At 38.6% G+C, this 57671-nt stretch carries 58 protein-coding genes and 2 riboswitches (2 of these 60 cut by a window edge); of the genes, 20 read left to right on the top strand and 38 right to left on the bottom strand.

What is annotated here, in order from left to right; all coding sequences use genetic code 11:
• From LJY09_RS06105 to LJY09_RS06075, 7 genes are all read right to left on the bottom strand, one after another.
• A protein-coding gene (locus LJY09_RS06105; protein WP_224979971.1) for a PAS domain S-box protein crosses the window boundary here: on the bottom strand, nucleotides 1-1023 show its 5' portion. 1134 nt of this gene lie to the left of the window's left edge; the window shows 1023 of its 2157 coding nt (coding positions 1-1023); the start codon lies at nucleotides 1021-1023; its stop codon lies off the left edge, out of view.
• A 285-nt stretch (nucleotides 1024-1308) separates the two neighbouring features.
• On the bottom strand, nucleotides 1309-2022 hold the full coding sequence (locus LJY09_RS06100; protein WP_028414175.1) for a LutC/YkgG family protein: 714 nt from the start codon (nucleotides 2020-2022) through the stop codon (nucleotides 1309-1311).
• Nucleotides 2000-3439 carry a LutB/LldF family L-lactate oxidation iron-sulfur protein gene (locus LJY09_RS06095; RefSeq protein WP_028414176.1) on the bottom strand — a complete coding sequence of 480 codons (1440 nt, stop codon included), beginning with the start codon at nucleotides 3437-3439 and terminating at the stop codon, nucleotides 2000-2002. Before LJY09_RS06095 ends, LJY09_RS06100 begins: the two co-directional genes overlap by 23 nt.
• A gap of 17 nt (nucleotides 3440-3456) precedes the next feature.
• Nucleotides 3457-4176 carry a (Fe-S)-binding protein gene (locus LJY09_RS06090; protein ID WP_028414177.1) on the bottom strand — a complete coding sequence of 240 codons (720 nt, stop codon included), beginning with the start codon at nucleotides 4174-4176 and terminating at the stop codon, nucleotides 3457-3459.
• Between the two features lie 282 nt (nucleotides 4177-4458).
• Nucleotides 4459-5289 carry an ammonia-dependent NAD(+) synthetase gene (gene nadE, locus LJY09_RS06085; protein WP_028414178.1) on the bottom strand — a complete coding sequence of 277 codons (831 nt, stop codon included), beginning with the start codon at nucleotides 5287-5289 and terminating at the stop codon, nucleotides 4459-4461.
• Nucleotides 5290-5323: 34 nt separating this feature from the next.
• Entirely contained in the window at nucleotides 5324-6844 is a 1521-nt protein-coding gene (locus LJY09_RS06080) for a nicotinate phosphoribosyltransferase (protein ID WP_028414179.1), read from the bottom strand.
• A gap of 138 nt (nucleotides 6845-6982) precedes the next feature.
• Nucleotides 6983-7702: a FadR/GntR family transcriptional regulator gene (locus LJY09_RS06075; protein WP_028414180.1), complete on the bottom strand. Its 720-nt coding sequence runs from the start codon at nucleotides 7700-7702 to the stop codon at nucleotides 6983-6985.
• 193 nt (nucleotides 7703-7895) lie between these two features.
• Here LJY09_RS06075 and LJY09_RS06070 point away from each other — a divergent pair, with 193 nt between their 5' ends.
• Nucleotides 7896-9665: a B12-binding domain-containing radical SAM protein gene (locus LJY09_RS06070; protein ID WP_028414181.1), complete on the top strand. Its 1770-nt coding sequence runs from the start codon at nucleotides 7896-7898 to the stop codon at nucleotides 9663-9665.
• Between the two features lie 27 nt (nucleotides 9666-9692).
• Here LJY09_RS06070 and LJY09_RS06065 read toward each other — a convergent pair whose 3' ends face one another.
• The 7 genes from LJY09_RS06065 to phaR all read right to left on the bottom strand — a co-directional run bounded on the left by LJY09_RS06065 (nucleotide 9693) and on the right by phaR (nucleotide 14887).
• Nucleotides 9693-9866, bottom strand: a complete 174-nt coding sequence (locus LJY09_RS06065) for a thiamine pyrophosphate-dependent enzyme (RefSeq protein ID WP_014461091.1) — start codon at nucleotides 9864-9866, stop codon at nucleotides 9693-9695.
• Nucleotides 9867-9868: 2 nt separating this feature from the next.
• Nucleotides 9869-10027, bottom strand: coding sequence for a hypothetical protein (locus LJY09_RS06060; RefSeq protein WP_025749458.1), 159 nt, complete (start codon nucleotides 10025-10027; stop codon nucleotides 9869-9871).
• Nucleotides 10028-10389: 362 nt separating this feature from the next.
• Nucleotides 10390-11745 carry a TrkH family potassium uptake protein gene (locus tag LJY09_RS06055; protein WP_028414182.1) on the bottom strand — a complete coding sequence of 452 codons (1356 nt, stop codon included), beginning with the start codon at nucleotides 11743-11745 and terminating at the stop codon, nucleotides 10390-10392.
• Between the two features lie 243 nt (nucleotides 11746-11988).
• Nucleotides 11989-12177, bottom strand: a complete 189-nt coding sequence (locus LJY09_RS06050; protein ID WP_081732889.1) for a hypothetical protein — start codon at nucleotides 12175-12177, stop codon at nucleotides 11989-11991.
• Between the two features lie 120 nt (nucleotides 12178-12297).
• Nucleotides 12298-13386, bottom strand: a complete 1089-nt coding sequence (locus LJY09_RS06045; protein ID WP_013055939.1) for a class III poly(R)-hydroxyalkanoic acid synthase subunit PhaC — start codon at nucleotides 13384-13386, stop codon at nucleotides 12298-12300.
• Nucleotides 13387-13462: 76 nt separating this feature from the next.
• Nucleotides 13463-14206, bottom strand: a complete 744-nt coding sequence (gene phbB, locus LJY09_RS06040; RefSeq protein ID WP_014461095.1) for an acetoacetyl-CoA reductase — start codon at nucleotides 14204-14206, stop codon at nucleotides 13463-13465.
• Nucleotides 14207-14287: 81 nt separating this feature from the next.
• On the bottom strand, nucleotides 14288-14887 hold the full coding sequence (gene phaR / locus LJY09_RS06035; RefSeq protein WP_028414183.1) for a polyhydroxyalkanoic acid synthase subunit PhaR: 600 nt from the start codon (nucleotides 14885-14887) through the stop codon (nucleotides 14288-14290).
• A 392-nt stretch (nucleotides 14888-15279) separates the two neighbouring features.
• Here phaR and phaQ point away from each other — a divergent pair, with 392 nt between their 5' ends.
• From phaQ to LJY09_RS06020, 3 genes are all read left to right on the top strand, one after another.
• Nucleotides 15280-15720 carry a poly-beta-hydroxybutyrate-responsive repressor gene (gene phaQ, locus LJY09_RS06030; protein WP_013055935.1) on the top strand — a complete coding sequence of 147 codons (441 nt, stop codon included), beginning with the start codon at nucleotides 15280-15282 and terminating at the stop codon, nucleotides 15718-15720.
• A 172-nt stretch (nucleotides 15721-15892) separates the two neighbouring features.
• A complete protein-coding gene (gene phaP, locus LJY09_RS06025) occupies nucleotides 15893-16405 on the top strand; it encodes a polyhydroxyalkanoic acid inclusion protein PhaP (protein ID WP_014461097.1) in 513 nt (170 codons plus the stop codon).
• 143 nt (nucleotides 16406-16548) lie between these two features.
• The gene (locus LJY09_RS06020; protein ID WP_013055933.1) at nucleotides 16549-16746 is read left to right on the top strand and encodes an alpha/beta-type small acid-soluble spore protein; all 198 of its coding nucleotides are present in this window, start codon (nucleotides 16549-16551) and stop codon (nucleotides 16744-16746) included.
• A gap of 52 nt (nucleotides 16747-16798) precedes the next feature.
• Here LJY09_RS06020 and sigI read toward each other — a convergent pair whose 3' ends face one another.
• The 5 genes from sigI to LJY09_RS05995 form a co-directional block, all read right to left on the bottom strand.
• The gene (sigI, locus tag LJY09_RS06015; protein ID WP_028414184.1) at nucleotides 16799-17509 is read right to left on the bottom strand and encodes an RNA polymerase sigma factor SigI; all 711 of its coding nucleotides are present in this window, start codon (nucleotides 17507-17509) and stop codon (nucleotides 16799-16801) included.
• 364 nt (nucleotides 17510-17873) lie between these two features.
• A complete protein-coding gene (locus LJY09_RS06010) occupies nucleotides 17874-18689 on the bottom strand; it encodes a TerC family protein (RefSeq protein WP_028414185.1) in 816 nt (271 codons plus the stop codon).
• A gap of 97 nt (nucleotides 18690-18786) precedes the next feature.
• Nucleotides 18787-18881: riboswitch (yybP-ykoY riboswitch) on the bottom strand.
• Between the two features lie 76 nt (nucleotides 18882-18957).
• A complete protein-coding gene (locus LJY09_RS06005) occupies nucleotides 18958-21981 on the bottom strand; it encodes a PAS domain S-box protein (protein WP_228307611.1) in 3024 nt (1007 codons plus the stop codon).
• Nucleotides 21982-22140: 159 nt separating this feature from the next.
• Nucleotides 22141-22884 carry a LytR/AlgR family response regulator transcription factor gene (locus LJY09_RS06000; protein ID WP_028414187.1) on the bottom strand — a complete coding sequence of 248 codons (744 nt, stop codon included), beginning with the start codon at nucleotides 22882-22884 and terminating at the stop codon, nucleotides 22141-22143.
• 751 nt (nucleotides 22885-23635) lie between these two features.
• Nucleotides 23636-25291 carry an alkaline phosphatase gene (locus LJY09_RS05995; RefSeq protein ID WP_155010296.1) on the bottom strand — a complete coding sequence of 552 codons (1656 nt, stop codon included), beginning with the start codon at nucleotides 25289-25291 and terminating at the stop codon, nucleotides 23636-23638.
• Between the two features lie 202 nt (nucleotides 25292-25493).
• On the opposite strand from LJY09_RS05995, the gene LJY09_RS05990 reads away from it, so the two are divergent.
• From LJY09_RS05990 to LJY09_RS05980, 3 genes are read left to right on the top strand one after another with little or no spacing between them, the layout of a single operon-like run.
• Entirely contained in the window at nucleotides 25494-27014 is a 1521-nt protein-coding gene (locus LJY09_RS05990; RefSeq protein WP_028414189.1) for a spore germination protein, read from the top strand.
• Nucleotides 27015-27028: 14 nt separating this feature from the next.
• Nucleotides 27029-28114 carry a Ger(x)C family spore germination protein gene (locus tag LJY09_RS05985; protein WP_028414190.1) on the top strand — a complete coding sequence of 362 codons (1086 nt, stop codon included), beginning with the start codon at nucleotides 27029-27031 and terminating at the stop codon, nucleotides 28112-28114.
• A 12-nt stretch (nucleotides 28115-28126) separates the two neighbouring features.
• A complete protein-coding gene (locus LJY09_RS05980) occupies nucleotides 28127-29251 on the top strand; it encodes a GerAB/ArcD/ProY family transporter (protein ID WP_228307610.1) in 1125 nt (374 codons plus the stop codon).
• 25 nt (nucleotides 29252-29276) lie between these two features.
• Here the strand turns inward: LJY09_RS05980 and msrA are convergent, their stop codons facing one another.
• From msrA to LJY09_RS05950, 6 genes are all read right to left on the bottom strand, one after another.
• The gene (gene msrA / locus LJY09_RS05975) at nucleotides 29277-30239 is read right to left on the bottom strand and encodes a peptide-methionine (S)-S-oxide reductase MsrA (RefSeq protein ID WP_028414192.1); all 963 of its coding nucleotides are present in this window, start codon (nucleotides 30237-30239) and stop codon (nucleotides 29277-29279) included.
• Nucleotides 30240-30392: 153 nt separating this feature from the next.
• A complete protein-coding gene (locus LJY09_RS05970; protein WP_028414193.1) occupies nucleotides 30393-30821 on the bottom strand; it encodes a MarR family winged helix-turn-helix transcriptional regulator in 429 nt (142 codons plus the stop codon).
• A gap of 203 nt (nucleotides 30822-31024) precedes the next feature.
• Nucleotides 31025-31525, bottom strand: a complete 501-nt coding sequence (locus LJY09_RS05965; RefSeq protein ID WP_025749472.1) for a MerR family transcriptional regulator — start codon at nucleotides 31523-31525, stop codon at nucleotides 31025-31027.
• A gap of 137 nt (nucleotides 31526-31662) precedes the next feature.
• Entirely contained in the window at nucleotides 31663-32454 is a 792-nt protein-coding gene (locus LJY09_RS05960; RefSeq protein WP_228307609.1) for a phosphotransferase family protein, read from the bottom strand.
• A 305-nt stretch (nucleotides 32455-32759) separates the two neighbouring features.
• Nucleotides 32760-33926, bottom strand: a complete 1167-nt coding sequence (locus LJY09_RS05955) for an ABC transporter permease (RefSeq protein WP_228307608.1) — start codon at nucleotides 33924-33926, stop codon at nucleotides 32760-32762.
• A 1-nt stretch (nucleotide 33927) separates the two neighbouring features.
• Nucleotides 33928-34665 carry an ABC transporter ATP-binding protein gene (locus LJY09_RS05950; protein ID WP_028414196.1) on the bottom strand — a complete coding sequence of 246 codons (738 nt, stop codon included), beginning with the start codon at nucleotides 34663-34665 and terminating at the stop codon, nucleotides 33928-33930.
• 175 nt (nucleotides 34666-34840) lie between these two features.
• Here LJY09_RS05950 and LJY09_RS05945 point away from each other — a divergent pair, with 175 nt between their 5' ends.
• The 3 genes from LJY09_RS05945 (at nucleotide 34841) to LJY09_RS05935 (ending at nucleotide 38028) form a co-directional block, all read left to right on the top strand.
• Nucleotides 34841-35539: a LytR/AlgR family response regulator transcription factor gene (locus LJY09_RS05945; RefSeq protein ID WP_016763353.1), complete on the top strand. Its 699-nt coding sequence runs from the start codon at nucleotides 34841-34843 to the stop codon at nucleotides 35537-35539.
• Between the two features lie 17 nt (nucleotides 35540-35556).
• Complete coding sequence (locus LJY09_RS05940) at nucleotides 35557-36507, top strand: sensor histidine kinase (protein WP_034270359.1); 951 nt, start codon at nucleotides 35557-35559, stop codon at nucleotides 36505-36507.
• 219 nt (nucleotides 36508-36726) lie between these two features.
• On the top strand, nucleotides 36727-38028 hold the full coding sequence (locus LJY09_RS05935; RefSeq protein ID WP_013055916.1) for an NCS2 family permease: 1302 nt from the start codon (nucleotides 36727-36729) through the stop codon (nucleotides 38026-38028).
• 31 nt (nucleotides 38029-38059) lie between these two features.
• On the opposite strand, the gene LJY09_RS05930 is transcribed toward LJY09_RS05935, so the two are convergent.
• The gene (locus tag LJY09_RS05930; protein ID WP_028414198.1) at nucleotides 38060-38254 is read right to left on the bottom strand and encodes a hypothetical protein; all 195 of its coding nucleotides are present in this window, start codon (nucleotides 38252-38254) and stop codon (nucleotides 38060-38062) included.
• Nucleotides 38255-38428: 174 nt separating this feature from the next.
• Here LJY09_RS05930 and LJY09_RS05925 point away from each other — a divergent pair, with 174 nt between their 5' ends.
• Complete coding sequence (locus LJY09_RS05925) at nucleotides 38429-39598, top strand: MFS transporter (RefSeq protein ID WP_028414199.1); 1170 nt, start codon at nucleotides 38429-38431, stop codon at nucleotides 39596-39598.
• A gap of 256 nt (nucleotides 39599-39854) precedes the next feature.
• Here LJY09_RS05925 and LJY09_RS05920 read toward each other — a convergent pair whose 3' ends face one another.
• Entirely contained in the window at nucleotides 39855-40301 is a 447-nt protein-coding gene (locus tag LJY09_RS05920; protein ID WP_033578349.1) for a GNAT family N-acetyltransferase, read from the bottom strand.
• Nucleotides 40302-40414: 113 nt separating this feature from the next.
• Between LJY09_RS05920 and LJY09_RS05915 the strand changes: the two genes are divergently transcribed.
• Nucleotides 40415-40834 carry a CotG/ExsB N-terminal domain-containing protein gene (locus tag LJY09_RS05915; protein ID WP_155010299.1) on the top strand — a complete coding sequence of 140 codons (420 nt, stop codon included), beginning with the start codon at nucleotides 40415-40417 and terminating at the stop codon, nucleotides 40832-40834.
• A 155-nt stretch (nucleotides 40835-40989) separates the two neighbouring features.
• Nucleotides 40990-41787, top strand: coding sequence for a VOC family protein (locus LJY09_RS05910; protein ID WP_155010300.1), 798 nt, complete (start codon nucleotides 40990-40992; stop codon nucleotides 41785-41787).
• Between the two features lie 18 nt (nucleotides 41788-41805).
• On the opposite strand, the gene LJY09_RS05905 is transcribed toward LJY09_RS05910, so the two are convergent.
• From LJY09_RS05905 to LJY09_RS05885, 5 genes are all read right to left on the bottom strand, one after another.
• Nucleotides 41806-43419, bottom strand: coding sequence for a M20/M25/M40 family metallo-hydrolase (locus tag LJY09_RS05905; protein ID WP_228307606.1), 1614 nt, complete (start codon nucleotides 43417-43419; stop codon nucleotides 41806-41808).
• 469 nt (nucleotides 43420-43888) lie between these two features.
• Entirely contained in the window at nucleotides 43889-44131 is a 243-nt protein-coding gene (locus LJY09_RS05900; protein ID WP_028414204.1) for a hypothetical protein, read from the bottom strand.
• A gap of 68 nt (nucleotides 44132-44199) precedes the next feature.
• A riboswitch (SAM riboswitch) is annotated at nucleotides 44200-44301 on the bottom strand.
• Between the two features lie 63 nt (nucleotides 44302-44364).
• Nucleotides 44365-45519 carry an amidohydrolase gene (locus LJY09_RS05895; protein WP_098112676.1) on the bottom strand — a complete coding sequence of 385 codons (1155 nt, stop codon included), beginning with the start codon at nucleotides 45517-45519 and terminating at the stop codon, nucleotides 44365-44367.
• Nucleotides 45520-45566: 47 nt separating this feature from the next.
• Nucleotides 45567-46073: a GNAT family N-acetyltransferase gene (locus tag LJY09_RS05890; RefSeq protein ID WP_155010302.1), complete on the bottom strand. Its 507-nt coding sequence runs from the start codon at nucleotides 46071-46073 to the stop codon at nucleotides 45567-45569.
• A gap of 206 nt (nucleotides 46074-46279) precedes the next feature.
• Nucleotides 46280-47524: a methyl-accepting chemotaxis protein gene (locus LJY09_RS05885; RefSeq protein ID WP_186819738.1), complete on the bottom strand. Its 1245-nt coding sequence runs from the start codon at nucleotides 47522-47524 to the stop codon at nucleotides 46280-46282.
• A 261-nt stretch (nucleotides 47525-47785) separates the two neighbouring features.
• Here LJY09_RS05885 and LJY09_RS05880 point away from each other — a divergent pair, with 261 nt between their 5' ends.
• From LJY09_RS05880 to lepB, 3 genes are all read left to right on the top strand, one after another.
• Complete coding sequence (locus LJY09_RS05880) at nucleotides 47786-48538, top strand: M48 family metallopeptidase (protein ID WP_028414208.1); 753 nt, start codon at nucleotides 47786-47788, stop codon at nucleotides 48536-48538.
• 290 nt (nucleotides 48539-48828) lie between these two features.
• A complete protein-coding gene (locus LJY09_RS05875; protein ID WP_014461129.1) occupies nucleotides 48829-49164 on the top strand; it encodes a LapA family protein in 336 nt (111 codons plus the stop codon).
• Nucleotides 49165-49354: 190 nt separating this feature from the next.
• Nucleotides 49355-49906: a signal peptidase I gene (gene lepB, locus LJY09_RS05870; RefSeq protein ID WP_155010304.1), complete on the top strand. Its 552-nt coding sequence runs from the start codon at nucleotides 49355-49357 to the stop codon at nucleotides 49904-49906.
• 281 nt (nucleotides 49907-50187) lie between these two features.
• On the opposite strand, the gene LJY09_RS05865 is transcribed toward lepB, so the two are convergent.
• Nucleotides 50188-50634: a YndM family protein gene (locus LJY09_RS05865; RefSeq protein ID WP_016763336.1), complete on the bottom strand. Its 447-nt coding sequence runs from the start codon at nucleotides 50632-50634 to the stop codon at nucleotides 50188-50190.
• Nucleotides 50635-50775: 141 nt separating this feature from the next.
• Between LJY09_RS05865 and LJY09_RS05860 the strand changes: the two genes are divergently transcribed.
• Nucleotides 50776-51651 carry an aldose 1-epimerase family protein gene (locus LJY09_RS05860; protein ID WP_228307604.1) on the top strand — a complete coding sequence of 292 codons (876 nt, stop codon included), beginning with the start codon at nucleotides 50776-50778 and terminating at the stop codon, nucleotides 51649-51651.
• Between the two features lie 156 nt (nucleotides 51652-51807).
• Here LJY09_RS05860 and LJY09_RS05855 read toward each other — a convergent pair whose 3' ends face one another.
• A complete protein-coding gene (locus tag LJY09_RS05855) occupies nucleotides 51808-52674 on the bottom strand; it encodes a gamma-glutamylcyclotransferase family protein (protein WP_140450289.1) in 867 nt (288 codons plus the stop codon).
• A gap of 5 nt (nucleotides 52675-52679) precedes the next feature.
• Nucleotides 52680-53078, bottom strand: coding sequence for an SMU1112c/YaeR family gloxylase I-like metalloprotein (locus LJY09_RS05850; RefSeq protein WP_014461134.1), 399 nt, complete (start codon nucleotides 53076-53078; stop codon nucleotides 52680-52682).
• A 147-nt stretch (nucleotides 53079-53225) separates the two neighbouring features.
• Between LJY09_RS05850 and LJY09_RS05845 the strand changes: the two genes are divergently transcribed.
• The 3 genes from LJY09_RS05845 (at nucleotide 53226) to LJY09_RS05835 (ending at nucleotide 55435) form a co-directional block, all read left to right on the top strand.
• Nucleotides 53226-53426 carry a hypothetical protein gene (locus LJY09_RS05845; RefSeq protein WP_028414212.1) on the top strand — a complete coding sequence of 67 codons (201 nt, stop codon included), beginning with the start codon at nucleotides 53226-53228 and terminating at the stop codon, nucleotides 53424-53426.
• A gap of 228 nt (nucleotides 53427-53654) precedes the next feature.
• Nucleotides 53655-54020 carry a MerR family transcriptional regulator gene (locus LJY09_RS05840; RefSeq protein WP_033578339.1) on the top strand — a complete coding sequence of 122 codons (366 nt, stop codon included), beginning with the start codon at nucleotides 53655-53657 and terminating at the stop codon, nucleotides 54018-54020.
• 59 nt (nucleotides 54021-54079) lie between these two features.
• Nucleotides 54080-55435 (top strand): hemolysin family protein, encoded by a 1356-nt coding sequence (locus LJY09_RS05835; protein WP_028414214.1) that lies wholly within the window; start codon nucleotides 54080-54082, stop codon nucleotides 55433-55435.
• Between the two features lie 52 nt (nucleotides 55436-55487).
• Here the strand turns inward: LJY09_RS05835 and LJY09_RS05830 are convergent, their stop codons facing one another.
• The 3 genes in view from LJY09_RS05830 to LJY09_RS05820 are tightly spaced (each overlapping or abutting the next) and all read right to left on the bottom strand, a layout consistent with a single transcriptional unit that may run on beyond the window.
• Nucleotides 55488-56198, bottom strand: coding sequence for an ABC transporter ATP-binding protein (locus LJY09_RS05830; RefSeq protein ID WP_228307602.1), 711 nt, complete (start codon nucleotides 56196-56198; stop codon nucleotides 55488-55490).
• Entirely contained in the window at nucleotides 56195-57340 is a 1146-nt protein-coding gene (locus tag LJY09_RS05825) for an ABC transporter permease (protein WP_228307600.1), read from the bottom strand. Before LJY09_RS05825 ends, LJY09_RS05830 begins: the two co-directional genes overlap by 4 nt.
• A protein-coding gene (locus LJY09_RS05820; protein WP_228307599.1) for an ABC transporter permease crosses the window boundary here: on the bottom strand, nucleotides 57337-57671 show its 3' portion. It continues 889 nt past the right edge of the window; the window shows 335 of its 1224 coding nt (coding positions 890-1224); the start codon falls outside the window, past its right edge — the gene reads right to left on this strand; its stop codon occupies nucleotides 57337-57339. Before LJY09_RS05820 ends, LJY09_RS05825 begins: the two co-directional genes overlap by 4 nt.

The following is a 57671-nucleotide window of genomic DNA, read 5'->3' as shown; positions in this document are numbered from 1 at the left end:
TGGCATGTAAAAAGGAAGCTGATTGCGAATTTCTCCTTCTTTTTGAAATGTTTGCAGCATTTTTAATGCACTAAAGCTTTGCTTATCGATAAACGTATACAAATTACTTCCAATCAATTTGTTCAACGGCAGCTCGAATGTACGGGACGAAGCAAGATTAGCGTTTAAGATTTCCCCATCGTCTTTCCAAATCAAAATGGCTTCAATCGCATTTTCAAAAATAGCCCTGAAATTTTTTTCGCTTCTCAACAGCTGCTGCTCCATCAGCCGTTTTTCCGTCACGTCTCTCATAATGGACATATAGTATTGACTGTATATATTAGCCGTTGTGGTAAATTCAAAAAAAGTAACGTCTCCATTTTCGAGCTTAATCGGCAGCTCGCCGCTTGTCTTTCCTTCTTGATGCAGAGTTCTCCATAATTTTTTCACTTTATAATGATAAGTAGGTTCTACAAGCTCTTCTAACGTTTTAGTTAAAAGCTGTGCTCTTGTATAATTTAATCGCTCGCAAAATGAAGGGTTCGCGTCGATAAGCTGACCAGTTCGATCAAAAATAACAATTCCATCTACCGCTTCATTAAATACATCCATAAACATATGATGACTAATAAACCTTTCATTTTCCATCATCTTGTGCTGCGTAATATCTCGAAATGTACACACAATAATGCCCGACATGTGACTATGTTTGTGTGAAGTAAATTCAACATGTTTCATCATGCCGCTTTGAAGCGTCATCGCGCCTTCATATTTGAAATAGCTTTCTTCTAAAAGCGCTGGATAGTACGCTTCAATCATGTCATACGGAAAATACATGAGAAAATCTTTCATTTGATACGTTAATAGCTCATCCTTTGTTTTTTCAAACAGCCCGCAGGCTGATTCGTTTGCATTTATAACTTGAAAATACTCATCAAATACGACAATGGCATCTAATACGTCATTAAAAATAGCTCGTAGCTGCTCTAATTCACCTTGCTGCTTTTGCGCAGCTTCAGATGTTAATTCTCTGTGTGGTGACATGCTCATTGCTCCTTTCTTTTGCACTTCCCATTTCCCCACCTTTTATCTATAGACTTAGTATTCTACAAGATTTGCTTTTTACCTTTTTAAAATTAGTCACGTTTATTCAAAATGCGACATTTCTTCACATTCTCCCGTTATTTAAAAAAGGAGCATGAATAAAAGAGGCTGGGACATAACAAAATGAAACCTATGCTCAACATAACAAAGAAAACGAACCGTGAATCAACATGTTTGATTCACGGTTCGTTTTTCACTTCGGCTAAAATACGTTTTCCCCAGCCTCTATCGATCATTCACTACAATATAAGTGGCTTGAATAGGTCCATGCACGCCAACGACTAGATTCATTTCAATATCAGCTGAATTGCTCGGTCCCGTAATAAAGTTAATGCAAGAAGCAATCGTTTCTCCTCGCTCTACTTTTTCATGAATCATTTCAGCAGCTTGTGTCATGCGAGGGACAATGGAGCTTTGAGGAATGATCGCAATATAAGTGGCCGGCAGCAAACTGACCGATCGTCCTTTTGCAGCGCTGCTGAACAAAACAACTGTGCCGGATTCCGCTAGCGTCAAATCACTGAATGTGATGCCTACATTTGCTTGTTCAGCTAGTTTAATATTCTCATCGCCTTTTGCAGAATTCCATACGTGAAGGCTACTGCTTGTTTCCCATTTCTCCATCAGCAGATTCAATCCATATTCGGAAAACCTAGGATCATCCCACGTGCTCACAAGACCATTTCCATAGTTCGCTACGGCTTCCTCAAGGACAGCTGGCAAGTGTTGTGATGATGTTTCTACATAGCGAGTATGAATACGTTCGCAATGGTTTTCAAGCTCTTTCTTTAATTGATCTGGCGAATAGCTGCGGTAGACCTCATGCTGAGGAGCATGCTTCCATTGGGGCTTTACTACGCCGCTTGTTCGCCTGCTTCGCTTAAGATTAGCCGCAATATTGTCTAAAAAACTGTCTCTATTTTGAATGCTTCCGTTCATCATCATCACTCCTTTTATCAAACCAATCTCGTAAGCGCTCTTTTGTAGGCGCCGGAAACTCTCTGCTTTCCGTCCACGCTTTTAATGGACCAGGTCCTTTGGAAATACTGCTTCCTGACATAAAAGGAGTAAGAGCTGCCGGTGCTACTTTAGCGCCCACTGTATATAGAGAAGAAGAAGCTGCTCCCAAGCCAAATGCTTTCATCGCCAGCTTTTCCGAAATAGGTGCTTTTCCTTCTTTCTCGACAATTCGCTGACGATGCTTGTGCAATAGCTCATGCAGCGGAATTTTGACCGGACAGGCATCTGTACAGGCTGCGCATAGCGTTGAGGCATATGGAAGCTCTTTGTAGTCTTCATAGCCTCCAAGCAAAGGAGATAATACAGCTCCAATCGGACCTGAATAAATAGATCCATATGAATGCCCTCCAATATGGCGATACACGGGACATACATTCACACATGCCGCACAGCGAATACACTGTAAAACAGATTGAAACTCAGTTCCTAAAATCGCAGATCGTCCGTTATCCACAATCACTAGGTGAAATTCTTCCGGTCCGTCTACTTCCCCTGGAAGTCTAGGCCCTGTAAGCGCTGTTACGTAACTTGTAAGCCGCTGACCTACTGCACTTCTAGTTAAAAGGCTTACCAACACTTCAAACTCTTCAAACGTTGGCACAATTCGTTCCATTCCCATAACCGTAATTTGCGTTTTAGGAAGGGCAGTTGTTAACCTTGCATTTCCTTCATTGGTTACAAGTGAAATAGACCCAGATTCTGCAATCGCAAAATTACATCCCGTGATGCCAATATCAGCTGATAAAAATTCTTTTCGCAGCATTTCCCGGGCGTGAAGAGCTAGTTCTTCAGGTTTTTCCGTTTTTTTATAAGAAAGCTTTTCCTGAAATACATCTCTAATTTGTTCTTTATTTTTATGAAGTGCAGGAGCTACGATATGAGAAGGCGGATCGTGATCATCTACTTGCAGGATATATTCTCCTAAATCCGTTTCAATAACTTCACAGCCCAGTTCTTCTAAAGCAGCGTTCATATGAATTTCTTCTGTAACCATTGACTTGGATTTAACGACTTTCTTTGCCTGCTTTTGCCTCGCTACATTTTTTATGTACTCATTCGCTTCTTCAGCTGTTTGAGCGAAAAAAACGTGGCCTCCGCGTTTAGCTACATTATCCGTGAGCTGCTCTAAATAGTAATCTAAATTTTCAAGCGTATGCTGACGAATTTCTTCGCCAAGCGCTCTCCATTCTTCCCAGTTCCCTAATTCTTCCGCCGCATCTAATCTACGGCTTCTTAAGCGCTCTTGAGCACCTGAAACCGCAAAGCGCATAAACGCATTATTGACTCCGTCATCGACGCGTTTTTTAAACTGATCGTTTCCTATTTTCATAGACATTCGGTATTCTCCTTTCTTTACATTCTGCTATTTAACACTTCAGCGATATGCATCACTTTTACAGGCTGTCCTTTTCGTTCAATTCTTCCTCCAATATTCATAAGACAGCCGCAGTCAGCTCCAATTAAGTACTCCGCGTTTGTTTTAGCTATACAGCCCACTTTTTCATCGACCATTTGTTCAGAGATTTGCCCCATCTTAACCGAAAACGTCCCGCCAAATCCGCAGCAGTTATGACTGTTTTCAAGATTCTCCATTTCAAGACCCTTTACATTGTTTAATAGTGTAAAAGGTTCTTTTTTTACGTTTAGCAAACGCGTCATATGACAGGAAGAATGATAAGTGGCTTTCCCATTTAAGCTGGCTCCCACGTCTTCTACTTTTAAAACGTTTACAATAAAATCCGTTAGCTCATACGTTTTATCAGCAAGCTTCACGGCAGACTCATGCCATGCAGCATCACCTTTAAAAAGATGGGGATACTCTTTAAACATTGTCACACACGAGCCTGATGGAGATACAACGTACTCTGCATGCTCAAACGCTTTTATCATGTTTTTCATTGCTTCTTTTGATTCTTTTACGTAACCGCTGTTATACGCAGGCTGCCCGCAGCATACTTGACTCTTTGGAAAATCCACTTCGCATCCTAATCGTTCTAACAATTCTACCGTCGCTTTTCCTACATTTGTTTGAAACATATCAATCAAACATGTGGCAAATAAAGATACTTTCATCATTTGCTCCCTCCAAGCTGATCATTTTACTTCTTTTAGTTAACAGGTCATCAGATGACTTAATGCTATTATACTCCTATGTTTTTCTAATTTCACTAGTTTTTCAAAAATACATTTCTTTGTTTGATATTTTCCCCACAAAATAATAAGAAATTGAGACACGTGAAACCTACGTTTGCCCTATTATTAAAAAAATCCGAACGAATTTGATTCTCCATCAAGAATCAAAACCGTTCGGATCTTCCTTCAACTAAACTACGTTTGTCTCAGCTTCTTACTTATTTATTTCCAAAAATCATCAAACACTGTGATTGGCAATTGGCGTTTATGCTGCGTTTTTAAGAAGTGACCTTCAATGACGTTACTTGCATGTTCACCTACATCTTTGCCTTCTAAATAATCGTCGATTTGCTCATACGTTACGCCAAGCGCTTCTTCATCTGGAAGCTGTGGACGATCTTCTTCCAAATCAGCCGTTGGTTTTTTCATATATAGATGCTCGGGACAGCCTAATTCTTTTAGCATTTGTTTTCCTTGTCGCTTGTTTAGACGGAAGATAGGCACTAAGTCAGCTCCTCCGTCACCAAATTTTGTATAAAATCCTGTAACAGCTTCAGCGGAGTGATCCGTTCCAAGTACGACTCCACTGTACATGCCTGCTACCGTATATTGCGCAATCATTCGTTCACGTGCTTTTACATTTCCTTTGTTGAAGTCGGAAACTTTATCATCTGCCGCTTCTTCAACAGCAGAAAGCATCGCATCTACTGCTGGTTTTACATTAATAGAAATAGATTTTGTTGGTTGAATAAAAGCAAGTGCATCTTGACAGTCTGCTTCATCTGCCTGCACACCGTATGGAAGACGAACAGCAATAAACTGATAGCGCTCTTCTTCGGCTTCTTCATTCAACTCATTAACCGCTAGCTGCGCCAGCTTTCCAGTTAACGTAGAATCTTGGCCGCCGGAAATACCTAGTACAAACGAACGTAAAAAAGGATATTTGTTCATGTAGGATTTCAGAAAATCAACGCTGCGGCGAATTTCTTCCGCGGGATTAATTTCTTTTTGCACATGCATTTCTTCAATAATTTGCTTTTGTAGCTCTTTCATAAAAAACTCTCCTCTCATTACTAGCTGACGGAATCTACACAAGTACGGTATCAGATAGTAACTTGCTTCTAGTCTCTTCGATATTTTGCATTTTGTTATCCCAGCAGTTTGTACTTAAGTCTACTGGATACTCTGTAGGACGAAATACATCTTCGTTCGATTTTGTAATAACTTTGTAGTCATCCCATAGATGCTTTAAGTTTTGTAAGCAGTAGGCTCTCATTTCTTCAATGGTAGGCTGCTCATACACAAGCTTTCCCTGTGCAAAGATTGGCTGGTGAATTTTACGTGCGTTAAAGTTCGTGACAAACTTGCTGACGTGCGTATGAATAGGATGAAACATTTTTAAATGCTGCTCTTCATTCGGCACTTCGTCTTGCATCGTAATATAATCGCCTTCCCATTTGTGATTCACTTGATTTACAATTCGATATACTTCTTTTAGACCAGGAGTTGAAATTTTCTCCGGGTTTTCTGACAGCTTAATCGTATCCACCATGTTTCCATGATCATCTTCAATCGAAACCAGCTTGTACACCGCTCCTAGCGCCGGCTGATCAAAGGACGTCATGAGTTTTGTTCCAACTCCCCATCCATCAATTTTGGCACCTTGCGCTTTCAAATCTAGAATGCTGTACTCATCAAGGTCATTCGAAGCGAAAATTTTCACATCATGATAGCCCGCTTCATCAAGCATTTTTCTTGCCTCTTGAGAAAGATATGGAAGTCTTCCGCTGTCTAATCGAATACCGATAAAATTAATTCGTTCTCCCATTTCTTTTGCTACTTTAATAGCATTTGGAATACCTGATTTTAACGTATTATATGTATCTACTAAAAAGATACAGTTACGGTGTGATTCGGCATATTTTTTAAACGCACTATATTCATCACGATAGACTTGAACAAGCGCGTGGGCGTGAGTGCCGGACACAGGAATTCCAAACACTTTTCCCGCTCTTACATTACTGGTTGCATCAAACCCTCCAATATAAGCAGCTCTTGCCCCGTAAAAAGCAGCATCCAGCTCATGTGCTCTTCTTGAACCAAATTCCATAAGCTGATTTGTACCCGTATGTTCATATAAATTATCTTCTCCCGCGGCTAAGCGAATACGCGATGCTTTTGTGGCAATCAGCGGATGGAAATTTAAAATATTTAAAAGCGGCGTTTCAATAAGCTGCGCTTCTGCTAAAGGAGCGTCAATTTGCAGCATCGGTTCATTAGCAAAAATCATTTCGCCTTCTACGACCGAACGAATATTACCGCTAAATCGAACCTGTTTTAGATAGTCGATAAACTCCGCTTCATAATGTAATTCTTCATATAAATAATCTAAGTCCGTTTCGCTAAATCTGAAATTAGCAATAAAATCAATTACTCTTTCTAGCCCGGCAAACACCGCATAACCGCTTTCAAACGGCATCCGACGAAAGTAAGCTTCAAATACAGAACGACGTTTATGAATCTGGTCTTTAAAATACGTATGCGCCATATTCAGCTCGTATAGATCTGTATGCAAAGCTAGACTATCATCTCTATATTGCTTTTTCATACTTTGTAACCCTCCATTTGACAATCCTAGTTTCTATTATGTAAATCTTTTCACAATAGAGCAAGCATAAATTATCGGAAGGTGCTTGAATTTTAGTTTTTCTGTTGTTTAGAGCGCACTTTTCTGCCTGAAATGGCGTTATTTTTCTTCCGGTATGTATTTCATTAGTACATGTTCAACATTATCAAGGTGACTCATCATAAAATGCTGAGCATCTTCTGCATGCTGAGAAAGAATAGCTTCATAAATTTGCTGATGCTCTTTATAAATCCGTTCAGCCGTTTTCTCTTCTGCATAAAGCCAGATGCGTCTTGTCTCTTTCATCGTTTCAATCATCATTTCTGATACGTTATTCATAAGCTTCACTAAAAGAGGGTTTTGTGAGGCTTTGGCAATGGCTAAATGAAAAGCAAAATCTGCTTTCTCTCCCAGTTCTTCATTGCCAAACGCTCCTTTCATTTGTTCCAGACTATTAGACAGCTGTTTAAGGTCCGCATCCGTTCTCTTTTGAGCTGCCGCTCGAACAGCTCCAATTTCTAATACTTTTCTCACTTCAAGCAAATGCTCAATATCGTTTTTATTCATTAATACAGCGCTAGTTACAGGCAAAGACAGCATATCTGAGTTAAATTCGCGTACAAATGTGCCTTCTCCTTGCTTCATCTCCAGAAGCCCCATCGCCCGCAAAGCGCTAAGAGCTTCACGAATAGCTGAGCGTCCTACCTGAAAGTTTTCCGCCAGCTGCTGCACTGAATCCAAACGGTCTCCAGGCTTCAAGCTGCCTTCTTTTATATTCTCAAGAAGCGTTTCGGCTACTTCTTCGTATATTTTTTTTGGCTTAATTCGCTTATATTCCACGTTTTCCACCTCATTTTTTTCGTTCACCAAGGTTCACATTAACCGAGACTCTTTCTTCTTTTACGTTTCTGTTACATTTTACCGAAATCTTTTCCCCGCCACAACAAAAGTGCAAAGGTATTTATACTTTATTTCTCAAATGTGCTAAAATAGTAAATTGATTTCATATTACGAGTTAAAAGGAGCTTTTTGAATGAACATTGTTGTCAGTACATTGAATGCGAAGTATATTCATACTTCTTTAGCCCTTCGATGTTTAAAAGCCTATGCCGAGCCTGACTATAAAGTGGATATGGCCGAATATACGATTAAAGATCCTGCTATGAACATTGTCACGGATTTATATAAACGCAACCCAGATATTATTGGTTTCAGCTGTTACATTTGGAATATTGAAGAAACGATTAAAGTCGCACAAATGCTTAAAAAGATCAATCCTGAGCTCATCATTATATTCGGTGGACCAGAAGTAACCTATGATGTAACTCACTGGTTAGAGCGTATTCCTGAAGCTGACTTTATCGCTATTGGTGAAGGTGAAGAAACATTCAAGCAGCTGTTAGATGAACTTCACGGCGAGCGTCAGTTTGAAAACGTAAGCGGCGTGGCTTTCCGAAAAGAAGGAAAACCAGTTGTTAACCCACAGCGCAATAAAATTGATCTGCGCGAAATGCCTTCTCCTTTCCGTTTTGAAGAAGACCGCCAAGAACTTTCAAAACGCGTTGTGTATATTGAAACAAGCCGCGGCTGTCCGTTTAGCTGTCAGTTCTGTCTCTCTTCTATTGAAGTAGGCGTTCGTTATTTCGACCGAGAAAAAGTAAAAGAAGATATTCGCTATTTGATGGATAACGGAGCGCGCACAATTAAGTTCGTAGACCGCACGTTCAACATCAGCCGCAGCTACGCCATGGAAATGTTCCAATTTTTAATTGATGAACATCGTGAAGGTACCGTATTTCAGTTTGAAATTACTGCCGATATTATGCGCCCAGAAGTTATTCAGTTCTTAAACGATAACGCGCCAAAAGGATTATTCCGCTTTGAAATTGGCGTTCAATCTACAAATGATGCCGTTAATGAGCTAGTCAAACGCAAACAAAACTTCAAAAAATTAACGCGTACCGTAACAATGGTAAAAGAAGGCGGAAAGATCGACCAGCATTTAGATTTAATCGCCGGACTGCCAGACGAAGATTACAACTCATTTAAAAATACGTTTAATGATGTATTTGCACTTCGTCCTGAAGAGCTTCAGCTAGGCTTTTTAAAAATGCTTCGCGGCACTGGCTTACGTTTAAGTGCGCCTCGCTATAATTATCAATACATGGATCAGTCGCCTTATGAAATTTTAAGCAATAACGTCTTGCCATTTTCAGATGTCGTACGCATCAAGCATGTAGAAGATATTTTAGAAAAGTTTTGGAATGACCACCGAATGGATGAAACGATCGAGTTTTTAGTAGAACACTGCTATGATACGCCTTTTGATTTTTTCCAAAACTTTGGGACGTATTGGGATGAAATGGGCTGGGTTCGAATCGGTCATCAGCTTGAAGATTTATTCAGACGCCTTAAACAGTATATTCAAACAGAAAGTTTTTCAAATGAAGAAGTAATTGAAGGGTTTATGAAAATTGATTATTTACAAAACCAAAAGCATAAGCCTCGTAAGCCTTGGTGGGACGATAAAGTAGAAAAACAAGTCCGCTCTCATTACTATCAGCAAATGCTTGCTAATCCTTCTATCATGGGACAGGCTTTTGAAGCTGAACAGCTTGCTGAAAAAGAATTATACAAGCACACTGTTTTAGAGATTCTTCCATTTGATTATATGTATTATAAACAAACGGGACAAATCAATGAACAACCATCTGTTCTTCTTGCTTATTATGATCAAAAAGCAAATGATACAAAACTTTATTCAGCACCTGTAGAAGCATTTGGTCTTCCAGTTGTAAGCTAAAACCTCGGATATCCGAGGTTTTTTTCTTTAGCATTCTTTTTTCTTTTCATGCTCTTTATCAGACTTTGTCTTTCCAAGGGATTCATATATTTTAGCTGCGTTCGGATCGCCCATTTCCGTTCCAAACTCTTCTTGCAGTAATTGTTTTTGTTTTGCTTCGGTGCTCGCGATGTGCTTATTATTTTGTTTATGTTTGCTCATCGTTACTTACCTTGCTTTCCTTTTTTAGAATTGCGATTCGCGCCTTTAGCCGGCTCCTCGCCGCCAGCATATTCAGCAGCAAATTCTGCATCTGAAAGGCTCTCTTTTGGTGTATTGTTGTTAGTTAGTGCTGATTTGTACCCTACTTTACGCTTTGCCATCATATCCCTCCTATGCTTGGAAGTCCATTGAACTTCCTTTTCTTAGAATGTGCCTTTTGCTAAGAAATATAAGCAGAAAAAGCTGTAAAAAAGCGGTTGAAACATAACAAAATCACTTTACTCTAAATACGAACAACTAGGATAAATGCGTTGAACCGCTTGTGACACCGCTGTTGATTTCCGTGCAAAGCTTCGCTTTCCGCGGGCGGTCGATAAGCCTCGCCCTCCCATCAACAGCTAGAAGCAGCTACATGAAACCTACGTTCACCATCATAATAAAAAGATCCGAACGAGTTAGATTCTTAATCAAGAAACAAACTCGTTCGGATCTTCCAACTAACATATTTTTGTCCCATCCTCTTTTATCCAATAATAATACGTTCTTTCGGATAGTGATAATCCGGTCCAGACGTTGGACGGCGAAGCATTAAAATGAATGAAAACATGCCAATTCGGCCAATGAACATTAAAATCATAATAACGCATTTACCGATATCAGAAAGCCCTCCTGTAATTCCCATTGATAAACCGGTTGTCCCAAAAGCTGAACACACTTCAAAAATAAGCTCAATGAGAGAAAAATGTTCTGTAACACTTAAAATAAGAAGAGAAATCGAGCAAATGATCACGGCTAACATCGACACGGCTACTGATTTGATAATGTCATCTTCATGAATTTCGCGGCGAAAGATTTTAATCGTCTTATTTCCTCTTACGTAATAAAACAGGAAAAGAATATTTAATGCAAACGTCGTCGTACGAATTCCTCCTCCTACTGAGCTCGGTGAAGCCCCGATAAACATCATCGCGCTCATCATAATTAACGTAGGAAGTGAAAACTCATTAATATTCATGGTCGCCACTCCTCCGCTCCTTGTGGCAGCGGATTGGAAAAACGCATAAAAGAACGATTCATCCCAAGACTTATCTGCTAAAAACCCTGAATGCTCTAGCACGAGAATTAAAATGGTTCCCCCCGCTAACAGCAGAAAAAACATAATGGTCGTTAGCTTCGTAAATAGAGAAAATTGAAATTTACGCTTATCTTTAAATGTTAAAAAATAGTGCTTAATCTCAATTAACACAGGGAATCCAATCGCTCCAAGCGTAATTAAAATAACAGTTACCACTTGTACAAAATAATCATGGGCATACGGAATAAATGAAGATCCTGTAATATCGAAGCCGGCATTTGTTGTAGCGCTGACAGAAGCAAAGAAACCATGCAGAAACGCATCTGTCCAGCTCGAATAGTAACGGAGAAAATGTAATCCTAAAATAATGGCACCAACTAGTTCAATAGCAAAAATAATAAATAAAATATTTCTCATCAAGTCAACTAATCCTGATAAACGGGATTGGTTATGATCTGTCATAATGAGCTGACGTTCCTTTAAACCAATTTTTTTACCTAAAATCATCCAAATGAATGTACTGAGTGTCATCACACCAATACCACCGATTTGAAAGATAAAAGCGAGCAAAAAATAGCCCGTCGTACTAAATGTATCCGGAGTAGAAACAGGTGTCAGCCCTGTTACACTTACCGCACTAACGGCAATAAATAAGCGATCAATAAATGCTAACTTCACTCCCGGCTTTAAAGCTTCTGGAATACTAAGCAATAGAAATCCAAGCGTAACAGCCACTATGTAAAATGTAACAATAATTTGAGCTGAAGACATCTGCCTTACTCGTCGTTTCCATGGTTGCGGCATAATCTGACATTCCTTTTTTTGTTATAATACTAATAGTTTTCTTCTTTCTTCCCAAAGCATACTCATTGTTACATGGATCGCAATATCCATGTAAAAAATCCCATGTTCAAGAAGGTGACTACATTAGTATAAAAGAAGTCACCTCACTTGTCATTAGATATCATAAATCCAAGCAGCCGCATAAAGAACCTTCACTCAATATTGTCTGTTTATACAAAAAAACGAGGTCAAGACATAATTAAATTAATCTAATCTAAAGACAAATAAATGGGATACATGAGCTCGTATGGACACTTGAGACACCGCTGGTGATTTCCGTGCAAGACTTCGCTTTCCGCGGGCGGACGCTGAGCCTCCTCGTCGCTTACGCTCCTGCGGGGTCTCACCTGTTCCGCTTTTCCCGCAGGAGTCTTCGCCTTGCCCTCCAATCACCAGCTAGAAGCAACTGCATACTTGAAACCTGCGTTCACCATAACAAAAAACGAACCACTGATATCAGTGGTTCGTTTTTTACTTCGGCTGAAATACTTTTGTGCCAGCCTCGTTTTTATTTTATTTAGAGCGCTTTTCTAGCCAATCGCCGATTGAAGGATATGTTTCCTTTACTGCTTTTGGACCAAATACAACAGATACGTGACCTGTTTGCAGTAATTTATATTCTTTATCTTCACTTGAAACAGCGTCCATTAAAGCTGCCACTTGATGCGGCATCGCAATATGATCACGGCTAGCAGCAATGTTTAAAATATTAGCTTTAATATTTTTCAAATCTACTTTTCGGCCGCGAACTTCAAGTTCACCATTGATTAATTTGTTTTGTTGATAGAAGTCGCGAATCCACTGACGATAAGCTTCACCAGCAAATGGGATTCCGTCAGCAACCCACTTTTGCATGAGCTTCCAGCTTTCAACAAAACGCTGATTTTCCGAACGGTCCACCAACGTTACATACGGGCCGTAAAAATTCGTGATTGGCTTTAGCATCTTGTTTCCAAAGTCAATCATCTCTGGAGGGATGTTTCCGAATGTATCTACTGCTTTATCTAAATTAAAGTAGCGATCGTCTAGGAATGCTCCGTATAAACCTGTATCTGAAAAATCAAATGGACTTGTCATAAAAATTAAGTTTTTAATCGGCAAGTCTTCATTTAATGCAGCAAAAATAGATGTCATAGTTCCGCCCATGCAGTAACCAAGAACAGACAAATCAGGAGACTTAGAAGTGCGAAGCACCTTTTTCGCCGCTTTTGGAATATAATCTACAATATAATCATCTAGCTTCATATTGCTGTCTTCAAGCCCAGGAGTTCCCCAGTCAAGCAAATACACGTCAAAACCGCGGTTTAATAAGTATTCAACAAGGCTGTTTCCAGGTGTTAAATCCAAAATATACGGTTTATTGATCAGTGCATATACGAGTAAGATTGGTGTTTTATGCAGGTTATCTTTTACAGGCGTATAGCGATATAATTTTGCCTTATTCTTTTTCCAAATAACCTCTTTTGGTGTTAATCCAACTTCCGGTTCCGCTTCTGTTGTCATAATTTCATATGCACGCTTAAAACGTCTTGCAGAACTTTTATATTCACTTGGCATTGATTTGATTAATTTTTCCCACTCTTGCACGTAAGGAATTGCCACGAATATACACACCCTTTCATTTCATTAGTAGTTAGTTAACAAGCACAGCCCCGACAAAAGTCAGGGCCAGCATTTATTACATGTATAAGCCGCCGTTAATGTTTAACTGTTGTCCTGTAATGTACGCGCCGTCTTTTGCTAAGTAAACAACTCCACGTGCAATTTCTTCAGCGTGACCTAAGCGACGAGTTGGGATTTTTGCTACAACTTTTGCACGTACTTCTTCAGGCATTGCCATTACCATTTCTGTTTCAATAAATCCTGGGCAAATTGCATTAACCGTTACGCCACTTTTAGCTAGTTCAAGAGCTAATGATTTGGTGAATCCTAGCATACCTGCTTTAGCAGCTGAGTAGTTTGTTTGACCAAATCCGCCCGCTTGACCAATAATTGATGAAATATTGATAACACGACCGCCTTCAGATTCTAAAAGGTGCGTTAGCGCAGCTGATGTTGTGTTGTATACGCTATGTAAGTTTACATCAATTACTTTTTTCCAATCTTCTTCACCTAATTTCTTGAATGAACGGTCGCGCGTAATTCCAGCATTGTTTACTAGAATGTCTAATTGACCAAACGCAGCTTTTGTTTCTTCGATTAGGTGTTTTGCTTGATCTACATAAGACACGTCAGCTTGAACCGCAATAGCTTCTCCGCCGTTGTCTTTAATTTCTTTTACAATTGCTTCTGCAGATTCTTTACTGCTGTTATAGTTTACTGCTACTTTTACTCCATTAGAAGCAAGCTCACGTGTAATTGCTGCCCCGATACCTTTAGATCCGCCTGTTACGATTGCTACTTTACCTTGTAATGTTGTCATGAAAAATTTCCCCCTTGCTTCTTCAGCGATGATTTTTACTGTAAATACAGCAGTTAATGTTGTTTTAAAATCCCCTATGCCCTACTTGCGAGCCGGTTGCTCAGTTTTTTGAGCGTTTGATGGTTTTGCTTCAGCTTTAGCTTCTGCCTTTGGCTTTTCAGCTAATTTTTCTTGTTTTTCTAAAAGCTGAGCCTGAAGCTGCTCACCTTGAGTTTTAATTTGTTGTTGAATCGTTTCTTTTAACTCGTCTTGTGTTTTTTGCTGCCCTTCAAGAAGAGATAACACTTTGTCGAGTTTTTTGTCTAATGATTTGACATCAGATTTCAGCTTAGTTACATCTTTTTTCAAAGCGGATGCACTTTCTTGCTGTGCTTCTAATTCATCAAAACGATCATCAAATTGCTCTTCTAATAATTCTACTTTTTCTTCCACATTGATGACTAATGACGCAACGTTTGCTACATCTTCTTTTGTTGGTACATTTACTTGGTGCAGATAGCGCCCCGTTACTTCATTTACTGCTTGTTGATATTGAAGGTTCATATTTAGCACATTTCCCATGAGCTGGGAAAATTCTTCACGATTCATATTGTCCCCAATAACTTTACCCCAGTAAGATTCGGTTTTGTCATATACGTCTTTCCATGCTTGAAACGGATCAAATACTTTTTGCTGTTCCAAAACTCCATCTCCTTTCTTGTGTACGTTAAAAGTGATGGCTTTCAATATGGACACTTAATGTGACAAGCGACATATTAGAAGCTCTAAGTAAACGCAACCAATTTTGCGTTTATTTATTGGATAATGTAAATCTTTTCACAATTCACTTACCAACAAATTATAAATGTTATAAAAATTACCTACATGTACTATTATAAATTCGTTTTCCAAAATAAACAATTCTAAATCTTTGTTTATTTTTGAATTTTTTTGACGCTTTTTGTCGAAATTCAAAAAATCGTTCTTTTTTCCTGTATTTGAAAGACCTGTTTTAAAGTGTTGACAATTTTTTCATCTAGGTGTAAATTACACATATAGAAAACAAATTCTCTTTTTTCGAAGGGGTGATTACCTTGGGATCAAGTGAAAAAGATAACACCTCTAATTCAAACAACTTAGAAAAATCGATTAGCGGTGCACCAAAAAACTTGATGGTTCCTTTTCTTCTTTTAAGTTTAAGAGGTTGGAATCTACATGGTTACAAGCTCATTCAGCAACTAATGAGCTTTGGATTCACATCAGTTGATCAAGGAAATGTCTACCGCACGCTGAGACAGCTTGAAAAAGACAACTTGATTACATCGCAATGGGATACGTCAGCTGAAGGACCTGCACGCCGGATTTACTCATTAACAGATGCCGGTGAACAATATTTAAGCATGTGGGCTAATTCACTTGAACAGTATCAAAACATGTTAGATTCATTTTTTCACATGTATACCGACATGTTGTTCCCTTTTAGCTCTTCTTCTTCTAAAAAGTCAAAAGAATCAAAAGAGGAAGAAAACGATTAAAGGGATTCACGCAGTACATCTGCGTTTCCTAATATAATGTTAAATAAATTTCACGGTCAACCAGCGAGCGCGGAATGTTAGGTTTATTACACAACTACGAATTTCCTCTTTAACGTTTTGTTCATTACGATAACTGTTCGCCAGACCAAATTATTCAAGGAGGAATTTGATTATGTCAACAGTAAAGTATGATACAGTAATTGATGCAATGTGGGAACAATGGACAAAGGGGTTACAAAACATTGCAGACGGAAACAAACAAATTGAGCAATGGACGTTAAAAGCACTTGAGCAACAGCAAGAATTTGTAACAAAAGCAGTTGAACAACTTCAAGCAACAGACAAACAGTGGAAAGCTGAATTAGAAGATCTTCAACAAAAAACAGTTGAAAACTTACGTAAAACAGCTGGTAACGCTGTTGCCGATTCTTATGAAGAATGGACAAACCGCACGCATGAAGCATTAAATAAATTACAAGAGCTTTCTCTTAACCAAAGCAAATCAAGCTATTCTTTAGTAAAGCAAGCTCAAGAACAATATCATCAAGTAGTAACACAATTAGTAGAAGAGCAAAAGAAAACGCGTCAAGAGTTCCAACACGTATCTGATGCATACGTAGAGCAAGTAAAATCTCTTCAAAAATCATTTGCTCAGTCTCTTGAGCAATATGCGGTTGTAAAATAATATATAAAAAAGCCCAGCTTCTTTGAAAGCTGGGCTTTTTTATACTTTCTTGCAAACCATTACCAGTATGCAAAATAGTAAACAGCAAATAATACAGGTACAGCAGTGAACTGCTGTACAACTAAAAAAGGAGATGACTAATCATGGCTAGAACAAATAAACTATTAACACCAGGAGTAGAACAATTTTTAGATCAATATAAATACGAAATCGCTCAAGAATTTGGGGTAACTCTAGGTTCTGACACTGCTGCACGCAGCAACGGTTCAGTAGGCGGAGAAATCACAAAACGCTTGGTGCAACAAGCTCAAGCTCACTTAAGCGGCAGCACACAAAAATAAAACATAACTTCATAACATGGCTAAAAAAAAGGCACCTGCGTGTGCCTTTTTCTTACATAATATAGTCTTTTAAATACACGTAGTCCCCCGCTAATATAATAACCATTGCGATGATATATTTCCGGTTTCTTTCAATTGTTTTCCGGCTCACTTTGACATGTTTTTCAATCAAGCGAATGGGAAGCTGCCGCTTTAAAAACAGCTTATCTTTTAATTCTTTTTCATTGACGATAAAAGATGCAACTTCCACTGCGTTTCCCCTTGCATCCTTATGTTTAGGAGACGTGTTAATTATGTCTTGAAGAGTTAATTTAAACAGTTCCAGCGTCTGACAAAAATAAGTCATTTCCTCTTGAATATATGAAGTTTCACTTTGCCTTTTATAGTTAGAAAGCGATATATCCCTTTCTATCTTACCTTGCATAAAACCTTCATTTTCAATTCGGCTATAGAGAAGCGTTTGGTTTCGCTTTTCTTTTCGAATATAGTCGATGACTCTTCTTTTAATAATCAGTTCCGCAAATGCAAGAAGGGATCTTCCTTTTTGGATTGTGTAATTTTCAATGGCTTCATTAAACGCAATCAGACCAATGCTAAATTCATCGTCAGCTTCACTTATATAACGTTTACATACAGCTGAAACAACTTTAGCAATAAACGGTTTATATTGTTGAATCATTTCGTTATGTAATTGTTTATCCCCTTGCTGAATCGTCAGTACAAGCGTTTCAAGCGATGGAGGCGTTTGAACTTTTGTGAGCATTGGCTTCACCTCTTTTACTATACTCAGTTGCTTTATACCATATTAATATCCATTCTTTTGATGACAAACAGGGTTAAGAAGCACTCTGCTCCTTTTAATTTCTCTTTATTATAACCCATAATAGCTCAATTTTACCAATTAACATACATTTGAAATATATGTTTATGAACTGAAATAAACTTCATTGAACTGAATTATCCAACGCTGCTTCCGTTCTTTACAGAATATGAACGAAAAAGCAAAACATTCGGATATACAGTAATTAAACATCAGTTAGTTCTTTTACCCTTTCTCAAAACAATTTAAACTAGGTATTTTATCTTAATATACAAAAAAACGCGCATTAAAAGCGCGTTTTTTTGTATTATTGATTTTCAATTTTCTTTAATGAGTCTTTTTCTTTCTCTGAACCTTCAAGATCAGTTTGTTCTTTGTTTTTAGATAAAAACCAGCCTGAAGCTGCTATGCCAAGTAACACAACCCAAAACGTAATTTTCCATACTTTTGATTCAGGGAAGTGTTCATTAATAATACCTAACTCCGGATGAGCAAGAGTGTAAACTGCTAGCTTAACCCCTACCCAGCCTACGATAGCAAAAGCCGCCGTTTCTAGCCCCGGGCGCGTATTTAATAGCTTGACGAACCAAGTTGCAGCAAAACGCATAATGATTAGTCCCATAATTCCTCCGGCAAAGATCACCAAGAATTGTCCGCCATCGAGTCCGCCAATTTTAGGAAGATTGGTTGTTGGCAACGTAACGGCAAGAGCCACAGCAGCCAAAATTGAATCAACCGCAAAAGCAATGTCCGCTACTTCTACTTTTAAAACCGTCATCCAGAAACCTGAGCCTTTTTTTCCGTCCGCTTCTTTTACTTTTTCATGATCACCTTTTTTCACATATCGCTTCACAATATGATTAATGGAAATGAACAATAAGTAAATGGCTCCTATTGCTTGAAGCTGCCATACATCTACCAAAAATGAAATCAAAAACAATGAACCGAATCTAAAAATAAAGGCACCGGCTAATCCGTAAAACAATGCCTTCTTGCGTTTTTCTTCCGGTAAATGTTTGACCATAATGGCCATTACAAGAGCATTATCCGCCGCCAAAATTCCTTCTAATGCAACCAGCACCAGCAATACCCATCCATATTCTAACAAAAGCGATGCATCCATAAAAATCCCCTCTCGTTTCTTTGTATAAGTTGATTTATTCTCATTACCGGAATAAAACACAAAAAGACCTTTGCCAAATATGGCAAAGGTCTTGCTAAGCATAATCATTATGCCAACAAAGCCGATGGAATACTCCATGTAATGACGACTTTGTTTCAGGTTTCCCTGACGCTACTCCCCTTTACTCCGTAAGAAGTAAATGTATTAAGTTGTTTTTATTTTACAAAAGGTCCACTAATAAGTCAATGAAAAGCCCTCTAAACTTTTGTTAAGCTTTTGTTAAGCGTTTTAATACGTTTAAAAACGTGGCAATATGAATAGGCTTTGTTACGTATTCACTAAAACCGACTAAAAAAGCTTGATCGATGTCGCTTTGCATTGCGCTTGCACTCAAGGCAACTCGCGGAATATTCTTCAACTCTTTTTCCAGCTGAAGCTGTGTGCATACCTCAAAACCATTCATATCAGGCAGATCAATATCAATTAAGATCATATCCGGTGAAATGGACTTGATTAGCCCGATGCCGTTTTCTCCTGTTTTGGCAACTAAGAGCTTAACGTTTTTATATGGAGAAAGAATCGATTGCATAAGCTCAATATTTGTATCGTTATCCTCAATATACACAATTGAGATCGGCATGGAAAAACCTAAAAATGACTCGCCTTCCCCTTCATTGGATAAGCGTTTAGGAACAGGTGGATGTACTAAGGGAAAACGAACCCAAAATGTACTGCCTTTTCCTTCTTCACTTCGCACTCCGCACGTTCCATTCATTAAGACAACAAGCTGCTTTACAAGCGCCAGCCCAATCCCTGTTCCATCTTTTTCTAGTCTATTCACGCGGTAGAAAGGCTCAAAAATCCGATTTAATTCTGAAGCTGGAATTCCAAAACCCCTATCTTCAATCAATATGGTTACGTGATGCTGAGTGATGTCGGTATAGATAATGATATCGCGATAAGCGGGCGAATATTTAATGGCGTTTGTAAGCAGATTTAATAAGATCTGCTGAAACCGAAGCTCATCTACTTCAACAAAGACTTCTTGGTATGCGTGAAAGCGAGTATAAAATATACTATGCTTATCTTTTGCTAATGGTTTCATAATTTTAAGCGCGTCTTCAATTGCTTCTTTTACCGACACTGGTTCAAGGTTAATCGCTAAGTGGCCTGATTCAATTTTCGATAAATCAAGCGTTTCATTTATTAAATAAAGAAGATGATTACCTGCTTTTAAAATTTTTCGTATACGATTCAATTGTTTTTCTGTTAAATCTTTTTCTCCTTGCTCTTCCAATATCTGTGCATAGCCTAAAATACTGTTTAAAGGCGTTCGAAGTTCATGGCTTACTTTTGATAAAAATTCTGACTTAGCCTGATTTGCTTTTTCGGCTTCTTCTTTGGCTATAATCATTTGCTGATTGGAATGAAGCAGGTCTTGTTCTTGTTCCTGCTGCTTTGTAATATCATAAAATGTGACAACTACGCCTTTATAATATTTGCTTTCTTGCAGAGGTTCAGCATTCACCGAAAGCCAAGTCAACTTTTTCTCATTTAAATAAATGCCCATGACTGTATTTCGCACAGGCTCTTTTGTATGAAGACAGCGGACAGATGGAATATCTTCGAGTGCAAAAGCTGTGCCATCAGGATGAATAATTTCCCAGTCTAAACCAAACGGGTTAACCGATAACATTTGGTCATAAGGCACGTTTAGAATCTTAGCAGCGTATGCATTGGCAGCAATTAAGTTACCTTCAAGGTCATGAAACACCACGCCTTCTGACATTGTAGAAAGAACGGATCGATACATGCTTTCACTTTTAGCCAGCTTTTCTCTTGCTTCGTGAAGATCAGTAATATCTACTATAGAACCAATAACTTCTTGTACTTCTCCTTTGTAGATATGAGGTGTTAATTTCGTATAGTAAGCAAAGTCGTTCAAAAGTACTTCATACGACACTTTCTCTCCCGCCCATGCTTTATCATAGTAACTCCTATTATCTCTTGCGTAGGATTCAGGTAAAAATTCCTCAGGTGTTTTTCCGACAACATCTATTTCCTCATATCCCATTTCACGAATCATTTTGCCTTCGCACATCGTATAGACATATCCTTTACTGTTCTTCACAAATTTAAAAATAGTACCATCTTGCTGTGAAAGCGTGCGTTTTAAATCTTTTTGTAAATCCAGAAGCTGCTGTTGAGCCCTTTTTCGATCTGTCACATCTTTGGCGATAACGTAACTTCCTTTAATTTGATCATAAACAATAATGGGCATTTGCGTGACTTCAACGTATACAGGCTGATTATCTTTTCGAATCAGCGTTGCCTCATAATATACAGAGTCTCCGCTCAGGGATTTCCACATATATTCTTCAGCTCTTTCAGCTTCTCTGAACATAGAAGGAAACGGGATTGTCTCCATTTTATTTAACGTGTATCCTGTTAGCTCGATTCCTTTTGGGTTAATCGTTTGAATATTGCCGTATAAATCAACTGCACACACAATATTGGGATTGTAGTTAAAAAGAGATTGATAATACTCTTCTTTTAATTGACTTTCCCTCACTTCTTCCTGACGCTTAAAAGCAGCAACGAGCAGGAAGACAATGAGTAGCGTAATCGTGATACTTGCAATAATATTGGAAAACGGCGCTTGATACGGCAGCCACTGGCCCCACCTTCTAGCAACTGAATGTGCAATATGCAGCTTCATTCCATACATACTAATGAAATGCATAGCTGAAATGCCAATACCTAGCAAAATGGAGCTAACAAGTTTAAGAAATGGATTAGCTTTCACGCTTTTCGAACGAAAAAACAAGTGCATCGCATAAAATGCAACGACCAGGGCGATGATGATGGAAAGCAAAACAGATAGCATCGCATAATGAATGTGTGCTTCTGTTTCGATTGCTGCCATTGCAATGTAATGCGTACCCAGAATACTGCTTCCTAAAATAAGCCCTGACCATACCGACGTGCGCCATTTCCAGAATGTCCAAAACGCAACTAATGACCCGCTAATTGCTATTATTAAAGCAAGAACAGAAAGTACAGCATCAAAATGAAAGCTAACAGGAACATAATAAGCAAGCATCGCAATATAGTGCATCGCCCCCACTCCAAGCCCCATTGAAGTTGCTGACAGTGTAAGCCACAAATAATTGTTTCGCTGTTTTTTTATCATTTTGCTCACAATATCAAGTGCTGTATAAGAGGCAAGAATCCCTACAATGACAGCAAGAAATACGGTAAATTCATTATAGTGACCAGTAATTGAAATCATTTTCTTTCCTTTCACTTTAACGTTACTTCTTCTATCTAACTCTCCTTATAAGAACTATATTACGATCATTTATTCCGAAAGCAGACACATGAAATAGACGAAACTTACATAAGCTTCGTCCTTTCATCAACATAACTATTTTAGAAGCAGCAGCATCTCTTAATTTGTCATTAACTGATGCAGCTGTTTTTGAACGTCTTGGATTTTTAATTTTGAGATATGAGCATATTCATCAATTTCTAAGAAATAAACAAGATATGTTTCGTTTTTTGGCGTGATGTGCGAAACTTTCTGCAAATTTACGATATAAGACCGATGTGTTTGACTGAATACAGAAGGGTTCAAATACATATAGATATCACTAATATTTTCATATGTCTCATAGACACGTGATTGAGTATAGATTAAGCATTTTTTTCCGGACTTTTCGATAAAAATAATTTGATCAATTGGAATGTAATAAGTAGATCCATTAAATTTTACAGGCAGTCTTTTTAATTGCTCACCTGGCTTTTTTGACTGATTTTTATCAATTCCAATGGAGTTTTTTGCCCGCTCTAGCGCCATATAAAGTCTGGTTTTTTCAATTGGTTTTACAATGTAATCCAGTGCCGACAACTCGAATGCCTTCACAGCAAATTCATCATAACCGGTGATAAAAATGAAGTTTAAATTCGGCTTAATGCGCAGGCACTTTTTTATGGCATCTACACCGTTAATCGTAGGCATATTAATGTCTACGAGCAAAAGGTCTGGACTCTTAGCCATCACTTCCTGTACAAGCTGCTCTCCGTCTTTGCAGATGCCAATCACTTCAAATTCCGGAAGCTGTTCTATAAAATAATCTAAAATTTCAACCGAATCTTCGTTATCATCGGCAATAATTAAGTTGATTTTGTTCATCCTGACTCCCCCTAGGATACAATGTTAAAGTATAGTACGAACTATTGCCCATTCTGTTTTATGCATGTCTACACATCTTTATAGTGTTTTTATGTTGAGATGAATGATCTACACGGACGCTAATCGTTAATGGAACGCACAACGATTGTTCATGGGGAATATTGCAATAATTGTAGGTTTTCTAGAAGAAGAAATAAAACCGTTTATCTATTATCATTTATTTTCCTAACAATGATTTAATACCCTTTTTATAATCTGCAAATCAGCATGCCACAATCTTTATTTAATATTTTTAATAAAGGCGACACGCTATTTTCAATCATTTTGTCTTCTCTTACTATTAAAACATGTTCTACGTTCTTCCACCCATACTTTTATTCATTTTTTTACTTTTTATTCAAGGTAATTACTTACATACAACCCTTAATAACCCTGTATTTGTAATTTCACTTGAAGAAATTTATGTATTTTTTATTCATTTTATTATAAAAATTCTAGCATATAACGTTATGAACTTACATATGTATTCCGAACTAGTTCCTTTTAGAACTATGATTATTATACCATTTCATAGTATAAATCACATATATTTAAAGGTGAAGACTTTCCATTCCTTTAAGAGTTCAAAGCTATTTATTTGTAAAATAAATCAATTCATTCCTCTCTAAAGGCTAATACATCTAATTATCCATCTATTATCTGTAAAAAAACAGGCCTAAAGTTATACTTCGGCCTGTTTTACATTCATTTCTTATTTTGCATTTTTTACAATTTGCTGTGCCTGTTTCGATACAAAGAAGCGACCCTTTTTATCCTGTACCACCACGCTGTCCATCTGCATCTCTTTTCCATTTACAATCGCAATATTTTTATTTACCGGAAAACGTACCGTTCGCTTATTGTTTGTAACAACGAGCACAGGGTTGTTTTTATCTTTTGAGTCCACCGCTACATTTGAGCCTTTAAACGCTTTATTTGCTTCAATAAATAATTCATTTGTTAACTCGTTTAAGTTAATATTCATTGACTTGGCCATATGTTTGGCAATATCCGTATTATCAAAGTGCCCCGTTGGTCGATTGACGCCGTATGAATACAGAAATACATCCTCACCCGTATGACCGCCCGTTGTGAATCCAAGGTTTGCTCGGTTGGCTAATAGCTTCGATAGTGTAGCACTGATTTCTTTTTTATCTCTTGCTTTAGTCAGCTGCGCTTTTTCCTCTGAAGTTAGGTTTGATAAACCATACAAAGCAGCTACTTCTTCTTTATTTGATAAATCTTCTTTTAAGTTAGACGTAGCACCTTCTAACGTCATTTTTGCTTTTTTTAATGGATCAATATAAGCAGAAACAGGTGTGGTATCATATCCTTTTGTTGTATTTGCATTACCGATTGAAAGACCGCTGTTTCCGTGATCAGCAATCGCAATAACCATCGTATTTCCATCTTTTTTAGCGAACTCTACTGCCTTGCCCACTGCTTCATCAAACGCTAATACATCGCTAATCATTCCTACTGGATCATTGGCATGAGCTGCCCAATCCGTTTTGCTCCCTTCAACAAATAAGAAAAAACCATCTTTATCTTTTGACAACGTCGTTATTGCTTTATTTGTCATCTCGGACAACTTTGGCTGTTCTGCTTTTGTCTGTGGGCGGTCCATATCATACGCCAAGTCTCGGTCAGCGAAGTTCCCCCAGATTTTTTTAGAGCGCGACTGCTCTAATTCTTTTTTGTTTTCTACAAAGTCATATCCTCTTTTATTCAATACATTGACTAAGTTTTCACCGTCTTTTCGGCTTTTTTCTTCTGCTCCTGGAAGAAGAGATTGCTTACCTCCTCCAAGTACTACATCGATGTTTTGATACACTTGCTGCTCCGCTAGCGTTTGAAAATCATCACGGCTGTAGTTGTGGGCTGAAAAACCAGCTGGTGTGGCGTGCTGGATTTCAGAAGTAGCCACAATTCCTGTCGCGCGCCCCGAAAGCTTTGCTCCTTCTAGAACGTTTGCTACGGGACGAAACTGATCTTCTTTTTCTACGGGTTTAACCCCAGGTGTATTCACTACTGAAGGGAGCACACCTACATAACCAGAATTTGATTTATTTCCTGTTGCTAAAGCAGTAGCTGCTGGAGCGGAATCTGTAATAGCAGATTCTGCCGAATACGCCCGTACTCCCCCGGCCATTAGCTGATCCATATGTAACGGTTTTCCTTTGTACCATCTTGCAAGTGTAGTAGCATTTGAGCTCGTCCCGTCCATTACCATCATAATGACATTTTGAGGTTTCTTAGCTGACTGATGCTCCACTTTTGCTTCCGTTTGAATAAGAGAGTTTCCTAAACCAAACGAGGCCAATGCTACTGCTCCTGCCAGTGTAATACCTGCTAATTTTTTCTTCATATAAATGTACCCGCTCCTTTATTTCATTATCTTCGACATGTCTAAAGTTACCATCCAAACGTAAATCTACTGTTTATCCACTGTAAAAGAGTGTAAAGTTTGTCTTTATATTCTTCCTTTCTTCTTGAGAAAAAATAGTCGAATAAAAAGGAAGTACATGAACAAACTACCAGTAATAGAAAGTCATGCGAGGGGCACGGTTATGTTTAAACATTTATTTAAAAAAAAGAATGCAGACGATCAGCCCAAAAAATCATTGGACGAACTGATTAAACAATTTAAAAAATCAAGTGATTTTACAACATTAGCTATTGGTTCGCAGCATCGAAAATACATCATTACTTATTTTAAGCAGCTCGTAAACATGCAAAGTGTTGAAGATAAAATACTTGAGCCTTTTCAAAAACTAGACTTCACGTTAAGCAGTGTATATGAAGTCGAAAACGTTCTGCCGATTGAAGATATTTCCGTTACAAAAGATACAAAAGAAATTTTAGAAAAGATGCTGCGCGGCTATGTGATGTTTCAATTGCATAAAGACGATAAGCTAGTAGCTCTTATTAAAGTTCAAAGCTTTGATACGGGCTTTCGAAAAGAAAATGAAACAGAAAATGAGTTCAGCGTCGTCGGGCCCAAAATTGGTTTTGTAGAGGATTTAGATGTCAATCTCTATTTAATGAGAAAAACGGTCATTTCCGAAAACCTTATTTTTAAAGAACTTACCGTAGGAAATAAATCGAAAACGCGCGTGGTGCTTGTTTATTTAGAAGGCGTAACGAACCCTCAGCACGTAGACACCCTGACCCAGCGCCTTAAAGATATAGATTTCGACGTCATTTTTGATAGTACAATGCTTGATCAATTAATTTCCGATAATTCTTCTACGGCGTTTCCGCTTTTTTTAACAACAGAGCGGATCGATCGAGTCTTGTTTAGTCTGTTAAACGGGCAAGCTGCCTTCTTTTCAAGCGGTTCACCCTACGCAGTTACGGGACCGTCAACGCTGCTTGACTTCTTTATTTCACCTGAGGACTACTATTTACCGTGGGTTCTAGGGTCATTTTTCCGAGTTATTCGTATTTTAGGCGTCTTTTTCTCTATTTTTGCTACGCCTCTTTATGTAGCGATTGTTACGTATCATTATGAAATGCTTCCAAAAGATCTGCTGGGTCCTATTATTTTTTCAAGGACAAACGTTCCTTTTCCACCCGTCATCGAAGTACTTTTTTTAGAAATCACCATTGAGCTGCTTCGCGAGGCCGGAGCCAGACTTCCAACAAAAGTAGGTCAAACGCTGGGAATCGTAGGCGGGATTGTTATTGGGCAAGCAACAGTAGAAGCTGCATTAACAAGCAATATTTTACTTATTATTGTTTCACTGACAGCTTTAGCCTCTTTTACAACGCCTATTTTTAAAATGTCTAATACCATCCGGTTATTACGGTTTCCGTTTATTTTGTTTGCTACTGCGTTTGGTTTAGTCGGCATCACCTTTGGCTTTTGCTTCTTGCTGGTTCACTTGCTTCGTTTAAAGTCTTTAGGCATGCCTTATCTTGTTCCGCTTTTTCCGTTTCGTCCAACAGAGTACAGAGATACCTTTTTGCGCTTGCCGTATAGTCATACAGCCAAGCGGCCAAGCTACTTGCGTCCTTTAGAACGCTTTCGCTATAACCCTAATAAAGCGAATAAGACTAAACGAAAAAGTAATTTAGATAATGAGTAAAGCGGGGAAACGTCATGAAGAGAATACTTATTTTATGCACTTGCCTTACTTTCTTAACGAGCTGTGCAGACCGTGAAACAATTGACGAAATTCAAGTAGTTAACTCCATCGGATATGATTATATTCCTCAAAGCAATAAAGTCAGAGGAACTATTTTATACCCTATTTATAAGTACGGGCCAACGGAAGAACCTAGTATTATTGCGGCTACTGCTAATTCATCATTTGATATTCCACTCCGCTTAAACAATAAATCATCTCTTCCAGTTGCTTTTGGGCAGCTGAGGAGCATCGTCATGGGAAAAAAATTTGCAACACATGGCGTGGATGAATTAGTAAATACAATTGCTAGGAATCCAGACCTTGGACGTAATATTAAATTAAGCATTGCAGATGGCAACGCACATGAATTATTGAGCTCCGTTACCAAAAAGAAAATTAAGGACTATCAGTTTATTTCTAATTTAATCGAACAAAATATCCGCACAGAAAATTTGCCTAACACTAATTTACAAATTTTTTTATTTAGTTTTTTTAGCGACGACCGTGACCCTTATCTTCCTGTTTTAGCCCAAGAAAAAGATGCTATTAAATTAAAGGGACTGGCGCTTTTCAAAAAACAAAAAGTCGTTACAACCATCGGAATGAAAGAAACGTTTTTATTTAAACTGCTAACAAGCGGAACAAAGCACGGCCGCTACTCAGTAAAAATTAAAGAGAGTGACCGCAAAGGCGAAATTATACTGCAAAACTTGCGCACCAAAACAAAGTATGAAATTAAAGGAAATCATCAGCATCCAAGTATTGTTGCGCACTTAACTATCGATGGACTTGTAAAAGAGTTTCCTGGATGGATAGATTTAACAGACCCGGCTAATATTAAAATGGTTGAAAAAACGCTTCAAAAAGATATTGAAAAAGATGGGGATACCTTTATTAAGAAGCTTCAGCGGCACAAAATCGACCCTATTTGTTTTACAGATTATGTTCGAAGTAAAACGCGAGGGTTTAACAGTGAAAAATTCAAAGCGCAATATCCGGATATGAATATTGAAGTAAAAGCTCGCGTTCACCTTATTCAAACCGGTATTAGCAACTAGGAGGAAGAAAAGATGCACAATACAATCAAAGAAGAAAATCAAGTTTCCCCTTCTTTTCTTTTTTTCTTAGTCCACTCTACTCAGATTGGTGTTGGGATCCTAGGATTTCAACGTTATATTATTAAAGGAGCTGGATATGAAGCTTGGATATCCATCTTTCTTGCTGCAATCAGCGTCTGTATTTTATTAGCGATGATTTTTAATATCTTAACCCGCGAAAACAGCGATATTGTCGATATTCACCGGTTATACTTTGGGAAATACCTTGGAGGAGCTTTAACTCTTGCGGCATCGGCTTATTATTTTATTTTTGCGTTAACCATTTACCGGACGTACGTAGAAATTTTACAAATATGGATGTTTCCACAGCTGGAAACATGGATTGTATCACTTGTTTACTTACCTATTATTTACTATACAGTCTCCGGTGGGTTTCGTGTGATTACTGGAATTGCTTTTTTTGGGGTTATGCTTCCCTTGCCGCTCATATTTGCATTGATTTATCCATTAAAATATGGACACCTTAATAATTTATTTCCTTTGTTTGACCACACGATATGGGAATTTTTAATTTCAACTAAAATGATGACTTTTGAGAATTTGGGATTTGAATCTGTGCTTTTTTTCTATCCTTTTATAAAAAATGGCGCTACTAGCCAAAAATGGGGTCAACTTGGAATTTTGTTCAGTGCTTTTTTATACTTGTGCACAGCAGTAGTGTCATTTGCCTACTTTAGTCAAGGACAGTTAATGCATACGATCTGGCCAACTTTAACGATGGCTAAAATTATTGAAATCCCCTTTTTACAGCGTTTTGAATATATTTTAATTTCTCTGTGGCTTTTAGTCGTTCTTCCTACTATTGCTGTCAGCGTATGGTGTACAATTCGTGGATTTAGTAAAACATTTAATAAACCGCCTACGATTTTTCTCATATTAGTTCTTATTGCCCTTCTTGGTTTTTCTATTTTCTTTGATGATCGAGAAACGATCGATCAGCTTAATACACGATTATCCATGACCGGCTTTTACTTTATTTATGGCTACATTCCTTTCCTTTTTCTCTATAGCCTCATTCGAGCCAAAATAAAACAAAAGAAAGCACAAAAAGAAGAGCGTGAGCCAACTTTAAGTTGAATCACGCTCTTTTTTTCATATTATTTTATTTGTTAAATAAAACAGCGTATTCCCCGTATCCTTCTTTTTCTAAATCTTCCTTCGGAACAAATCGAAGAGCTGCTGAGTTGATGCAGTAACGCAAGCCGCCTGCATCTTGCGGACCATCATCAAATAAATGACCTAAATGAGAGTTAGCCGTTTTGCTTCGTACTTCTGTACGAACCATATTATGACTAACGTCCATGTTTTCTTTTACTTCATCTTTATTAATCGCTTTTGTGAAAGACGGCCATCCGCATCCGGCATCATATTTATCAGTTGAACTAAACAACGGCTCTCCTGACACGATATCTACATAAATACCATCTTCTGTATGATCCCAAAATTCATTGCGAAACGGAGGTTCCGTTGCGTCATTTTGAGTAACTTCATATTGAATAGGCGTTAATGTCGTTTTCAGCTGCTCGTCGCGGCCAAAGTCTTTCCAGTTTTCTTTAATAAAACGATCACGTCCAGATCCTCGTCGATACATAGCATAGCGGAATTTATTTTTCTTATAATAACCTTGATGGTATTCTTCCGCTTCGTAAAACGGTTTTGCCGGTAGAATTTGTGTAGCAATCGGCTCAGAAAAACGACCGCTTGCTTCTAATTGCTGCTTCGATTCTTCGGCTAGTTCCTTTTGGTGTTCGTTGTGGTAAAAGATAGCTGTTCGATACGAGTCGCCTCGATCCGCAAATTGTCCGCCTGCATCCGTTGGATCAATTTGAGGCCAGTATAGTTCTAAAAGCTTTTCATATGGAAAAACTTCTGGGTCAAATGTAATTTGGACCGCTTCATAGTGGCCCGTTGTTTCTGAGCATACTTCTTTGTACGTCGGGTTCTCTTTGTGACCGCCTGTATAGCCAGATACAACTTTTATAATGCCTGGCTGTTCATCAAAGGGCTTCACCATACACCAAAAACAGCCGCCGGCAAAAGTTGCTACTTCATATTGTTCTGTCAAAAAGATGACCTCCTTCATGTGTTCTTTCTATTATTATACGCTGATTTGATATTCTCACCAACTAACTTGCTTCTTGTACTCTTTCCGTTTTAAGACAAAAAAATAATCAGTGAAGCTCATCTTCACTGATTATTCTTCCGCATTTAAAGCGCTTTATTTTTGATCACCTTTAATTTTGTGAAACAGTTTATTCATCGTTTCAATTTCTTTATCTGTAAAGTGCTCAAACCGCTCAAGGAAATACGCTCGTTTTTTTTCTTGAATCACATTAAAAATATCTTGCCCTTCTTTGGTCAGTTCAATATCAATAATACGTCGATCATTTTCAGACCGTTTGCGTGCAATGTAGCCTTTTGACAAAAGCAAGTCGGTTACCGCCGTAATGTGGCTTGCTGACACTTGAAGATACTTAGATAAATCAGTTGATCGCTGCCTGCCGGAATCAACCAGCATACGAAGCACCATAAATTCATTTGTTGATAGCTCTGAATTGTATACTTCATTAATTTCTTGGCGAAGCTGTCTGAACACAAAGCGAAACAGCGTCTCCATTTCTTGAACGAGCTCTTCTCTTTTTTTCACTTGTCACTCTCCTTAACGCTATCGCATGATAACGAATATGTATTTACGAAAGTATTTCACTTTCTTAACTTAATTAGTTTTATCAAATTACTAAGCGTTTCGTCAACTATTATTGAGATTTTTTTCCACAAATCTGTACGAATTGATGTATTTTTCATAAAATTCCATAAAAAAAAGCGATTTACCGTTATGGTAAATCGCTGCTAATAGCTAAAAATACCGGTTAAAAAGCTTCTCCATCTCGGAACAGGCTTTTTACCTTTTAAGCTGTCTTCACTTTTTAACTGACTTTCAAGTTCTACTACTCGATTTTCTAATTTTGTAATAACTTTATTTAATCGATCGATTTCTGAACGATGCTCTAAAATTTGAAAGGTCACTACTTCTCCCGCTTTTTCTTCTGTACGCTTTTCATTTTCAATCAGTCTTAAAAAAAGCTGATCAAGCTGCTTTTGCATATCTTGTGCACGTTCATCAGATATAACGACTTCCTCTTTTTCTACTACTTTTTCTACCACTTTGACGACGGCTTGACGATTGCGGTTTTTTTGAAAGTTTTTAAGTGCCTCAACATTTTCTTCTGTAAACTCACAGTGTCCCGATTCATTTCTCTCTAGCTCGATATCCGCCATTTTGACCCACTTTAATACCGTACTTGGATGTATTCCCAGTGACTTTGCCACATCTACCGTTTTCATCGTCATGTTCCATCCCTCCATTTTTTTCATTTACTAGCCATTTCGAGAGAAATTTTTAAATCCCTTCATACGTGACAAAACTAGTATGAATTCGTCAAAGAAAGTGGACGTTCAACAAATGAAGAAAATGATGTCATTATTCCTTAAAAAAACTCGTACAAACCTTCTGCAAAGTAACAAAATTCGCTCTGTGAAATCCCCTTGCCGTATCCCTTAAAAAAAGACGCGCGCTCTTTACCTGTAAAGATTCCGTCTTCAAAACGAACAGCCAGCGCCATATCATAACGAGCGTCTCCTAAAGTTCCTCCGCTCCAGTCAATAACAGCTGTTATCTGACCGTCGTGTACAAGTACATTATCAATCGTGTAGTCTCCGTGAATAAGTACCTCTTGTTTGCATATCATGTTTTGCTTCTGCAGTTGTTTTAGCAGCCGTTGATTTCCGTCTACCTCATAGTGGGTTAAATTGTACTCTGCCTCTTGCAGCATGCGGTGGATCCACGGCTGCTTACTCACTAATCGTTCTGGACACTCAGCATTGTGAATACGAGCAAGAAGACGCCCCATTTCATAGACAACGTGCTCACGCTTTTTTTCATTATCTTCCTTCTCTAAATACTCTCTTACCGTCTTTCCTTCAAAAAATTCTAGCAGCATCCAGCTCTCCTCTGCTGTTTGAACAAACTTGTAAGCGCTCGGGCTTTGAAAGTCCGCCAGTGCCTGTATATTTTTTAATACATAATATTCCTTATATAACCATTTTCTGTACTTTTCCCTTTTTGCCCGTTTTAAAACATATCTCCCTTTAGCGGTATGAAGAATACCGACATCCGATGTACACCCTTGCTTCGGAAACGTCACTTTTTCGATTTGCTTTACATACTTTTTTATCGAATGAGGAATTTCTTCTACTATAATAGGATGCAATTGTTCCACTCCCCTTTCTTTCTACATTCTCTTTTTGTTGCTCTTTCCCTACAAAAAAGTTGAGACATAACGAAATCACTTCAATTTAATACAAACAAATGGGGTGAATGAGCTATTATGAAGCGCTTGTGACACCGCTGTTGATTTCCGTGCAAGACTTCGCTTTCCCCGCAGCAGTCTCCGTCTTTCCCTCCAATCAACAGCTAGAAGCAACTAACTGCATACTTGAAACCTACGTTCACCATTCCAATAAAAAAATCCGAACGATTACTCGTTCGGACCTTCCTTCAACTAAACTACTTTTGCCCAGTCTCTTACCCTTTACCAAGCACCCAGCGGCTTTTCGTAAACATCGTATAACCAACCGCAGATAAAACAACCGTACAAACCGATAAGCTTCCTATTGTATAGACGAGACTCTGCATGTCGTAGACACCGTAGAGAAGCTGTTTCATAAGTGCAAATACGTTATAAATAGGAATTAAAAATCCGCTTGGTTGCAGTTCATGTACGGATTTTCCCATCAGTAAAAAGTATGGAAGTATCGCTACCATCACAATTTGAGATGTATAGCTCTGCGCTTCTTTAACCGAACTTGCTAAAAGGCTAAGAATACATAATACCATAGCTCCTAGAAGTGCTAGCAGGGTAAGGGTGACTAAAAACGAGAAGATAAAGGTTGTAACATGACCGTTGAGCTGCAATGCATTATTTAATACGGTTGTTAAATAACGTACAGACAAAACAAATGTAAATGTGGACAAAAGACCGCTCAATATACCAAATGTAGAGATAGTAAGCCATTTCCCAACCAGTAATTGCGTTCGTTTTACAGGAGACATCAATAAAGCTTCCATTGTTTTCCGTTCTTTTTCACCTGCAAAAATATCATTTGCTGAAGGAAGAATCCCCCCAAAAACGCCCATAATGATAATCATTGGCGCAAACATTGCAATCATTGTTAAAGAGCCGTCATCTTCTTTAGACACTCCTTTTTCAACCACATTAAACGGAGCTATCGTTTGACTATTCACATTTAGTTGGTCTAAGCGTTCGCTAACTATAGCTTCTCGATGTTTATTCAGTATATTTTGTATATACTCTGCGGTAGCACCTGAGTTCATGCTCGCTGAATCCGTATAAACAGTAACTTCTGGCGATTTCATCTTACGCACTTCTGAAGAAAAATCGTCTGGTAGCTTTAACGCCGCTAACGCTTTCCCTTGTTCTACAGCACTGAGTGGATTTCTGCTTTCAATTACTTTAATATTGTCATCGTTTTTTAACCAGTCGATCACACTGGCATCAGAATCTTTTGTAACAGCTACAGACATGGAATCTGTTTGATCACTAGCCATCATTTTGTCTGCAAAAAAGATAATCCCTACATTTAATAAAATCGGAATCAACACGCTAAAGATAATCGTTTTGCGATCTCGCAAACAATCTATTAACTCTTTTTTATAAATATGCCAAATCATATTAAGCCCCCCTCACGATACGCGACATAAAGATGTAGTTTAAGTCTGTACTTTCCTCTTCTTTATACAGCTGTTCATTTGTTCCTTGATAAATCATTTTTCCTTTATGAATCATAATGATAGATTGACACAGCATCTCCACTTCTTCCATAATGTGACTGGAAAAAACAATCGTTTTTCCTTCTCTTTGCAGACTTTTAATAAGCTCGCGAAACATGTTTGCTGATGTAATGTCTAATCCTGTAGTCGGTTCATCAAATAGGATAACGTCCGGGTTATGAAGAATAGTGCGTGCAATGGCTACTTTTTGACGCATTCCTTTTGAAAAGCCTCCGACGCGACGGTCCAAGTAGTCTTTCATTCCAAAACGTTTGGCCAGTTCCTCAATCCTTATCTTTGTTTCATGTTTGCTCATTCCATAAAACTTAGCAAAATAAGATAAGTTTTCACGCGCAGTCAAACGGTCATATAAACCTGTTTCACCGCCAAAAAGCACGCCGATTTTTTTCTTTATTTTATCAGGCTGTTTATGAATGTTTATTCCGTGAATGAACATATTACCTTCCGATGGTTCAAGTACAGTCGACAGCATACGTAAAAGAGTTGTTTTCCCCGCTCCATTTTCCCCTAATAGTCCTACAATTTCTCCTTGTGCGATGGTTACATGAATATCTTGAACAGCTGTAATTGTTTGCTTTTTCTCTTTAAAATATTTCGTCACACCTTTGATTTCAATCATATCCGCTCTCCCCTTTTACTGTGATTGACTCTATCTTAGCTTATTTTTTATACAGCATCTTCCATCTTGTCATAAAGAGGGTTTTTTATGTCGCGAAACGTCCTTTCTATCTTGTAAATCATGGTAAAATAGTGTGGTAATATCCAATAGAATAAAACAAAGAGGGTTTTTATTTATGAAGGTAGGATTAGTGGATGATCATTCATATGATTTAGAAAAATTGAGGATTTCTTTAGAAAGAGAAGATGATATAGACATACTTTTTTCGACTAGCAGCGCGGAGGAAGCTTATAACGAAATTAAAAAAAATGAAATTGATTTATTAATTACAGATATTGAAATGCCAAAGCTATCAGGTTATGAGCTTGCAGACTTTATCAATGCTTACGCACTTGATATTCAAGTCATCTTTGTCACTGGGCACAGCGGCTTTGCCGTTCATGCATTTGAACTCAACGTTTTGGACTACATTATGAAGCCTTATTCTAAAGAGCGTCTGTTAAAAGGCATTCAGCGTTTTCATCAAAAAAAACAATCAACTGATACAAGAGATAAGCTTATTTTAAAACAAAAAACCGAAATGCAAGTGCTGAACAAACAAGATATTATATTTGCAGAGCGAACGGGTCGCTCTACCACCATCATAACGACAAATGGAGAATTTAGTACCTATCAATCATTAAACGAAATTGAAAAAGAATTAACAGCGAGTCATTTTCTAAGGTCGCATCGAGCTTTTATTATCAACATTTCCTATATTCAAAATTTCTCCCTGTATACTAAGCACTCCTACTCCGTGATGTTTCAAAGCACCGAAAAAACAGCTTTAATCACGAAAACAAATTTAGACATCTTGCAAAAAGAGTACTTTTAAAGGAGGGACTATCTAAAATGAAACTATTTTACACACTAGTTTTACTAACTGTTTTCGTGCTCCTCTTTTTTAAAGACCTGCCTGTTAGTTTACATCTCCTACTTAGTTCTTTTATAATTGGTTCATTTTTTATATGGAGAAAGAAATATCAAACGGCTCCTTCACTAACGATAAAAAAAGCAATCGTACTGACGTCTTTTTTTCTGCTTTTATTTAGCCTATCTTCACCTCTTAGTATTGGCCTTACCGTTATCACAATGATTGGTTACATGACCGACATGTTTTCGTCTTATCAACAATACATATTCGTAGCTAACCGGGAAAGCAGTGCTTCACGTGAAATTCAAAAAAACAATGAGCTTTTTCAAGCGTTAAGAGCTGAAAGACATGATTTTATTAAACATGTCAGCGCCGTATCCTATCTTCTAGAAACAAACCAAAGACAGCAGGCACAAGAGTATATTCAAGATTACGTTGAAGCTTTGAATGATACCCATTCATATATTCAAGGTGAACATTCGCACGTTGCTTCTGTTGTACATCAAAGCAAGAATCAAGCACATACGTGGGGAATACATATGAATGTTCAATTAGATTCACCGTTATCACAGCTGCCTTTAAAGCACCTTGACCAAATGAATCTCATCATGAATTTACTGCATAATGCTTTAGAAGCCGCTCATTCTTCTGAGAAAAAAGAGATAACCGTTTCGAGTATGATTCGAAGTGGCATTTACATTTTAGAAGTCAGCAATTCTACCGCTCCTTTATCACGAGAGCGTCAAGATCACTTGTTTACTTCTTTTCATGTGACAGAAAAGAAAGAACGCCACGAAGGCCTTGGCACGTGGATCATTTCTGAACTTGTTTCCAACTACCACGGACGCTTGGAATATACGTATCACGATTTAACTCTTTCCATTAAAATAAAATTTCCAATAGTCGTTTCATCAAAACAAGCAACATAGCCGCTATAGCCTAAGCGGCTTTTTTTCGTATGAGCCTCTTCTATACGCACACACTATAAAAAGCACCGAAAAAAAGAAATATTTCACACTTGTTTTAGCTCTTTTATCGTCACTTTTTTAGTTTTTGATTTTTTATATGCAAATCTATTGCATTTCAAGTAAAAAACGAATATTATATATCATGTTGCTTTTAATGTTCGTTATTTTTGGAGGTTACTTATGTTTAAGTTAAAAGAATATAACACGGATGCTAAAACGGAGATTTTAGCTGGTATTACAACGTTTTTAACCATGATTTATATCGTCATTGTGAACCCAGTTATTTTGTCCAGCGCCGGCGTTCCTTTTGATCAAGTATTTACAGCTACTATTATTTCAGCAGTCGTAGCTACGCTATGGATGGCTCTTGCAGCTAACTATCCAATCGCTATTGCTCCCGGCATGGGAATGAATGCATACTTTGCTGCTTTAGTTGTCGGTTCAAATGGAAGTATCGACTATGCTACTGCTTTTTCAGCTGTATTCGTAGCGGGTATTATCTTTATCATCCTATCGTTAACATCGTTTCGCGAAAAATTAATTGAAGCTATTCCAAACAATTTAAAGCACGCGATCAGTGCTGGTATCGGTTTATTTATTGCTTTTATCGGGCTTCGTTCAGCCGGTATTATTGTTGCAAATAAATCAAATTTAATTGGACTTGGTGATTTGCAGTCTGAGAAAGTAGTTTTAACACTGATTGGACTTGCGATTACAATCATTTTATATACGCTAAATGTAAACGGCGCTTTATTCTTCGGTATGATTATTACCGGACTAATTGCTTTCTTTAGAGGACAGCTTTCATTTGATAAAGGTTTGTTTGCTTCTCCTCACCTTCCGGACGGCTTAATGATTTCAAATCCTTTTGCTGCTTTTGGAGATGTTATTCATCATGATTTGTACACAGTTGTTTTTTCTTTCTTACTTGTTACGATTTTTGATACAACAGGTACAATGGTAGGAGTAGCTCAACAGGCAGGTCTTATGAAAGGTAATAAGATGCCTCGCGTGCGTCAAGCATTGCTTGCTGACTCATTTGGTACAACGATTGGCGCTTTATTTGGTACAAGCCCAACAACGGCTTACGTTGAATCTTCATCTGGTGTAGCAGCAGGCGGACGTACAGGTCTAACGGGCGTGACGGTAGCCATTCTATTTATTGTGGCAGCGTTCTTTAGTCCGGTTGTAAGCTCGGTTTCTGGCGTAGCAGCTATTACTTCACCTGCATTAATTATTGTCGGAAGCTTGATGATGGGTGCTGTAGCTAAAATTAATTGGAATGACTTTGATGAAGCGTTCCCTGCCTTTTTAGTTGTTCTAGCAATGCCTCTTACATCAAGTATTGCAACAGGAATTGCCCTTGGCTTCATTTCTTATCCGTTAATGAAGCTGGTAAAAGGAAAAGGCAAACAAGTTCATCCGCTTGTGTATGTCTTTGCTGTTTTATTTCTCTATCAGCTCATCTTTTTACCTCATTAAAAAAGCTTGGAGATTTCTCTCCAAGCTTTTTTTATTGAAAGTAATTGTTATTTTCTTTTGTTTGATAAAGATAATTTTCCACATAGATTTGTTCTGCCTCAGAAGCATTCTTTATCCCTTCTTCTGGATCTAGCTCGATACTTCTCTTTTTAGCTATATAATCCACTAGCGCCCCAAATCCTAAAAGACCGCCTATAATCCCAGCAAATACAATCCATATTGGCAATCGCTTCACGTCCCTTTTCTTTTAATTGTATCAGCTTCAGCGCAACAGGTAAATATTAACATAGTTATCCATTTATAAATAAAGCGCTTTTTACCAAATATACGTAAAAAACGTCTTGGTATTTGGTATACTAAACTCACGGCATGTTCTACAGAGAAAGGGGCTTAATTGCATATGAACAAACAGCTTGGAACGTTAATGTTTGTTATTTTTATGGTATTTGTCGGCTTTGGAGTGATCATCCCCATCGTACCTGAAGTTATTCGTGCCACGGGTGCAAGCACGGTCAATTTAGGGATACTAATGGCTAGCTATTCGATCGCATCTTTTATTACCGCACCTTTTTGGGGGAAGCTTTCCGATATAAAAGGCCGCCGTCCCATCTTACTTTGGGGCTTACTTGGCTTTAGCGCAAGCTTTTTTCTTTTTTCGGTGGCAGAAAACTCTCTGACTCTGATGTATACGTCACGCATCATCGGAGGTTTGTTTGCAGGAGCTGTTATTCCTTGTGCTTTTGCATACGCTTCTGATAGTACAGATGAAGAAAACCGCACGAAAGCAATGGGACTGTTAGGGATGTCAATTGGCTTAGGCTTTATTTTTGGACCGGCATTAGGCGGTGTCCTTTCGTCTTTCGGCTTGTTTGTTCCCTTCGTTATCTCTGGTATCTTGTCACTGATTATGACAGCGTTCTCATTCTTTACGTTAAAAGAATCGTTACGAAAAGAACCTGCTGCCAAAGTACAGACATCCAGATGGCATGACTTCACGTCAGATTTTCAAGGAGCTATGAAGTATTTATATGTTCTTTCATTTTTAGCGACTTTTACGCTCGCTGGTTTAGAAGCTACTTTTCAATTTTTTCAAATAGCGAAAATCAATGCTACTCCCACGACAATCGGATGGATGTTTATGGCGAGCGGTTTAACTCAAGCCCTGATTCAAGGCGGTGTACTGCAGCGATTTAAAAAAGGAAATGAAAAAAAACTGATGGCTATTGGCTTATTGGTTTCAGCAATAGGATTTACGTCTATTTTGTTATCTTCTAGTGCCGTTAATGCTACCTTATTTCTGTGCATATTTACAGCAGGAAATGCCCTTATTCGTCCTTGTGTCCTCTCATTAATTACGATGAGAACCAAAGTAGGATATGGCTCTGCTTCAGGGTTAACTGCCTCAATGGATAGCTTAGGGCGTATTTTTGGCCCTCTGCTTGGTGCATTTGCCTTTAAACTCAATATGACGCTGCCTTTTATTATCGGAGCAGTTGTCACTTTAGCTGCTTTACTGCTGATTCAGCGTCATACAGCTCTAGATTATTCTGAGCAAACACTATCATCATAGAGGCTGAGACAAAAGTATTTTAGCTGAAGGAAAATCCGAACGATGAATCGAGATTCTTGATGAAGAATCCAACGCGTTCGGATTTTTTTATTGCTATGGTAAACGTAAGTTTCATGTATGTAGGTACTTCTAGCTGGTGATTGGAGGGCAAGGCGAAGACTCCTGCGGAAAGCGAAGCCTTGTAGGGAAAGCAACAGCCGATTCCTACTAGCTCATGTAGCCAATTTGTTAGTCTTTGGATTAATTTAGCTATGGCTCAATCTCTTTTCATCGTTACTAACACAAGATTATCCGCAGCTGCAGTGTGTTTTATAATTGAAAACCGATGAGCTTCGTATAGCTTAATCGCAGGTGTATTTTTTTCGGCTGTGGAAACCATACACTCACATTCTGAATATCTTTGAAGTACATATGTTAAAAGACGGCTTCCGATTCCTTTTCGAAAGTAACGAGGACGCACAACGAGGCGGCAAATCGTTAATCGCTCATTTTCTTTTTCAAACGACAGCACGCCTGCTAGCTTACCTTCAATTATTTCTCCGATAAACACTTCCTTGCTTTTCATAACATCTTCTTTGCTTTCTGTAAGCTGAGGAATATCTGAAAAGCTAATGAGCCTTGCTTCTTCTTGATAAGCTTCTACTTGCACAGCTACTATTTGAAGAGCGATATCCACTCTTTGATGTTCGAGGATTTGAAGCATGAAAACCACTCCATTTCTTTCACAAATTTAGACAAATTCCATGTTTTCACTATATCCAAACACCTTCCTTGTACATATTGTATTATGTACCGAATTAGCCAGGAGGTGTTTATATGCATATCACTGCTGAAAGAATTAGAGAAGCAACAGAAGCACTTGCTTCTACTGAGCTTGAAACATTTATGTACCAAGAGCCAACTGCTCTTCACAGACGCTCTCGTCGTCGTTCTACTCGCCGTTCTACTCGCCGCACTACTCGTCGTTCTACTCGCCGCACCACTCGTCGCACTACTCGTCGCACTACTCGCCGTTCTACTCGCCGCACTACTCGCCGTTCTACTCGCCGCACCACTCGTCGCACTACTCGCCGTTCTACTCGTCGCACTACTCGCCGTTCTACTCGCTGCACTACTCGCCGTTCTACTCGCCGTTCTAGCCGTCGCCGCTGTCGCTGCGGTTCACCTTGCTGCTCATATCCATGGTTTAATAAATCATTTGGCTGCTGCTTTAAAGGGCATGGCTGCCGTCGCTAACTAACTCTAAAGCAAGCCGAGTCTAAAACATACGCGGCTTGCTTTTTTTAACGATTTCTGTTTTTTATTTTACATAATTATTCGTTTCATTCTTCTTGAAGGAGAAAACAAAGTATAATAATAGGAAAGACTCTCTCTTAAAAGGAGGACTATCCATGCGCCTATCTTTTGATCACCTTGTTCATTTTTCACCTGATCCTATTAAAGCTCAGAAAGAACTAAACGAATACGGAATCAATGTTATTAAAGGCGGTACCCATGAAAAATGGGGCACTTTTAACACGTTGGCTTATTTTCACCTGAGCTATATTGAGTGGCTTGGGCTTACAGATATCGCATTAGCTCAAACAGTTACAGATAATGACCTTATTCAGCAGCTTGTTAACGAACATACGCCGTTTGGTCATTTTGGGCGATTTGCCCTTCGTACAGATGATATGGATTTGCTCATAACCGAGCTGAAAGACAAGGGCTACACTGTAAAAGGCCCTGTAGCGGGGTCTCGTCAAACTAATAATGGAGAAACACTTCAATGGCAAATGTGTTTTATTGAAGGTGACCATGATGCCCTCCCTTTTCCTTTCTTTATTGAGTGGGGTGAACCAGAAGAAAAACGCAAGCCAAAGCTAGCGGCTCTTTCTTCCCATCAAGCCGGTCAGCTGCAGCTAAAAAACATTTACTGTGCTGTACATAACCTTGAAGAATCCATCAGCAAATGGACAAAACTGCTGGACGTTCAGGCTGGCGAAAGCTACAAAGACTCTTTACTTGATGCACGTTGTCAAAAACTATATGTCAATGGAGGAAACCTTATTTTTTGCAGCGGAACACAAGGTGTTGTCCATAATACATTAAAAAAAGTTGGAGAGCGTCCATTTTTGGTTGAATTGGATCACGCTCTAACACCGCAACAAATTACCGTACAAGGAGCTTCTTTTAAATTCAACAAATAAACATCCGCGGGCGGATGTTTATTTCTGTGCTTCTTTTATAGCTTGATAAATGAAGTGAGGCAAAATCTCAAAGGAATACTGAACGTCTAATCTTTCGGTCCATTGATGCGCATCTCTTCCCAGCGGTCCAATGTTCAGCACCGGCATCTTCAGCTCCTCTTGCTCTTCTAGCGGGATATGATATCCTTTATTCCATAGAGGCATATTGGCTACTAACGTGTTAAATGTATGAAGCGGGTGCTGCAGGCTGGCATAGCTTAAATCCGAAATTCCGCCAAAATAACTTTGTTCAACTAGCTCCACTTGGAATTGCTCTTTGGCAGCTGCCTGTACGTTTGACAAAATCCTTTGTACAAAGAGATCATCATGTGAACAAACGGCCGGGTAAAAAGGCGGCGTAAAAAATAAGACTATCATCGGAGCTGCTTCTTTACATAAACCAGCTAAAGAGTTTACTAATTTAATGGTTTTATTTCTGTCATCATCTTCTTGTGCCAAAAGTGCTGCTTCCATTTCTTGCACATATTTTTCACCGTGCTGTTTGACTGCATGAGTATAAAGTTCTTCATACGTCCATACGTTCACGTCAAGGGATGAACCCTCCATTCCCGCAGCGTACTGCCTAGCAGCTTTATTATAATGTTTTTTTACATTCAAAGCCGCTTTGTCAGCCGATTTCAACAGCAGATCTGTTACTTCTTTAAGAGAGCGGTTTAACATAAATAAATTAAATAATACAACGGCAGAGTGCGGAACTTGAACGGAATACTCTTCTTTTAAATCTTTTTGTATCAGTACCGTAGGAGGTGGACTCGTTTCATCTCTTACTTTTTCGCAAAAATCAACGTTTAGTTCTATTTCTTTTGTTAAATAAGAAGCTAGTAAATTAGCATTTAAACCAGCTAGCGGTTCCCCTACATGAGTTTCTTTTCCATAACACAAAAAGCTTGGCATGATCTTGCCAATCGATCCTGAGTACACATAGTTCGTTTGATCACCAGGATAGCGGCTGAATACTGGTTCTGCATTTAGCATGAGAGAAAAATCCAGCTGATGTTTGCACGCAAGTTCTAAAAGAACAGGCACTGCTTTTCTCATTCCGAGCGAATTTACTTCTTCATCCGGTACCGACAGAAGCAGGATGTTTCCGTCAAACTCTCCGTTGCATGCTCGTTCAATCATACTGATATGCAGAGCAATACCTGCTTTCATGTCCATCGTTCCTCGGCCAAAAAGCCAGTCTCCTTTTATCATATCTTTTTGTACGTGCGCCGGAACTTGTTCCATATCATTATAAAAAGTACTCGTTAACGTATCAGCGTGAAAAGCATCCTTTTTCCACTGTCCATAATCTTGTACATCCACTACGTCGTAATGACTGACTAATACAACTGTTTTATTCGTATTTTTTCCTTCAACAAAAGCTGTGACAATCGATCGCCCGTCTCCTGTTGAATGAAGCTCAACTTGCTCGTTTTTTTGAAAGTAAGGCAGCTTCAATAAATACGACGCTATCGATTCAGCCATTTCCACTTCTGCCATCGTTCCTGTCACGCTAGGTATAGAAACCAATTCGCTTACAAGCTTCTTTAACTGTTCTTTTGTTTGATACAAAGATGTTTTGTTCGACATACCCTTCATCTCTTTCCTTTTTCTAAATTTTCCATCAAACAAAACGATTCGTCAATCCCTTTGACAGAGACCCTTTCATTCTATCCCTATGTATCATAGTATGCGCTTCCTTGACGCACATGATAAAAAAAGAGTGCGCGGCTAGGGCTAGCACCGCACACTCTTTTTTTTACTTTTCGTCATCTTCTAAAAAGTCTAGGATACGATCAATAAGCTGTTCGCTTCCTGCATCGTTTCCATGTTCAAGAGACATTTCCATTTCAATGCTCCTTTCATAAAATATTCTTGTTTTATAACATACCACAATTCATTTCGAATGTAACCTTTAATTTGTGTAAAAATTTCGACAATTTATGATTAATTTTAAAACCTAGTGAGTAATGATTATACCCACCAGATTCTTCAATTGTCAAAAAACATGCTTTCTATTTAAAAACACTAAAAAAATAGAGGCGCGAGCAAACTTCTTCTATAAAAGACAGCCTACTCGCTCAAGCTTGGAACAGCATGATGAATAAATTTCTAGTTCATTTGCTTTTTGTACATCTTTAATATCTATGCCTACAGCATATGTACGAACATGGTTTTCGACCACAATTTCATAAAATGTTTCTAATTCACGATAAGCTACTTGATAATGCTTTCCTAATAATTTTACGGCTTCCTTTAATGCTTTCTCTCCTGTATGTGCTGCAACTGCTGTATGACTCATAAAACCCTCTCCTTTTAGAAAAATAAAAAAAACTCATTTTGCTTTGATGCAAAATGAGTTTTTCACCCGTTTTATCACCCAAAGCACATGCTTTGCTGGTAGGAGCACCTTACATTCGTAGGTTGCTGTGGAGTCAAAGAGCCAGATCTCTCGTCCACTCGTGATAACTTTTTTAATTTAAAGTTTATTTTATCAAACAATTCTATCCGCGTAAATAGAAAAATAAAAATATTTTAATTTTTTTGGTAATGGAATGAATTCAAAAAGTCAAAGCTTAGATTAGCAAAATAAGAAGCTGCTACAAGTAATGCCTCTTCATTTAATGAAAAAGAAGGGTGGTGCCATTCATATTCTCCAGCCGTACCCATCCATACAAAAAATCCTGGTACACGCTGCTGATATACGGCAAAATCTTCTCCTCCAGGCGATTGTTCAGCTTCTACGACTTGATAACTAAGATTCTCTGCAGCGTTAATAACCAATTTTTCCAGCGTATCATCATTGTTTACTACAGGAAGATACGGATACCATTTAACGTCTACTGAAGCCCCGAAAGCTGCTCCAATCCCTTCAGCAGATCGTTTCATAAGAGCCGGTATTTTTTCTCTCGCTTCTTCTTGAAAGGTACGCACCGTTCCTTCAAGCGTTACTTTGTCAGGAATGACGTTCCACGAGCTCCCTCCGTGGATTTGAGTTATGCTGACAACAACATTTTGAAATGGGCTGAGATTACGGCTGACAATGGTTTGTAAACTAGTAACAATTTGACCAGCAGCAGCAATCGGATCTACTGTTTTTTCTGGAATACCTGCGTGACCGCCTACTCCTTTGACGTCAATTTCAAAACGATCAACACTTGCCATTAAAGGTCCCGATTTGACACCAATGGTTCCTACAGGAAGATTCGGTTTGTTATGCATCCCAAATATCGCTTCTACTCCTTCGAGCACACCTTTTTCAACGAGCATTTTTGCCCCAGAAGCCGTTTCTTCGGCCGGTTGAAAGATAAATCGAACCGTACCGCAAAGCTCCTGCTGACGCTCTTTGAGAAGAATGGCTGCTCCGATTATAGAAGCCGTATGAAAATCATGTCCGCATGCGTGCATAACACCGTTCACTTCAGAAGCAAATGGCAGATTGGTTTTTTCTTCAATTGGCAGCGCATCAATATCAGCTCGAATAGCGATAGTAGGTCCCGGCTTTCCTCCCACAATTTCCGCTACTGCTCCCACGTCTAAATGGAATGCATCCGCTATAGAAATATCGTAGTGCTTTAACCACTTTTTAATACGTTTAGTTGTTTCATATTCTTTCATTGAAAGCTCTGGAAACCGGTGCAGCTCACGGCGTATGTCTATTAGCGTATTTAGTAGTAATTGATCTGTCATATTTATCACTCTTTCACATTTCTTAATTTAGACCACTTCTCTATCTTTTATGACAAAGAGTGTACCTCATTGAATTTTTTATAAAGAAATACGGTCGTATAGCCTTCTGCAAGGTGCTTTTCTTTAGCTTGAACATATCCTTTTCGTTCATACATCTCAACTAACCAAGGATGTTCTTTTGCTGTTCCTAAAGACACACCTGGCGATTTAAACGTATTTTTTATTACCTCTTCCTCTACTAGATGAAGCAGCTTAGATCCAACGCCTTTCCTGGCAAACGACGGGTCCACTGCAAACCACCAAAAGTGCGGAACAGCAAACGGACCTGGATGTTCTCCCCAAGGCATTCGTATCGACACAGTAGCAGCGATTCTTTTCTCTTCTTCATATACATAGCAAAGGTTTTGAGAAATATTTTTCTTAACGAGGGCAAGATCAGCAGTAGCTGCTAAGAAAGGAATGCCTAGCTCTCGGATAGGCTTATATGCTTGTAGAGTTAAGTTCAATAAGTTATCCGCGTCGTCATTTGTTGCCAAACGGAATTCATTTTTCATCTCTTTGTCTCCTTATATAGTACTTAAATATTTTATTTAACTTATAAGTTTACTAAGAATTAAAAAAGACAGACTGCCGCCTTGCGTACTCACTATACAACTGCTTTGATAACGTGTCAATTCTATTTATCGTTTTCTATAAAAGATATAAATAAAACGAATACACGCAGAAAACTGCGCGTATTACGTACATATCAAGATAGACTTCAGGACTCACTTACCGTAGCTTTTAAATTAGCTGCCAACATCACAAGTTCTTCTATAGATGCTAACTCCTCTTGTGAAGCCGCAGCTACTTCTTCAGCGTAAGCAGCTGCTTGTTTAGCAACCTCTGAAAGGGCCATGACGGACTCCATTACCTTAAACGAATACCCATCAATCTCTCCTGTTGCCTTTGTCATTTTGTTCATTTGTTCTTGAGCGGCAAAGACATCTTCCATAATTGTGGAAAACTGTTGCGTTACATCTTCGACAGTGGCAATACCAAGCGTGACTTCTTCCGTATTCACTTCCATGTTTCGATAAGCCCGCTTTGCCTGTACTTCAATTTCTTTTAACAAATGACTGATTTGTATAGCGGACGTTTTAGATTCTTCCGCTAGCTTACGTACTTCCCCTGCCACTACAGCAAAACCTTTTCCATGTTCTCCAGCCCTTGCAGCTTCAATAGCAGCATTAAGTGCAAGAAGATTTGTTTGTTCAGCAATTCTTGTAATCGTATTAATAATGCGGCCAATCTCTGCGGAACGATCTTCGAGTCCCTTTACTTCACTGGTCGATATCTTAACGGTTTCATAGATTTTATTCATTTGATTCGTCACATCTTTCACCGCAACATTTCCGGTAGAAGCATGTTCAGAGGCTCTGTTCATCGATTGTTGTACCTTTGAAGAATGATCAGTCATTTTCTGAAGCAGCTTGGCCATATCCACCATAGCTTGCTCGGTTTCAACCACACTTAGCAACTGCTTATCAGAACCCGCAGCAATTTCTTGAATAGACATCGTAACTTCTGTGACAGCTGTTTTTGTTTCCTCCATGCTTACAAGCAATTGCTCTGAGGAATGACTGACCGTGCTCTTTGTTTTACTTATTTTCTGACGCAGCATTCTCATGTGAGTCATCATTTCATTAAATGAAGATATGAGTGTACTAATCTCATTTTTCCCTTTCAAAGGAACAACATCTACAGATAAATCGCCGTTTGAAATCCCTTTCATTGTTTTTGACAAATTTTCAACCGCAATTATGTAGCGACGTATGATAAAATAGAACACGGTAGTTGTAAAAGAAACAAACAGAAATGTAATCACTAGCGTAATCGAAGCTGCTTGCTCTTGTTTCACAATAAGATAATAATTGGTTACTTCAATTACAGTAGATGTTATGGCCATCATGGCTGCAATCATACATAGCATTTTCATGCGTAAACTTTGAAAAGCTTTTTTCATTTTTTCATCCCCTATACAATCTAAAGACATAGAATGTCTAATCTATATTAGTAGTATCGGCATATTTTTATATTTTTTTGTAAAAACTAAAGAAGAATTGAAACAATTATTATTGGCGCTTTTCCACTAAATATTGGAATACATATCTTCCTGCAAGGCGCTGCAACAGCAGTTGATAACTGTCTGATTATTCTTTCATTTGACCAAACTCTACCTTTGCTTATAAAATGAAGATTTGTAGAAAGGAGTACGAAAAATTTTATGTATACGTATCAAACAGGCAATCAAACAATTGACTACAAAATTGAAGTCGTTCCAAATAGAACCGATATCACGGTGCAAATTTGTGACAAAGAAGGGGTAAAAGTTATTATCCCAAGAGGTCTTAATGAAAACAATGTGCGTTCAATCATCGCACGCAAAGCAACATGGATTTTAAAACAACTAAACGGTTCACAACCAGCTGAGGAAAAGCCAGCTGCTCCAAAGAAAGAAGCAGTAAAAAAAGAAACAGCTAAAAAAGAGGCTCCTAAAGCAGCAGCTTCTGCAGCTAAAACTGGTTCTTTTGAAGAAGGAGACAAATTCCCTTACCTAGGGCGTCAATACCGCTTAAACATCGTTCGTGGAGATGTAGCAAAGGCTGAAATGACATTCCGTGCAAAATTCATTGCTACAGTACCTGAAAGCTGGAACGAGCAGCAAACAAATGAAGGTATTGGACAACTATTAACAGAATGGTACCAAGGCCGCGCAGGTGAAAAATTCCAAGAAGCTTTGAAATCTGTTAAAAAAGCAGCTGACAATGCTCCTGAATCTGTTAAGTGGGACGAGTTAGGTGAAGAATACGCTACGACTCAAGATAATACAATCGTATTAAACTGGCGTTTGCTAACAGCTCCTCTTGCAACAATTGAATATGTCATTGCTTCTCAATTTACAAATGCAGATGAGTTATTCGAAGATGCAGCTGAACGCAAACAGTGGTTAAGCGATAACACCCTAAACGCATTTTAAGTTTATACATAAAAAAAGCACGCGGCGAACGCGTGCTTTTTTTATGACAATGAAGCCTTATACCTACTCCCTTCCCTCAAAAATCCCCCTCTATCAGGTCTTTGGACATGTCAAACTTTCTACATCAATCGATATATTGTGTTTTAAAAGAAAGATATATATAATCAAGAAAATGTTTGATTTTGTTTAAATGTGGATACGTATACCTATAAGCAAGATAGCAAACACTTAAGATGAGTGGTTACGCTATAAAAGTTGTAATGACCATGTAAAGAAAGGAAGTGCAGCTTATGAAAGGACAGAGCTTTTTTATTTTAGGACTTATATTTGCTCTTATCATTGCTGTTTTAGCTGTAATTAACAACGATCCTGTACAATTTAACTATGTATTTGGTTCACAAAAATGGCCTCTTATTTTAATCATCTTAACAACGGCTGTGTTTGGAGGAGTTGTTGCTGCTTCATTGAGCTTTGTAAAAATTGTTCAACTAAGAGGACAAGTGAAACAGAAAAACAAGCGAATTGCTGAATTGGAAGAAGAAATCAAGCAGCATAAGCCTGTTGAGCCTGTTGTGGAAGAAGAACCAAATCAACCAGCTACTCGAACTGAGCGCGCTCAGTTATAATAAAGAAAAGCCGTTATTTTCTAGAATAACGGCTTTTTTCATTTTTTGTTCCGCCAAGCATATTTTCGGGATACACGCATAAACAGATAGATATGGAAAACTTTAGTTCTGAATGGTACAATCAACACTGTTATATCTCTATGAAAAACCTAAATTGATAGTCTTACCGTTAAGAAGGTGTTCATCCATTATGATCAATAAAAAAATAAAGCGTGAAATTCTTACATACACAAGCGTCATCCTCGGCACCGTTTTGCTTTCTGTTGTCGTTCAGCACTATTGGTTTCAGCCCTACACTGTAAAAGGCGATTCTATGAAGCCTATTTTGCACGAAGGCAATCGAATTATTATTAACAAACACAGCAAGCTGGAGCGCTTTGATATTGTCGTGTTACAAGCTCCCTATAGCAGTGATTTTCTAGTAAAGCGGATTGTGGGCTTACCAGGAGAAACGGTCGAATACAAAGATGATGTTCTGTATATAAATAACAAAGTCAAAAAAGAGCCGCATCTTCATAAATATTTATCCAAAGTGCCCGTTTACGAGCGATTTACTGAAAACTTTTCCACGTACGAACTGTCTCCAGACGGCACGATACCGGATGGATATGTATTAGTGCTAGGTGACAACAGACGCATAAGCCGGGACGGAAGACATTTTGGCCTCACTCCCATTTCTTCAATCATGGGAGAAGTCAACATGAAATATTGGCCTTTAAACGAAATGACTTTTATGCATTAACACATAAAAAGAGGTTGAGACATAACCAAATGAATCCAACCTAAAGACGAACAAATGGGATACATGAGCTGAACCGCTTGTGACACCCCAGTCGATTTCCGTGCAAGACTTCGCTTTCCGCGGGAGTCTTCGCCTCGCCCTCCAATCAACTGCTAGAAAGAACGAAACAAATGAAACCTATGTTCACCATAACAAACAAAAACGAACCACTAATCAGTCAGACATGTTGATTAGTGGTTCGTTTTTCACTTCAGCTAAAACACTTTTGTTCCAGCCTCTTTTTATTTTGGATTTTCTTTGTTTTCTACATGCTGTTCTTCTGCAAATTCTGTGTCATACGCTAGTTTTCGTTTAAAAGCCGGGCGCGTTCTCGCTGTATGCTTTGTTTCAATATGGTTGAATAAGTAGCGGTGAACAAAAACCTCGGCAAATGTAATAATTGCTGCAGAAATAATACTTCCCCAAGCAATTTGAACGTAACTGTCTAATAACAATGTGCCAAAAATCCATACGCTCATATATGTTAGAACAAATTCAACAATAATGGCATCACGGTTGCCCACTCGAGGCAGTACAATTCGATCCACTACTAGATATGTCACAACTGTCGTTAGCAAGCTAAAAGAAATAATGTCTCCGATGGTTGCATCAAAAAATAAATCAAGGCCTATACCAAACGCAATAAGTGCCGCTGCAAATTTAATGAGCAATAATGTTGCATGATTCATATTTGAACCCTCCTTTTTCTATATTAATTTGAACAAAAATAGGGAAATTAATACCTTTTTTGCCAAGAAGGGTATAATATAAGCAAAGCCAGTACGTTTGAGACAGCTCTAGCGTACAACAATGATTTGGGAGATGTTGTAATGATTGTACTAGAAAATAGCGAAATGAAAGTCAGCGTTGAAGAAAAAGGAGCGGAAGTTGTAGAAGTATTTCATAAAGAAAAAGGCCTGCAGTTTATGTGGAGCGGAGACCCCGCTTATTGGGGACGAGTATCGCCCGTATTGTTTCCAATCGTAGGCCGATTAAAAAATGATCAGTATACCGTTGATCAGCACGAATACTCTTTGCCTCAGCACGGCTTTTTACGTGATTCTACTTTCACCGTGATTGAGCAAACAAACGAAACAGCACGACTGAAATTTGCCACAAACGGCCGGTTTAAAGACGTATATCCATTTGAATGTTCAGTTGAAATTAGCTACCGCCTGGAAAACAATCGATTAACGTTTCAGTGGAAAGTAGTAAATGAAGATAAAGAGGATATGTATTTTTCAATTGGAGCCCACCCTGCTTTTCGTATTCCGTTACGTGAAAACGAGCAGATTTCTGATTACTTTTTAGAAATAGAGCCTTCTGAAACTACGCCGAAGGAATTTGTATTAAAAGACGCTCTTATTCATGAAAAAGGGGCTGCAGAAAACTTGCACAAGCTGCCGCTAAGCGCAGATTTATTTGCAAATGACGCGTTAATTTTTAGCCATATTGACGGAATTACAATTAAATCACCGGTTAATGAAAATCAAATTAACGTTCAGTTTAATGATTTCCCGTATGTCGGTATTTGGTCAAAGTATGATGCAGAAAATCATACAATCGCTCCTTTTCTTTGCATCGAACCTTGGTTTGGAATTGCAGATACGCATGACCACAACGGAAATTTCAAAGAAAAATTAGGCATCAACCGTTTATCAAAAGACGGTGTATTTCAAACAGAATTCTCTGTTTCCTTTAGCTAATGCAACAGAGAACATAACAAAATCAATCCAACCTTGAGACGAACAAATGGGATCAATGATCTGGACTGCGTTCACCATAACAATGAAAAGCTCCGAACGATTACTCGTTCGGAGCTTTCTTCAGCTAAACTACTTTTGTCCCTGCGTCTTTTTATATTAATTATTTACAACATCGCTATTTTTTAGCGCATGTACTTGCTCTATTAGCTTCTGAACGTATTCTTCGCTGAGTACACCTGTTGCTCCTCGAATAATTTCAGTCGAATAGTGATCCGGAGGTGCGACTTCTTTTTCTTTATTTAACACAAAAAAAGTAAGAACATGATCCACCATCTTACCTTCATGCTCGACAGAAATAATAGCAGGACGATAGCCGTTATTATCTACCCCTTCTCTGCCATACAAATACGTAATTGCTTCGGGCGGCACGCGGTACAGTTTGCCTTCAACAACTCCGCCTTCTTCAACCATGTCTGCACGTCCTCCGTCATGAATAACGTGGTTATACCGAAGCGTATAGCCTTTAAAAACAGCTCTGCCAAGACAGTCTTGGAAATGCTGATCAACGCCGTGCTTAATAAAACGATCGTTATCCATACATGAACCGTAAGCAAAATACAGCATGCCTTCTAATAAATCTTCTTTCCATACGCGCCAGTTTCCGCCTGGGATAAATTCTTGCAGCAGAGAACGGTCTCTTGCTACATATACAACGGCTTCAAATTCACCTTGGTCCGTTTCAACCGTTTGCACAACTTTATCATATTCATTGTCTTTATGACCTTCGTGAATGTACCCTTCTAATTCATCAAGCGCCTTCCACATAAGCTGATCGGTCACTTCATATACTTCTCCGTATACAATGTGTTCACTGTCGATATCAAGCATCGGATAGCCTTGCTTAGTATCATATAATTTTCCTTTCGTTTTTGCCTGCTTGGCAATTGAGCGCGCATGATGCAGCAACCCGTGATTACCTTCTCCTTCAAGAAGCGTTCCGTATACGAATAAATAATTGCACATACTCCTTATTCCCCCTCTTTCTCTTCATAAAGCTCTAGCGGTAACCCGTCCGGATCAGCAAAAAATGTGAATTTTTTTCCCGTTAGTTCATCTACCCTAATAGGTTCCACATCAATCCCTTGCTGCTCTAGTTCACGCTTGGAATCCTCTACGCTTTCAACCGCAAAAGCTAAATGGCGTAAGCCGCACGCTTCAGGTCTTGAAGGACGCTGTGGCGGATTTGGAAACGAGAACAACTCAATTTGATAGCCAGGAGCTACTTCTAAATCTAGCTTATATGAATCTCTTTCTTTTCTATATGTTTCTTCTATAATCTTGCATCCTAACACATTTACATAAAAAGCTTTTGAACGTTCATAATTACTTCCTATAATGGCTACGTGGTGCATTCGTTTTAAATTCATTTCATTCTCCCATAAAAACCCTTTTCTAATCATCCTACACAAAATGCCGGCAAACATCAAATAATTACGTTATCACCTTTGACTAGAGTGATAAAAGTCACGGACATAGTGTCTCATAACAAGTAATATAACAACGAGGTGAATAACATGATTTCGTTAACATTTAAATCTAGAATTGACCGAACTCAAAATTTAGATTCGTTAAAAGAAGAAGCTGCTATTATGCACCGTATTGCTGATCAGCTATCTCCAATGAGCTCTGAGTTCATAGAATATACTGAACGTATTCAATATGTGTATGAACGCATGCACATTATCGTACGTCATCCTACTAAAAAACTCGCTTAATATAAGCGAGTTTTTTTTATAAAATCTTTGTCAAACTACCTTATTTTGAGATATACTGAATGCTAATAAAAAAATGAAACTTTTTGATCTTACGTGCGTATACTTAATTACGATAGGATAAAAGATAAATAGTTGCGTAGATAAAAACCATCACGTGATGGTTGACATAGTTAAAGGAGGTGGTATTCTGATGGGGTTGCGACATACAAAATTGGCGAACTTGCAGAGATGGCACATGTAACGAAGCGCACGGTTGACTATTATACTAACATTGGGTTGTTAAAAGCAGAACGCTCTGCTTCTAACTATCGCTTTTATAACGAAGAGGCGCTGAAACGTCTTTACTTAATTGAAAAATTAAAAAGCGAAGGCCGTTCTCTTGAAGAGATTTCTTCTCTCTTTTCTGTAGAGCAATCCGAGAATAGCCACTCCAAAGACGAATTAGCATCCAAATTTTACGTACTAAACGACAGTTTAAAAGAAGTTGCACCGCTTATGGAAAAGCTTAACGAAGAAGATCGAAAAGTAATGATGAATCGGCTTTCACCAGAAAGCGTCACTCTTTTGCACTCTTTACTGCTGCTGCTGTCGTAAATTTATTATTTACAGGAGGTGTTTACTTACTTTATAGCACTATAAAGTAAGTATATTCATTGATAACCATTAACTTAATTATTTTTGCGATTTTAATTGTACTCACTGCTTTTTTCGTTGCTTCAGAGTTTGCAATTGTGAAGCTTCGTAGTTCACGGGTAGATCAACTTGTTGCTGAAGGCAAAAAAGGAGCGAATGCGGTTAAAACCGTAACGACACACTTAGATGAGTATTTATCTGCGTGTCAGCTTGGTATTACGATTACTGCTTTAGGACTCGGTTGGTTAGGAGAACCGACTGTTGCGAAGATTTTGGAACCTCTGTTTGAAGAACTTGGTGTTGCTGCATCTTTAACACATATTCTTTCATTCATTATCGCATTTGCGCTTGTAACGTTTGTTCACGTAGTCGTTGGTGAATTAGCGCCAAAAACATTTGCGATTCAAAAAGCTGAAACAGTTACGTTATTGTTTGCTCGTCCGTTAATTTTATTCTATAAAATCATGTTCCCTTTCATTTGGTTACTAAATGGTTCTGCCCGTTTATTAACTGGTATGTTTGGATTAAAGCCAGCTTCAGAGCATGAACTTGCGCACAGTGAAGAAGAGCTGCGCATTATTTTATCAGAAAGTTTTAAAGGCGGGGAAATTAACCAGTCTGAATATAAGTACGTGAACAACATTTTCGAATTCGATAACCGTGTTGCTCGCGAAATCATGGTACCAAGAACAGAAATTTCAGCTGTTTCTGAAGACGACAGCATTGAAGATTTCTTAAAGCTTGCTGTAGAAGATCGCTACACCCGTTACCCTGTTACCGTTGACGGAGATAAAGATAACATTATCGGCTTAGTCAACGTCAAAGAGATTCTAAACGATGTCGTAATTAACGATGCGTTAAAAAAGCAAAGCGTGAAGCTTTATATGAATCCTATTATTCAAGTAATTGAAACCGTAGCGATTCAAGACCTACTGCGCTCGATGCAGAAGAAACGTACACATATGGCCGTGTTGATTGACGAGTACGGCGGTACGGCTGGTATCGTTACCGTTGAAGATATTTTAGAAGAAATCGTTGGAGAAATTCGAGATGAGTTTGATACAGATGAAAAGCCGCTTGTTCAAAAAATCAACGATCAGCACTTTGTCTTTAACTCAAAAGTACTGCTTGAAGAAGTCAACGAAGTGCTTCATATCGAAATTGAAAACGATGATATCGATACAATCGGCGGCTGGATGCTGATGCAAAATATCGATATTCAAGAAGGCGAATCGTTCAAACTTTTTGGATACGAGTTTATTGCAAAAGAAATGGACGGTCACCAAATGAAAGAAGTGGAAGTACGTGCCCTTCCTGAGGAAGAACGCGTGCAGCCTGAAAGCCATTCACCAGAACAAGAAGTTACACAAGCATAATAGAAAGAGCCGCTTCTTCACGAAGCGGCTCTTTTTTTATGATTGCTTACTCTTAATCATGCAGCAGCTTATACACAACGTTCTCTTCTGCCTCTTCTCCAGTCTTTTCCTTCGCTTGGTCCATCGTGCCGACAAACTCCAGCTTTCCTTCCTTTAAGACCGCAAACCGATCACACACGCCTAAGATTTCATTCAAATCATGGGTAATATAGATGATCGTCTTTCCTTTTGCCGCCAGCTGTTTGATATAGCGGATAATCTCAAGCTTTGACTGCAAATCAATTCCGACTGTTGGCTCATCCATTAACAAAACGGACGGTTCATGAATAAGCGAAACGGCTATATTTAGCTTTCGCTTCATGCCTCCTGATAAATTTTTCACTTTTTCCTTCCATCTTCCTTCGAGCTGTACAGCTGAGCAAAGAGACTGAAGCTGTTCATTCGACAGAGAGCGTGAAGTCATTTTGCTCCACATTTTCATGTTTTCTTTTACGCTAAGCTCTTCCCACAGCGCTATGTCTTGTGGAACGTAGCCAATGACTTCTCGTATCGCTTTTTGATTTTTCTTAAGCGATAAGCCTCCAATCGTGACATTACCGCTTGAAGGAGCCGTAATGGTAGACAAAATAGACAGAAGCGTTGACTTACCAGCGCCGTTTGGTCCTAAAAGACCAATGACTTCTCCACTTTCTACGGTCAGCGTAACATTTGCTAACGAACGTTTTTTTCCGTATGTTTTGCTAACATTGTTAATTTCAATCATTTGATGCTCCTCACATTCCACACTATTTTAAACGCGCACAAACATATGCATGCAATGGAAACAGCTATCTCTTTCCAAATGAGCGTAAGCGGCAGCGCATGCTGATACAGAAGCAGATGCTGCGGAAGCCACTGACTTATTCTTTCAATCGTTGCAGAAAGCTCTCCTACCGGGAAAAAGCTCCCTCCTATTATGCTGAGTCCTGTGACCATGACGACGCTGATCATATAATAAGAGCCAACTCGCTGACTTTCACTTGCAAGCCACGTGCTAAAAGCAACGCATGTGATCACATAGATACACATATACAGCAGCACACCGTAAGACTCTGCTCCATACAGCCATTTAAATAGAGCAAAACTGATGAGAGCTTGAAGCACGTATAGCACAGCATAAGCGGCGCTGACGCTTCGAATATAACCATAAAGTCCTTTTTGCATCGTCTTCATTCGTTTAAAAAGATGACTCCGCTCTTTAATCATCCAATCTGATGTGATGCAGCAAAGTAAAAGCGTAAAAAATCCCCATAGCGGCACGTATCCGGTCATTTGAACGCTCCCTTGCTTCTTATGCTTCTTCGTTCCTTGCGCCTCGTAATCAATTGTCATCAGCGGCTTTGGTTTCCACTGGTTATCGGTATAGTGATACGCTTCTTTCCATAAATCCGGTCCTACATGAATGTGATAGACTTTATATAAAAAACGCACTTCATTTGCGGCTTTAACATTTGTCGTTAACCGTGTCACTTCACTGGCCACGACTTCTCGAACCGCTTCTGTCGCAACGGAAGAAGGCAGCGTAAGCAAATCAATGACTCCTTGATAATTCCCCGCTTCTACTTCTTGCTGAAATCCGTTAGGAAACACAAAAATGCTGTCAATTTTATTTTTTGCCAGTTGCTTTCTCGCTTGTTCTTCATTCATAGAAAGAAACTGAATTTCTGTTGTTTTCCGCAGTCGATCCAGCACTTGTTTAGACATGTTGCTGTGGTCTTGATCGACAAGAGCAACGGGTATTTTTGAATCACTTTGTACTTTTGCTAAAAATGAGCTGCTGATGACCGTTCCTATTAAAGGTAAAAAGAAGATCATGACAATAAGCATAGGACGCTTCAGCAGCTGCTTTATTTTTTCACTGATCATTTTCTCCACCGCCTTTGCAAAGTCATCACGTAGCCAACAGCAAAAACAAAACTTCCTGCTGCCGTAATGAGAATAGGCTTAAGGTAAAGAAAAGCTTCGTTTGTGTTATATCCATCAAATTCATAAAATAACAGCTCCAAGACGCGGGTGTTGAGTGACCATTTCTGAAAACCACTCGCCCAGTCTGGTAAATAGACGACCGGCACAACATGTCCGCTTAAAATCGCACTCAGCAAAATAAACAGCATGCCGGTTAGTTGATAAGCTTTTTGTGATAAAAAAAGAACCCGAAGAAGTAAAAACAAACATAAAAAAGCAAACAAACTTCCGC

The organism is Priestia sp. J2 (assembly GCF_020790095.1).
In the GTDB taxonomy this organism is placed as follows: Bacteria; Bacillota; Bacilli; order Bacillales; family Bacillaceae_H; genus Priestia; species Priestia zanthoxyli.
The sequence above is the reverse complement of the archived record's forward strand: the minus strand, read 5'-3'. Positions and strand labels throughout refer to the sequence as shown.

Bases quoted from the DNA above. Each gene is read 5' to 3' on its own strand.
- LJY09_RS06000 (WP_028414187.1), bottom strand. From the start codon at position 22,884: ATGAACAAAATCAACTTAATTATTGCCGATGATAACGAAGATTCGGTT.
- LJY09_RS05915 (WP_155010299.1), top strand. From the start codon at position 40,415: ATGCATATCACTGCTGAAAGAATTAGAGAAGCAACAGAAGCACTTGCT.
- LJY09_RS06060 (WP_025749458.1), bottom strand. From the start codon at position 10,027: ATGGCAAAGCGTAAAGTAGGGTACAAATCAGCACTAACTAACAACAAT.
- phaP (WP_014461097.1), top strand. From the start codon at position 15,893: ATGTCAACAGTAAAGTATGATACAGTAATTGATGCAATGTGGGAACAA.
- lepB (WP_155010304.1), top strand. From the start codon at position 49,355: ATGATCAATAAAAAAATAAAGCGTGAAATTCTTACATACACAAGCGTC.
- LJY09_RS05880 (WP_028414208.1), top strand. From the start codon at position 47,786: ATGTATACGTATCAAACAGGCAATCAAACAATTGACTACAAAATTGAA.
- LJY09_RS05875 (WP_014461129.1), top strand. From the start codon at position 48,829: ATGAAAGGACAGAGCTTTTTTATTTTAGGACTTATATTTGCTCTTATC.
- LJY09_RS05945 (WP_016763353.1), top strand. From the start codon at position 34,841: ATGAAGGTAGGATTAGTGGATGATCATTCATATGATTTAGAAAAATTG.
- LJY09_RS05990 (WP_028414189.1), top strand. From the start codon at position 25,494: ATGTTTAAACATTTATTTAAAAAAAAGAATGCAGACGATCAGCCCAAA.
- LJY09_RS05840 (WP_033578339.1), top strand. From the start codon at position 53,655: ATGGCACATGTAACGAAGCGCACGGTTGACTATTATACTAACATTGGG.
- LJY09_RS06070 (WP_028414181.1), top strand. From the start codon at position 7,896: ATGAACATTGTTGTCAGTACATTGAATGCGAAGTATATTCATACTTCT.
- LJY09_RS05910 (WP_155010300.1), top strand. From the start codon at position 40,990: ATGCGCCTATCTTTTGATCACCTTGTTCATTTTTCACCTGATCCTATT.
- LJY09_RS05955 (WP_228307608.1), bottom strand. From the start codon at position 33,926: ATGATTTGGCATATTTATAAAAAAGAGTTAATAGATTGTTTGCGAGAT.
- LJY09_RS06100 (WP_028414175.1), bottom strand. From the start codon at position 2,022: ATGAACGGAAGCATTCAAAATAGAGACAGTTTTTTAGACAATATTGCG.
- LJY09_RS05965 (WP_025749472.1), bottom strand. From the start codon at position 31,525: ATGACGATGAAAACGGTAGATGTGGCAAAGTCACTGGGAATACATCCA.
- LJY09_RS05920 (WP_033578349.1), bottom strand. From the start codon at position 40,301: ATGCTTCAAATCCTCGAACATCAAAGAGTGGATATCGCTCTTCAAATA.
- LJY09_RS05925 (WP_028414199.1), top strand. From the start codon at position 38,429: ATGAACAAACAGCTTGGAACGTTAATGTTTGTTATTTTTATGGTATTT.
- LJY09_RS06020 (WP_013055933.1), top strand. From the start codon at position 16,549: ATGGCTAGAACAAATAAACTATTAACACCAGGAGTAGAACAATTTTTA.
- LJY09_RS05940 (WP_034270359.1), top strand. From the start codon at position 35,557: ATGAAACTATTTTACACACTAGTTTTACTAACTGTTTTCGTGCTCCTC.
- sigI (WP_028414184.1), bottom strand. From the start codon at position 17,509: ATGCTCACAAAAGTTCAAACGCCTCCATCGCTTGAAACGCTTGTACTG.
- LJY09_RS05895 (WP_098112676.1), bottom strand. From the start codon at position 45,519: ATGACAGATCAATTACTACTAAATACGCTAATAGACATACGCCGTGAG.
- LJY09_RS05860 (WP_228307604.1), top strand. From the start codon at position 50,776: ATGATTGTACTAGAAAATAGCGAAATGAAAGTCAGCGTTGAAGAAAAA.
- LJY09_RS05865 (WP_016763336.1), bottom strand. From the start codon at position 50,634: ATGAATCATGCAACATTATTGCTCATTAAATTTGCAGCGGCACTTATT.
- nadE (WP_028414178.1), bottom strand. From the start codon at position 5,289: ATGAAAGAGCTACAAAAGCAAATTATTGAAGAAATGCATGTGCAAAAA.
- LJY09_RS05935 (WP_013055916.1), top strand. From the start codon at position 36,727: ATGTTTAAGTTAAAAGAATATAACACGGATGCTAAAACGGAGATTTTA.
- LJY09_RS05850 (WP_014461134.1), bottom strand. From the start codon at position 53,078: ATGAATTTAAAACGAATGCACCACGTAGCCATTATAGGAAGTAATTAT.
- LJY09_RS05890 (WP_155010302.1), bottom strand. From the start codon at position 46,073: ATGAAAAATGAATTCCGTTTGGCAACAAATGACGACGCGGATAACTTA.
- LJY09_RS05995 (WP_155010296.1), bottom strand. From the start codon at position 25,291: ATGAAGAAAAAATTAGCAGGTATTACACTGGCAGGAGCAGTAGCATTG.
- LJY09_RS06090 (WP_028414177.1), bottom strand. From the start codon at position 4,176: ATGAAAGTATCTTTATTTGCCACATGTTTGATTGATATGTTTCAAACA.
- LJY09_RS05830 (WP_228307602.1), bottom strand. From the start codon at position 56,198: ATGATTGAAATTAACAATGTTAGCAAAACATACGGAAAAAAACGTTCG.
- LJY09_RS05985 (WP_028414190.1), top strand. From the start codon at position 27,029: ATGAAGAGAATACTTATTTTATGCACTTGCCTTACTTTCTTAACGAGC.
- LJY09_RS06065 (WP_014461091.1), bottom strand. From the start codon at position 9,866: ATGAGCAAACATAAACAAAATAATAAGCACATCGCGAGCACCGAAGCA.
- LJY09_RS06095 (WP_028414176.1), bottom strand. From the start codon at position 3,439: ATGTCTATGAAAATAGGAAACGATCAGTTTAAAAAACGCGTCGATGAC.
- LJY09_RS05900 (WP_028414204.1), bottom strand. From the start codon at position 44,131: ATGAGTCATACAGCAGTTGCAGCACATACAGGAGAGAAAGCATTAAAG.
- LJY09_RS05905 (WP_228307606.1), bottom strand. From the start codon at position 43,419: ATGTCGAACAAAACATCTTTGTATCAAACAAAAGAACAGTTAAAGAAG.
- phbB (WP_014461095.1), bottom strand. From the start codon at position 14,206: ATGACAACATTACAAGGTAAAGTAGCAATCGTAACAGGCGGATCTAAA.
- LJY09_RS05825 (WP_228307600.1), bottom strand. From the start codon at position 57,340: ATGATCAGTGAAAAAATAAAGCAGCTGCTGAAGCGTCCTATGCTTATT.
- LJY09_RS06010 (WP_028414185.1), bottom strand. From the start codon at position 18,689: ATGGATGCATCGCTTTTGTTAGAATATGGATGGGTATTGCTGGTGCTG.
- LJY09_RS06055 (WP_028414182.1), bottom strand. From the start codon at position 11,745: ATGCCGCAACCATGGAAACGACGAGTAAGGCAGATGTCTTCAGCTCAA.
- LJY09_RS05855 (WP_140450289.1), bottom strand. From the start codon at position 52,674: ATGTGCAATTATTTATTCGTATACGGAACGCTTCTTGAAGGAGAAGGT.
- LJY09_RS05885 (WP_186819738.1), bottom strand. From the start codon at position 47,524: ATGAAAAAAGCTTTTCAAAGTTTACGCATGAAAATGCTATGTATGATT.
- LJY09_RS05980 (WP_228307610.1), top strand. From the start codon at position 28,127: ATGCACAATACAATCAAAGAAGAAAATCAAGTTTCCCCTTCTTTTCTT.
- LJY09_RS06080 (WP_028414179.1), bottom strand. From the start codon at position 6,844: ATGAAAAAGCAATATAGAGATGATAGTCTAGCTTTGCATACAGATCTA.
- LJY09_RS05845 (WP_028414212.1), top strand. From the start codon at position 53,226: ATGATTTCGTTAACATTTAAATCTAGAATTGACCGAACTCAAAATTTA.
- LJY09_RS05950 (WP_028414196.1), bottom strand. From the start codon at position 34,665: ATGATTGAAATCAAAGGTGTGACGAAATATTTTAAAGAGAAAAAGCAA.
- LJY09_RS06005 (WP_228307611.1), bottom strand. From the start codon at position 21,981: ATGATTTCAATTACTGGTCACTATAATGAATTTACCGTATTTCTTGCT.